This window comes from Turicibacter sp. H121 (assembly GCF_001543345.1).
GTDB classification, from domain to species: Bacteria; Bacillota_I; Bacilli_A; order MOL361; family Turicibacteraceae; genus Turicibacter; species Turicibacter bilis.
The window spans coordinates 1781371-1839041 of sequence record NZ_CP013476.1 but is presented as its reverse complement, the minus strand read 5'-3'; the positions used below and the strand labels follow the sequence as shown (position 1 = coordinate 1839041).

General features: G+C 35.4%; 43 protein-coding genes, 14 tRNA genes, 3 rRNA genes and 1 riboswitch. Of the genes, 5 read left to right on the top strand and 55 right to left on the bottom strand.

Features of this window, described 5'->3' with window-relative positions:
• Positions 1-149 precede the first annotated feature (149 nt).
• Positions 150-986, top strand: a complete 837-nt coding sequence (locus tag AT726_RS08870; protein ID WP_055277545.1) for an Rpn family recombination-promoting nuclease/putative transposase — start codon at positions 150-152, stop codon at positions 984-986.
• 283 nt (positions 987-1269) lie between these two features.
• Here AT726_RS08870 and AT726_RS08865 read toward each other — a convergent pair whose 3' ends face one another.
• From AT726_RS08865 to AT726_RS08815, 11 genes are all read right to left on the bottom strand, one after another.
• The gene (locus AT726_RS08865; RefSeq protein WP_068759409.1) at positions 1270-2406 is read right to left on the bottom strand and encodes a Panacea domain-containing protein; all 1137 of its coding nucleotides are present in this window, start codon (positions 2404-2406) and stop codon (positions 1270-1272) included.
• A 306-nt stretch (positions 2407-2712) separates the two neighbouring features.
• Positions 2713-3156 carry a hypothetical protein gene (locus AT726_RS08860; RefSeq protein WP_068759408.1) on the bottom strand — a complete coding sequence of 148 codons (444 nt, stop codon included), beginning with the start codon at positions 3154-3156 and terminating at the stop codon, positions 2713-2715.
• Positions 3157-3558: 402 nt separating this feature from the next.
• Positions 3559-4146, bottom strand: coding sequence for a plasmid pRiA4b ORF-3 family protein (locus AT726_RS08855; protein ID WP_055243681.1), 588 nt, complete (start codon positions 4144-4146; stop codon positions 3559-3561).
• 484 nt (positions 4147-4630) lie between these two features.
• Complete coding sequence (locus AT726_RS08850; RefSeq protein ID WP_055243683.1) at positions 4631-5635, bottom strand: nucleoid-associated protein; 1005 nt, start codon at positions 5633-5635, stop codon at positions 4631-4633.
• A 14-nt stretch (positions 5636-5649) separates the two neighbouring features.
• Entirely contained in the window at positions 5650-6201 is a 552-nt protein-coding gene (locus AT726_RS08845; protein ID WP_068759407.1) for a hypothetical protein, read from the bottom strand.
• Between the two features lie 368 nt (positions 6202-6569).
• Entirely contained in the window at positions 6570-6926 is a 357-nt protein-coding gene (locus AT726_RS08840; protein WP_055277554.1) for a DUF6693 family protein, read from the bottom strand.
• Positions 6927-7066: 140 nt separating this feature from the next.
• Positions 7067-7633: a hypothetical protein gene (locus AT726_RS08835; protein WP_055277555.1), complete on the bottom strand. Its 567-nt coding sequence runs from the start codon at positions 7631-7633 to the stop codon at positions 7067-7069.
• Positions 7634-8003: 370 nt separating this feature from the next.
• A complete protein-coding gene (locus tag AT726_RS08830; RefSeq protein WP_055277558.1) occupies positions 8004-8222 on the bottom strand; it encodes a hypothetical protein in 219 nt (72 codons plus the stop codon).
• A gap of 171 nt (positions 8223-8393) precedes the next feature.
• Positions 8394-10115 (bottom strand): phospho-sugar mutase, encoded by a 1722-nt coding sequence (locus tag AT726_RS08825; RefSeq protein WP_068759406.1) that lies wholly within the window; start codon positions 10113-10115, stop codon positions 8394-8396.
• A gap of 121 nt (positions 10116-10236) precedes the next feature.
• The gene (locus tag AT726_RS08820) at positions 10237-11121 is read right to left on the bottom strand and encodes an aldose 1-epimerase family protein (protein WP_068759405.1); all 885 of its coding nucleotides are present in this window, start codon (positions 11119-11121) and stop codon (positions 10237-10239) included.
• Positions 11122-11392: 271 nt separating this feature from the next.
• Positions 11393-12634 (bottom strand): IS110 family transposase, encoded by a 1242-nt coding sequence (locus tag AT726_RS08815; protein WP_068759404.1) that lies wholly within the window; start codon positions 12632-12634, stop codon positions 11393-11395.
• Between the two features lie 418 nt (positions 12635-13052).
• Between AT726_RS08815 and AT726_RS08810 the strand changes: the two genes are divergently transcribed.
• The gene (locus tag AT726_RS08810) at positions 13053-13280 is read left to right on the top strand and encodes a DUF3892 domain-containing protein (protein WP_055277674.1); all 228 of its coding nucleotides are present in this window, start codon (positions 13053-13055) and stop codon (positions 13278-13280) included.
• A 103-nt stretch (positions 13281-13383) separates the two neighbouring features.
• On the opposite strand, the gene AT726_RS08805 is transcribed toward AT726_RS08810, so the two are convergent.
• The 31 genes from AT726_RS08805 to AT726_RS08655 all read right to left on the bottom strand — a co-directional run bounded on the left by AT726_RS08805 (position 13384) and on the right by AT726_RS08655 (position 30559).
• A complete protein-coding gene (locus AT726_RS08805; protein WP_068759403.1) occupies positions 13384-13743 on the bottom strand; it encodes a helix-turn-helix domain-containing protein in 360 nt (119 codons plus the stop codon).
• A gap of 145 nt (positions 13744-13888) precedes the next feature.
• On the bottom strand, positions 13889-14476 hold the full coding sequence (locus AT726_RS08800; RefSeq protein WP_068759402.1) for a helix-turn-helix domain-containing protein: 588 nt from the start codon (positions 14474-14476) through the stop codon (positions 13889-13891).
• Positions 14477-14602: 126 nt separating this feature from the next.
• Entirely contained in the window at positions 14603-15124 is a 522-nt protein-coding gene (locus AT726_RS08795; RefSeq protein ID WP_055277668.1) for a tRNA (cytidine(34)-2'-O)-methyltransferase, read from the bottom strand.
• A 173-nt stretch (positions 15125-15297) separates the two neighbouring features.
• Positions 15298-16395 (bottom strand): tRNA epoxyqueuosine(34) reductase QueG, encoded by a 1098-nt coding sequence (queG, locus tag AT726_RS08790; protein WP_082411261.1) that lies wholly within the window; start codon positions 16393-16395, stop codon positions 15298-15300.
• Positions 16396-16513: 118 nt separating this feature from the next.
• Positions 16514-17419: a sugar ABC transporter permease gene (locus AT726_RS08785; RefSeq protein WP_068759401.1), complete on the bottom strand. Its 906-nt coding sequence runs from the start codon at positions 17417-17419 to the stop codon at positions 16514-16516.
• A gap of 3 nt (positions 17420-17422) precedes the next feature.
• Positions 17423-18787: a carbohydrate ABC transporter permease gene (locus AT726_RS08780; RefSeq protein ID WP_055305927.1), complete on the bottom strand. Its 1365-nt coding sequence runs from the start codon at positions 18785-18787 to the stop codon at positions 17423-17425.
• Between the two features lie 172 nt (positions 18788-18959).
• Positions 18960-19751 carry a DUF1189 family protein gene (locus AT726_RS08775; RefSeq protein ID WP_068759400.1) on the bottom strand — a complete coding sequence of 264 codons (792 nt, stop codon included), beginning with the start codon at positions 19749-19751 and terminating at the stop codon, positions 18960-18962.
• A 274-nt stretch (positions 19752-20025) separates the two neighbouring features.
• A tRNA-Leu gene (locus AT726_RS08770) sits at positions 20026-20114 on the bottom strand.
• Between the two features lie 20 nt (positions 20115-20134).
• A tRNA-Cys gene (locus tag AT726_RS08765) sits at positions 20135-20208 on the bottom strand.
• A gap of 5 nt (positions 20209-20213) precedes the next feature.
• Positions 20214-20287, bottom strand: a tRNA-Gly gene (locus AT726_RS08760).
• 10 nt (positions 20288-20297) lie between these two features.
• Positions 20298-20373, bottom strand: a tRNA-His gene (locus AT726_RS08755).
• Positions 20374-20386: 13 nt separating this feature from the next.
• Positions 20387-20460: transfer RNA gene (locus tag AT726_RS08750), tRNA-Trp, on the bottom strand.
• A gap of 7 nt (positions 20461-20467) precedes the next feature.
• A tRNA-Thr gene (locus AT726_RS08745) sits at positions 20468-20543 on the bottom strand.
• Positions 20544-20716: 173 nt separating this feature from the next.
• A tRNA-Leu gene (locus AT726_RS08740) sits at positions 20717-20805 on the bottom strand.
• A gap of 20 nt (positions 20806-20825) precedes the next feature.
• Positions 20826-20899: transfer RNA gene (locus AT726_RS08735), tRNA-Cys, on the bottom strand.
• Positions 20900-20904: 5 nt separating this feature from the next.
• A tRNA-Gly gene (locus AT726_RS08730) sits at positions 20905-20978 on the bottom strand.
• Between the two features lie 10 nt (positions 20979-20988).
• Positions 20989-21064, bottom strand: a tRNA-His gene (locus AT726_RS08725).
• Positions 21065-21069: 5 nt separating this feature from the next.
• Positions 21070-21145: transfer RNA gene (locus AT726_RS08720), tRNA-Thr, on the bottom strand.
• A 13-nt stretch (positions 21146-21158) separates the two neighbouring features.
• Positions 21159-21234 (bottom strand) — tRNA-Val (locus tag AT726_RS08715).
• A gap of 6 nt (positions 21235-21240) precedes the next feature.
• Positions 21241-21317: transfer RNA gene (locus AT726_RS08710), tRNA-Glu, on the bottom strand.
• 13 nt (positions 21318-21330) lie between these two features.
• Positions 21331-21407 (bottom strand) — tRNA-Asn (locus AT726_RS08705).
• A 12-nt stretch (positions 21408-21419) separates the two neighbouring features.
• Positions 21420-21528: ribosomal RNA gene (gene rrf / locus AT726_RS08700) — 5S ribosomal RNA — on the bottom strand.
• Positions 21529-21580: 52 nt separating this feature from the next.
• Positions 21581-24471 (bottom strand): 23S ribosomal RNA (locus AT726_RS08695).
• Between the two features lie 108 nt (positions 24472-24579).
• Positions 24580-26096, bottom strand: a 16S ribosomal RNA gene (locus tag AT726_RS08690).
• Together the 16S, 23S and 5S rRNA genes with 14 tRNA genes alongside form the textbook arrangement of a ribosomal RNA operon.
• A 395-nt stretch (positions 26097-26491) precedes the next feature.
• Positions 26492-27607: an aminopeptidase gene (locus AT726_RS08685; RefSeq protein WP_055277346.1), complete on the bottom strand. Its 1116-nt coding sequence runs from the start codon at positions 27605-27607 to the stop codon at positions 26492-26494.
• 8 nt (positions 27608-27615) lie between these two features.
• Complete coding sequence (locus AT726_RS08680; protein WP_055277344.1) at positions 27616-28152, bottom strand: DUF402 domain-containing protein; 537 nt, start codon at positions 28150-28152, stop codon at positions 27616-27618.
• A gap of 268 nt (positions 28153-28420) precedes the next feature.
• Positions 28421-28561 (bottom strand): hypothetical protein, encoded by a 141-nt coding sequence (locus AT726_RS13225; protein WP_237297059.1) that lies wholly within the window; start codon positions 28559-28561, stop codon positions 28421-28423.
• Positions 28549-28902 carry an arsenate reductase family protein gene (locus AT726_RS08670; protein ID WP_055244863.1) on the bottom strand — a complete coding sequence of 118 codons (354 nt, stop codon included), beginning with the start codon at positions 28900-28902 and terminating at the stop codon, positions 28549-28551. Before AT726_RS08670 ends, AT726_RS13225 begins: the two co-directional genes overlap by 13 nt.
• Positions 28903-29059: 157 nt before the next feature.
• Entirely contained in the window at positions 29060-29260 is a 201-nt protein-coding gene (locus tag AT726_RS08665) for an alpha/beta-type small acid-soluble spore protein (protein ID WP_055244865.1), read from the bottom strand.
• Positions 29261-29404: 144 nt separating this feature from the next.
• Entirely contained in the window at positions 29405-29605 is a 201-nt protein-coding gene (locus AT726_RS08660; protein WP_068759399.1) for an alpha/beta-type small acid-soluble spore protein, read from the bottom strand.
• A 90-nt stretch (positions 29606-29695) separates the two neighbouring features.
• A complete protein-coding gene (locus AT726_RS08655; RefSeq protein WP_068759398.1) occupies positions 29696-30559 on the bottom strand; it encodes a hypothetical protein in 864 nt (287 codons plus the stop codon).
• A gap of 112 nt (positions 30560-30671) precedes the next feature.
• Between AT726_RS08655 and AT726_RS08650 the strand changes: the two genes are divergently transcribed.
• Positions 30672-31403, top strand: coding sequence for an ATP-binding protein (locus AT726_RS08650; RefSeq protein ID WP_055244868.1), 732 nt, complete (start codon positions 30672-30674; stop codon positions 31401-31403).
• 20 nt (positions 31404-31423) lie between these two features.
• On the opposite strand, the gene AT726_RS08645 is transcribed toward AT726_RS08650, so the two are convergent.
• Positions 31424-32083: a DUF421 domain-containing protein gene (locus AT726_RS08645; protein WP_055244870.1), complete on the bottom strand. Its 660-nt coding sequence runs from the start codon at positions 32081-32083 to the stop codon at positions 31424-31426.
• A gap of 55 nt (positions 32084-32138) precedes the next feature.
• Positions 32139-34544: a DUF3656 domain-containing U32 family peptidase gene (locus AT726_RS08640; RefSeq protein WP_055244872.1), complete on the bottom strand. Its 2406-nt coding sequence runs from the start codon at positions 34542-34544 to the stop codon at positions 32139-32141.
• Positions 34545-34765: 221 nt separating this feature from the next.
• Between AT726_RS08640 and AT726_RS08635 the strand changes: the two genes are divergently transcribed.
• A complete protein-coding gene (locus AT726_RS08635) occupies positions 34766-35851 on the top strand; it encodes an LCP family protein (protein ID WP_055244874.1) in 1086 nt (361 codons plus the stop codon).
• Between the two features lie 853 nt (positions 35852-36704).
• Here the strand turns inward: AT726_RS08635 and AT726_RS08630 are convergent.
• The 8 genes from AT726_RS08630 to AT726_RS08605 form a co-directional block, all read right to left on the bottom strand.
• Complete coding sequence (locus AT726_RS08630; protein ID WP_055244876.1) at positions 36705-38147, bottom strand: glycoside hydrolase family 1 protein; 1443 nt, start codon at positions 38145-38147, stop codon at positions 36705-36707.
• Between the two features lie 16 nt (positions 38148-38163).
• Positions 38164-39738, bottom strand: a complete 1575-nt coding sequence (locus AT726_RS08625) for a glucose PTS transporter subunit IIA (protein WP_201023051.1) — start codon at positions 39736-39738, stop codon at positions 38164-38166.
• Positions 39732-40040: a PTS transporter subunit EIIB gene (locus tag AT726_RS13060; protein ID WP_201023050.1), complete on the bottom strand. Its 309-nt coding sequence runs from the start codon at positions 40038-40040 to the stop codon at positions 39732-39734. Before AT726_RS13060 ends, AT726_RS08625 begins: the two co-directional genes overlap by 7 nt.
• A gap of 128 nt (positions 40041-40168) precedes the next feature.
• A complete protein-coding gene (licT, locus tag AT726_RS08620; RefSeq protein WP_068759397.1) occupies positions 40169-41011 on the bottom strand; it encodes a BglG family transcription antiterminator LicT in 843 nt (280 codons plus the stop codon).
• 373 nt (positions 41012-41384) lie between these two features.
• Entirely contained in the window at positions 41385-42404 is a 1020-nt protein-coding gene (gene splB, locus AT726_RS08615) for a spore photoproduct lyase (protein WP_055244155.1), read from the bottom strand.
• Positions 42405-42844: 440 nt separating this feature from the next.
• The gene (locus AT726_RS08610) at positions 42845-43996 is read right to left on the bottom strand and encodes an AI-2E family transporter (protein WP_068759396.1); all 1152 of its coding nucleotides are present in this window, start codon (positions 43994-43996) and stop codon (positions 42845-42847) included.
• Positions 43997-44351: 355 nt separating this feature from the next.
• Positions 44352-45581 carry an NPCBM/NEW2 domain-containing protein gene (locus AT726_RS13220; protein ID WP_237297248.1) on the bottom strand — a complete coding sequence of 410 codons (1230 nt, stop codon included), beginning with the start codon at positions 45579-45581 and terminating at the stop codon, positions 44352-44354.
• A 69-nt stretch (positions 45582-45650) separates the two neighbouring features.
• Positions 45651-50339 carry a discoidin domain-containing protein gene (locus tag AT726_RS08605; RefSeq protein WP_237297053.1) on the bottom strand — a complete coding sequence of 1563 codons (4689 nt, stop codon included), beginning with the start codon at positions 50337-50339 and terminating at the stop codon, positions 45651-45653.
• A gap of 220 nt (positions 50340-50559) precedes the next feature.
• Positions 50560-50646, bottom strand: a riboswitch (cyclic di-GMP riboswitch).
• Positions 50647-50872: 226 nt separating this feature from the next.
• On the opposite strand from AT726_RS08605, the gene AT726_RS13430 reads away from it, so the two are divergent.
• The gene (locus AT726_RS13430) at positions 50873-50995 is read left to right on the top strand and encodes a hypothetical protein (protein WP_256637878.1); all 123 of its coding nucleotides are present in this window, start codon (positions 50873-50875) and stop codon (positions 50993-50995) included.
• 76 nt (positions 50996-51071) lie between these two features.
• Here the strand turns inward: AT726_RS13430 and AT726_RS13620 are convergent, their stop codons facing one another.
• The 3 genes from AT726_RS13620 to AT726_RS08590 form a co-directional block, all read right to left on the bottom strand.
• Positions 51072-51230, bottom strand: coding sequence for an energy coupling factor transporter S component ThiW (locus tag AT726_RS13620; RefSeq protein ID WP_443079968.1), 159 nt, complete (start codon positions 51228-51230; stop codon positions 51072-51074).
• Positions 51231-51425: 195 nt separating this feature from the next.
• Complete coding sequence (gene gltB, locus AT726_RS08595) at positions 51426-55586, bottom strand: glutamate synthase large subunit (RefSeq protein WP_068759394.1); 4161 nt, start codon at positions 55584-55586, stop codon at positions 51426-51428.
• A 418-nt stretch (positions 55587-56004) separates the two neighbouring features.
• Positions 56005-57621, bottom strand: a complete 1617-nt coding sequence (locus tag AT726_RS08590) for an IS1182 family transposase (RefSeq protein ID WP_068759777.1) — start codon at positions 57619-57621, stop codon at positions 56005-56007.
• Positions 57622-57671: the final 50 nt, after the last annotated feature.

Sequence of the window (57671 nt, the reverse complement as noted above, 5' to 3'; positions counted from 1 at the left end):
TAAAAAATATAAATACTAAAACAAAGAACAAAGCTCTATTGTTCGTATATTACTACGAGGAATATACCGGGCCCTAAACTATCCTCGTTTTACAATAAATCCATCTGTTTTAAAAATTTATTTTATAAGCTATAATAAAGGAGATAAAAGTGAATAAACTAATTCAAAATCTCAATTTAGCTGATGACTTCTTATTTGCTAAAGTCATGAGTGATAAAGTAATCTGCAAGAAAGTTTTAGAGGAGATATTAAATATTAAAATCCAAGAAATAAAGATGCCAGAACAACAAAAAGTAATTGATCTTGTGCTCGATAGCAAATCTGTAAGACTAGATATTTATGTCAATGATGAACATAATACAATTTACAATGTTGAAATGCAAAAGAGTAGTCACAAAAACTTAGCTAAACGAAGTAGATACTATCAAGGTAATATTGATTTAGATATGATTCAAAAAGGAGAAGACTATGAAAAGCTTCGTAAAAGTTTCGTTATTTTCATTTGTACCTTCGATCCTTTTAACAAAGGAAGGCATATTTATACATTCCAAAATAGGTGCTATGAAGATTCCACGCTAACCCTTGGAGATGAAACAACAAAAGTCTTCTTAAATACAAAAGGGGAACTTAATGACGTTAATGAAGAAATGATTGAATTTCTAAACTATATTGAAAATTCAACAGATGATTATGCAAATCAGGCTAAGAGTCAACTTGTAAAAGAAATTAACCAAAAAGTAAGTTATTTAAAATCAGATAAATCTTTGGAGGTGGAATATATGACACTTTACGAACGTGATAAAGAAAAATTTAAAGAGGGGCATGAACAAGGACTACAAGAAGGATTAGAACAAGGCATTGAAAAAAATAAAATAGAGAATGCTAAAGCTCTTCTGGATATCCTAGATGATGAAACAATCGCTTCTAAAATTGAACTACCACTGGAAACCGTACAAAAGTTAAGAACTGAAATACTATCTCAATAACATAATAAAAAATCGTAGCAAAAAGATGCTACGATTTTTTTCATTTATGCGTCCTACTAGTTTATGAACCTGTTGAATGTCAAATAAGTCAATGATACTTCCGACACTTCTAAATGGATCTTCAGTTAAAACCTGGTTATTTTCAATAAATCCATTTGCCTCAATGTAATCAACTAATAATTCAATGAATTTTAATTAACTGACATTAAGCGACTGATCACTTAATAATTATGAAAATACTGCTTGGACCACTTCTTTTCCATTCCAACGCGCATATTAAATTCTATAACACCCGATTAAATAAGGCTGTAGAATAATCCACAATGTCTGTGATACTTAGCATATTATACTTTTTATACACGTCTGAAAAATAACTTTCAATTAAAGCTTTCTCAATGACTTTTCCACCTTTTTGATTAGGGGATAAGCCTTTTCTTGTCTCTCTCCATGGCTTTTCACAATGTGTCATACGTTCAAGTGCTTTTCCACTATAACATCCTAAATATCTCATAATCAAATCAATAAAAAACTGTTCTTCCTCATCTAAGGAGCATACGTCATTTTTAGATACAATATATTTATAATCTTTAAATTTACTATATATCTCTGGATAAACAGGACCTTGATCCCAAGCCTCACAATCATTTTCAAACAAATGATACCCATAAAAAACTTTAAAGAATGCTTGCGAATAGTAAAGAATTTTTTGTAATGCTAACGGTGTGATATCGTCACTAACACCTAAAATATAATCGACAACTTTAAAAATCTTATCGTTTTTCTCCCCACTATCAAAAGGTCTTACATACTTGCTTTGCTCTAACTCATCTTGATAGTCTAAGTTATCATGATAGTCTAGGTCATTTGAATCATCTAAGTTATCCTGCTGTGTTTTATAGGCTTGATAATCTAGATCACTAGTTTGCTCTAAATCTAAGTCTACCTTTAAATCATTTATCCCTATTTTATCAAGGTTGCTTCTACATTTCTCATAAGCAACTTTTGTTATTCTAGTCTGATTTTTTTGTAATATTTCATAGAATTTATTCGCATCTTCATTGATAGCTTTTAGCAAATCTAAATAGTCTTTTTTAGGAACCATCCCTTTTAAATATCTCGTTATCGTTAATTCTCCCCAATCTAATAATAAAGATAAGGGCCTTTTCCCGATATTATACTTAGACATAATCGAATTGATAATACTTATCGTTTCATTAGAAACCCTCTCCTGATAAGCTTTCTTGGTATTCTCGTTATTCTCTTCATAGATTGCATCGATAAATATTAAATGTTGGCACTCGTTACAAATGGCTTCTTTCTTTTCATATTCGACTTCATAGCCTTTCACTATTTTTTTATGCTTTTTTTTAACGACTGTATATTTAGTCGTTTTTTTACATTTCCCACAAAACTCCTGCATGATTAAAATCTCCTCTTAATTAAACGAACTTCTAAAAATACTTCTTTATATCTTCTAAAAAGGAATGATTTTTTTGGTGAATTACGCGCTTGAATGATACATTCAACCTCTGTATCCTGTAACTCTATTATACACAAAATGATACATTTTCTTCAATCCCTAGTGTATCATTTTGATGCGTTATTTTTCCAAATCTCGCAAGTGTAACATTCCATGGCTCCCTCTTATTAAAAATCTACTGTATCAATTTTCGACATCCTTCTTAATAAAAAAGATTAGTTTTTGCAAACTAATCCCTCTATCCTTTTAATAAATAAAACACAACGCAACTAAAGCAATCACAATATAGATATCACCAACAATTCCCGCTACTCGCTTTACATACAAAACAGACCAATCTTTAAGTCTAAAATTCGACATTTCGGGAAAAGAGTAATTACCTAATAGTGTCTCCAGTAACACAAACACAAAAGCTAGCCCACTGATAACAGTAAACCATCCCTGATGAATAACAATTACTGTCCACAACATCGGCACTAATTGAAGCATGATTCCTTTAATGACTGTTTTATAATACTTGGTTTTATTTTCATACTGACTCATATTTTTCTCTGGAACATAATTTGAATAAATAACATAGTGTGCATTAGATAGCAGTCGAACTTGAACTTGACGCCATGCTAACAATAGCATAATTAAAAAATATCCAATAAGCAAAACACGTGAAATAATTTCTATAATCAACTCCATTTTATAACCTCTTCTCTATAAACTTCCTTCTATATTTATACTCCGTCATACTAACAATGATTTAATTTCTATGCCTATTTTCAAGAAAAAAGAGAATCCCAACGATTTTCGCTGCGATTCTCCTGGATCATTTATCGATATTCCCAAAGGCTTTTTATTCTATAGAGAAACAGAAATATATTTCATAATTTTATAGCAACCTTAGTTAAACATTCGCTTTAATACTAAGACATCCTATCGTCCAGATAAAAATTTTCTATGAATGAAATTTATCTGATCTTATATATCAAGCTCCTAATTTCTCAATCCCCTTCACTGCTACCTAGCGTCCCTAATTAATAACATCTCTTCCATCAAAAAATTCTCTCTTAATTCGATGCTTTAGTTAATCAATTAACATCCCTATCTTTTTCTTAATTCTCTTAATTGTTTCATTCTTTTTAAGTATTTATTAACCTCATCTTTATCAAAATCTACCTGTAACTCTGACACATCATCAATTCCCAACCACTCTATCATATGTTCGTACTCATCATCTTCAGGATTTGATAATACCTCTAATGCATATAAATAACCACCTACTCCACCACAATCCTCTGGTGGACAGATTCCCTCACCTTCAAGACAGAAAAACTCTTCATTAATAATATCTTTATAAACTTTCTCAACTTTTATCTTATGTAACCACTCATCACCAAAATCATATAAATATTGAATCACCTGTCTTGATTTCACATAATCAAAAACATTCGATGTACGACTTTCTTTATACTCATATGGTAAGCATGAATAGCTAGTATTTTTTTCTTCAGCACGATCAACGAAGACAAGATTCTCCTTAATAGCAAGCTCATATTCATGATAACTACTCCAGCCAAAAGACGCGTCAACGACTTGCTTTAACTCATAAAAGGTAATATCCTCTGGTACAACAACACGTCGCCAAACATTTAATCCTTGTAACTCTATTTTCAGCTGATAAAATTTCATCAAATCACCTCTATATTAAATACTTTTCTCTTTACGTTAAAACTTACCTAATCATTCTAAATGCTCATTCACTTCAGATGTACAATCACTCATCTTAGTACGCATTCCTTTAACCCAACTACTATTATGATACAAAATTCGATAAAATGATACATTTTCAACCCATAAATCTGTAACAATTAAAAAAATAATTAATTTTTCCTGATAAACTCAATCCTCTTTTGATAGAGTCTCGTCTGACATATTCAATTAAAGTTCAGATGATTTTAATAACTAAAATCCTATGACTTCGATCAGTTTCTTTTAGGATACTTCCTCGTCTCAAGAGGTCGCATCAACCAATATAAACCATTCACACAAGTTAAATCCCACTAACTTCAGACTTCGACAAATCAACTGTTATTACCAGTTCTCGGTTCAATCAGAATTAATGATCCTGCCCCATAATAAAAACTCTGTTAAAATAATCTAACAGAGTCTTCATTTACTTATTCTCAATATTACCAATGTTCTTAATCTGAATAGCTAGACGTCCGTCTGGCATATTAATGACTTCGATGTAGTCTTTATTATTGTAATAATCAAGTGGAATCGTGATTTCAATTCCAGTATCTGTTTTAATTTTCTGCGTTTTCTTTAGCGGCATCTTTACCCAGTTTGAATTTTGAACTGGTTTTTCAATTCCTTGATTTTCAATTTCCGCGACATACGCTAATTTTGCTTCCGGTGTCTGATAAAACACTTCTTCAGCAATTTCTTTCATATCAATATCTTTTCCTTCGTTGATTGTCTCTTTAATGACGCGTTCAAAGGCTGGCACCATCTCTAATTTATCTAACTCATGATGCTCAATAATTTCCTCCGCTACATAGCGTGCCTTCTTAACAGCCTCTTTGACGGAGATTTCTGTCTTACATTCTAGAATTTTATCAGCGTAAAGATGTGTATCATCATCCTCTGTTGATGTCATATTCTCTAAAATCGTTAATGTCATTTTGTCTAAATCAATCATGAAGAAATTCGCACTTTTTAAACTTGCTGCAGGGATAATAGATTGATGAACAATCAAGTTATTTTGAATTCCTGTCTCGCTTTGATTAACGTGGTGAACCATTCCTTCCTTGCACGTTAGCTCAAGACCAATAACATATTCAACTTCTGAAACTTCAATTTCACATAAGAATAAGTCACTTGCTGTGAAAATTTCGTAGCGATCTTTCCAATCATAACGTTTCGTGGCAATCGCATTGGCAAAATCAATAAAGGGAATCGTGCGATTACGATACTCTAAAAATAATTTTCTTGCCTCACTATCTTCTTTAAACACTGCCGGTCGTCCCGCTGCATTCTTCATACATTTTTCGATATTCTTTTCTAGAAAATGGTAAGCACCATCTACTGTCTCATCTAATGGACGTTCCGTTGGCATAAACATTTGATGCACATTATCTAATAAATATAAATAACAACTTTTTACATTAACCGCCATAAACTCTCACCTTTTTACTCAATATTCAACTCTTTTAAGTCACATGAATCGCTCGTCACATATAAAACGTCACATTCCATGTTTACATCATCAATTTTTTCAAAATAAGTTTTTGCAAACTCCCCATAAACAACAACTTTACATGGTTTATTGAAGCATCCCGTTTTCATTAAACGATTTTTAAAATCATATAAAACTGCCTTCTCAAACTTATTTACATCTTCATTTTCATGTTCTCCAAATTGAGCGTATCCTTCTTTAACCATAGGAGTCAACAAATCAAATAATACTTTATATTTCCCATCTAAATTCGTCGTTTCTTGTAAAGGAACTGAGCAGACATTTAAAACAGAGAAACGTGTATTCGTCTTAGCCAATTCACCTAATGATTTCTTACTTCCTGCATCAAAAATCGTCGCAGCGGCATGACCTACCTCTAGCTCTACATCAGTTGGTGCATCTACAATAAAGTAAACGTCTGACTCTGGATGAATAATATCTGATCCTTTTTTCTTATATTCAGCAAAATAAAAACGACATAAATTTAGCCACTGATTACTATACATCAAACCACTCCTAAGCCTAAGTTCATACCTACAAGTATACAACAAAAAATAACTTAACATAAAATAAAAATTACAGAAAAAACTTATTCATAAATCATTCACGATAAAATATAAATTGCATTAAACTATTGAATAACTGCAAACTAGGAGTTAAAAAAACTTCAACTTCTCCAAAGAATTACCTATCGAATAATATGAATCAAATTTTCTTTCAGATGCTAAAAACCGCAAAACATTATAGTGCTTTGCAGTTTTTGGTTTACATCAATTATACTTAAATAAACAAATTAAACTAATCTCTATTAGGAGACATAACAAAAATAAAATCGTAAATTCTCCATTCATTGACTTTTGATAAGATTCTCTTACTACTTTAATTCTATATTCTCAAAAACGGTATTCGCAGCCACCCATTGTTGAAATTTAATTTTAACGACTAAACCATATATTCCAAAGGTAATAACGATAACTAACCACCAAACAATCCAATGTCCAATCAACTCTTTAGGGTCCCCAATAAATTTTAATCGTTGACCACAAATCACCGTATGTTCACACTTCGCCTCTTGTTCCTTACACAAAATCCACGGATAAGCAAATCCTAGCGTTACAACCCCTAATAAAACTAACTTAATTTGATGAATTAGCGCAGACTTAAAATGCTGATCGTAATATGAACCATACTTCATTTTATTATCGATAATAGTACTTCTTTTATACTCCATTACAAAGTCTCCTTTTTAATCATTCTACTTTTAAATTATACTAAAAACCAATCCTTTTCATACTGATTGGCACTTTAAGAGTAATAAAACACTATACTTCATCTCTATATGACCTCTTAACTCATCCAAAAAAGCAGAGCTTATAAACTTAGCTCTGCTTTTTTCTCTTGTTTACATCTCTCACAGTCACAAGGACGGATGGTATAAACATATTCATATCCTGTTAAAGTGGGCGGGATTTTCATACACATCTCATTCACAATCCCATCCACTTTTTTTGTATTCACAAATTTCATTCGCTCCCAAAACCTAATCGCTCGCCGAACTGATCGTAAACGAATCATATCAAGTTCTGGCAACAACTTAGAACAATCAAGCAAATGCTCAAATACCTTCTTACCAAACCCACAACCCATCGGCAATGTCATAAATTTATTAATCTTCATATATGCAATCTGACGAACAAAGTCCGTCGTATTCGGATAATACAATTCTAACTGAAACAACCAATTCCATGGTCCGCTTGAATAGTGATACTTTAGCTCATATCCATATCGCTTCCGATTAACAATTAATACCACATCACTGCATAACAATTGATCCAACCCTTGCTTCCACTTTAAACAAAATGCCGCCACCTCATCTGTTAATACTTTCACCAAATCTGACATTTTCTCGACATTACGATGGTCAACTGTCACATTCATCACAGCCCTCCCCTCGCATGTAGTCCCTTCATTATATGCAAACTCTCACATGATTGTGACATGAAAATCGATGATTTCTCTAAACTTTCTTCTCTCCCTTCTCCTCCTCTCTTTTTTAAGTATATCCCCATTTATTCGTTATAATTTCTTCAGTCAAGCCCTCATCGATTCCCTCTTCTCGCATAATCGGGAAAATCGTCTCAACTATTAAAAATGCTATTTAAGCTCAACTATCTCCTTTAGCTAAACATCCATCTTCAATCAAGTATAGAAAATGCAAAAATTCTACAAAAAAAGAGCAGAGATTCGCAGCAATCTCTACTCCTTTAAAAAGTTATGAAATGGGAAATTGTGAGTCAAGAAAAAGTTCTTAACTATACATGCGACGCCCATAGCCAAAATCGCGATTTAAATCTTTATAATCACGGGTTTTAAATCCACAGACATCTATACAACCATTTTTAAAACCATGTTTTCTCACCACTAGTTGCCCCTCTTTATAGAAAATTTTTCCTGACGCTGGAGAAACCATAGATTTTGCTACGTGATTGTTCGTAGTAAATGTCACTAATTTTTTTACATCTTTCATTATGGCGTGACACCCCCTACACCGTGCTCTCTCTCGAACACAAGTTTATTATAACATATTTTAGTAAAATTTTTAATTTATTTTAGTAATATTTTTTTAAAAAAGTTCCTACAATTATTTATTAATCATAGGAACTTTTAAATTATCTGGTGTGTATGTGTGTTTATTTAATTAAGCAATAATCTCATTTACGCGAGCTAAAACATCTTCTTTAATTTTAGCCACTTGTGCATCCGCTGCATCGATCACATCAGCAATAACACCGATATAAACTTTTGCTTTTGGTTCAGTTCCTGATGGACGTAAGACGAACCAAGATCCATCAGCCAATGTATACTTTAAGACATTTGACTTTGGTAAATCAATGGCAGTTGTTGAATCATTTGTTAAGTCCGTGTGAATACTTTCTTTATAATCTTCAACCGCTACGACTTCTTTACCTGCAACAGTAATTGGAGTAAACTCACGGAAATCAGCTAAAATCGCTTGAATTTTATCTGCCCCTTCTTTACCTTTTAACGTAATATTCACTAAAGCTTCACGGTAGCATCCGTAAGTTTCATATAACTCCATTAACACATCATATAATGTTTTTCCGTGCTCTTTGTAGTAAGCTGCCGCTTCTGCACACATTAAAACGGATTGAACAGAGTCTTTATCACGGACAAAGTCTCCGATTAAATATCCATAAGACTCTTCGTAACCGAATACATATTCATAATCTGTATCTTCAATTAAACGAGCTTGTTCACCGATAAACTTGAATCCTGTTAACGTTGAAACCACTTCAAATCCATATGAACGAGCAATGGCTGCTCCCATATCTGATGTTACAATCGTATTGAACACTTTCCCTTTAGCAGGTAATGTTCCATGAGCTTTCTTTTGAGATAAAATATAGTGAATTAAGATGGCACCTGTTTGGTTTCCTGTTAATAACACATAGTCTCCCTCAGGATTTTTAACCGCTAAACCAACACGGTCAGCATCTGGATCCGTTGCGATTAAAATATCTGCATCGATTTCTTTACCTAATGCAATTGACATTTCAAAGGCAGAAGCTTCCTCTGGGTTTGGAGATTTAACCGTTGAGAAGTTTGGATCAGCGACACATTGTTCTTCAACCACATGTAATTGCTCATATCCACACTCTGTTAACACACGACGAACTGGAATGTTTGCTGTCCCATGTAAAGGTGAGAACACAATTTTTAAATCTTTTTTATTGCAATCCGGATTAATTTCTAATGCTTTGACACGCTCAGTATAAACATCATCAATCTCTTTTCCAATGATTTGAATTAATCCGGCTGCCTTTAATTCTTCTTCAGACTTAACATCGATTGCGAAAACATCATCAATCGCATCCACTAATGCAATCACTTGATCCGCATCAGCAGGAACTAATTGACATCCTGTCTCATCATAAATTTTATATCCATTATATTCAGGTGGATTGTGAGAAGCTGTTACCACAATTCCTCCCGCTGCTTGTAAATGACGAACAGCGAATGATAACTCAGGCGTTGGACGTAATGTTTCAAACACATACGCTTTAATCCCATGAGATGCCATCACTTTAGCTGATTCCATCGCAAACTCTGGTGAGAAATGACGGCAGTCATAAGCAATTACAATTCCACGTTCTTTTGCATTTTCAACATTTTTTAATAAGTATTGTGCAAATCCTTCATTTGCCTTACGAATTGTATACACATTCATGCGGTTTGTTCCCGGACCAACAACTCCGCGCATTCCCCCTGTACCGAACTCTAAATTACGATAAAAGGCATCTTCTTTTTCCGCCTCTGTCATTTTTTCTAATTGTTCTTTTAAGTATAATTCTAAATTCTCTTGCCCTAACCAATTTTGGTATTCTGTTTTAAATGACATACAATACCCTCCATATCTATAAATATCTAGTTGCTATTATAGCATAACAATGACCAAAAAATAACATAAGCTCAGTAAAAAATAGTGACAAAAGCATCATCTATCCGACAATATACCTATTTTACTTAAATGTCATTGCATACATTGCCTCAAACGTTTCACCTGGTTGTAATAATTGAATGCCTTTTTTACTTGATAACTCTTGTGGCTCATTCACTGTATCTGCCATTCCATACCAAGGTTCTAAACAAATAAAATCTGCAATATGTCCTTCTTTATTAATCGGTGACCAAATACCTACATAAGGAAAACCATTAAAACGTATTTCAACTTCACGATCATGATTATACGATTTTAAAGCAATTGCAGATTCTCCTTCTAAAACTAAGGTCGGAAACTCTTCAAATAATTCCTTATTTAACGGTAAAAATTTCAATTTATCCATAATTGTAATCTTTTCATCCGTAATCAGATTTGTCTTTGAATCAAATCTATACGTCTCAACCCCATTAGATGACTCAAAATATAAATAATAATCACCAAATTGATCATCCGCTTGTAGCCTTGTACTAAGTGCCGGATGAGCCCCGATTGAAAATGGCATGACTTCCTCACTTAAATTCGTGACTTCCCATTTAACCACTAACGTTTCATCCAACAATTCATACCCGATTTTTAAGCTAAATTCAAAGGGATAACATTCCAATGTCTTCGCATTTGACCTTAACTCAAACCACACTTTTGTATCCGTTCGGCACAATACATCAAACCACTCATCTCGAGCAAATCCATGTTGCATCAATGAATATCGTTTTCCATTTAATAAATACGTATCTTCTGCAAGACGACCAACAATAGGAAACAACACCGGTGAAGACCTAGCCCAAAACTCTGGATTCGAATTCCATAAATAATCCAGTTCATAATCTAAATGATAAACACGCTTAACTTCTGCTCCATGATTAGCAATATCGATTTCTAACCGATCATTCTTTAATTTCACCATGCTATCCCCTTACCTTTCATCATAACTTCCTTTACGATTTCCCCTCAAAAATGAAATCGCTAACTAATTATAACACCTTTCCTAAATAAATGCGATTTTTTAAAGAAAAAAGGACAGACTATTACTATAAAGACTTGTGGTATTAAGTCAAGTATATGATTGAAAAAAATAGATAAAGATTTTTAAAAGTTGGGCGCACTGAACTAGACCCTCGGCTAATTTTTTAAAAATTTAGCCTAGCGCCAGACAGAAAGGATTCAAAAGCAATCAGTTAGCTTTTGAGTGATACGCTCCTTTCCGGCGTGTAGAGTTGGTGGTTACGTAACAGCGTATCCACCAAACGCACTAATTTTCTAGCGGTTAGGACGAGGGCTCGTTTGTGTTTAAATTTCGGAACTTCATCGTATTTTTTCTGGTAATACAAGCGGTAAGTATCTTCGTGTCGTCTGATAGAGTTGGCAGCTTCAACCATATAATACCGAAGATATTGGTTGCCTGTTCGTGTCAGTGGTGTACGTTCCGATTCAAAGTTTCCAGACTGATTTTTTTTCCAGTAGAGACCGCAATATTTGGCTAATTGGGCTTCATTTTCAAAACGTTCAATTTGACCAATTTCAGCGACAATACCGGCGGCATAAACAATACCGATACCTGGAATACTTTTTAAACATTGGGCTTCTGTTACAATTTCAAAGAGCGCCACAATGCTTTTTTCTAAATCTTTAATCTGTTTTTTCAACGTTTGGATTAATCGTGCATAAGTCGCTAAAACCATGTCTACTGATTCTTGAACGACTTTACCCAATCGATAAGAATCACGAATAGCTTTTTTAATGGTTTTAGCTAATTTCTGTGGATCACTAAAACGACCTCGACCTTTTTCTTGTAGAAGGTTAGCTAAATCTTCTAACTCCATTTCGGCCATTTCATCGAGGGTTAGTGCATCAGAAAGAAGATCGAGCATGGTCGCACCAAAAACAGAGGTATCGAGCTCTTTAGAGAGGGTATTACACTTGTAGTAAAGGTTCTCAAGAAAGTGCTGTTTACATTCGGTGAGTTGATGAACCATTTGATATCTCGAACGAATCAGACGTTGAAGAGCGACATAGCGTTCCTCTTTTAAAACTGTCTTATTAAATCGTTCAATACGTAAGAAGTCGGCAATACGAAAGGCATCAATTCGATCGTTTTTATCTTCTTCAAAAAGCCCTTTATAACGATGAATGGACTTAGGGTTTTGGATAACGACTTCAACGAGACCTAAGGATTTTAGTTCAAGATCTTCAGATAAAAAAGTTGCAGGATGAAAACTGTAAATCGAAGTAGACTCCATTCCAATCACGATTTTTTCATAGTTAAATGATTGGTGAAACTGGAGAACATCTTCTTTGATAGAAGAGGCACCGTTAATGTTATTAGGAAGGGTAACTTCTTTTAACGTCGTGTCTGAACTATCAAGAAAACAAACATCAAGTTTTTCAGAGCTAACATCAATACCGACAAATAATTTCATGGAAGGGACCTCCTTTCTTTTGAATGAATTTGGAATAAACTCGGATACGGCTGGACATCCCTAGGGTCCCAAACGTGGCGACAACCTCGCGTATAAGTATTCTAAAGACTTTAGCTATGAGTGCTGCCCTCAACCCTGTTAAGAAGAGGAACATAGAAAGAGTCGATACAGCTTGTGCGTCTGTCGAACAGTTTGGGTCTGGGTCACAGTCTTCAAATGTAGTCGAACTACAGGAGGAAAAAGTATATTCCTGATGGATCCAATTCCATTACCTATATGATGGAACGTCCGAGGGTATCTGAGACAAAAAGAGATCACTAAATGAATCATTTAGGTAAAGAAAACTCATTCAGTTTTCAAAGAACAATTCATGCCCTAAATGAAGGGCTTAAACTTATTATACGAGGAGGCTATTAATATGGAAAAAGAACAATTTGTTGCCGTCCGTCGTAACAGCGACGGCGATCTTATCGCCTTTAAATCAAACACAGGAAAAGAATATGACTACGAAACAGCTAAAGAACTTTGTGAACAAGGACTTATCTCCAATGCCCAAACCTTCAAAGGTAAAGGTGGCGGAACTTACATCCGTGGAATCGTGGATGGAGATAAAGACAACAACCTATCCAACCTACCAACATTCTAATTTATAATTAAAAAAGCACTCATCTGGAGTGCTTTTTCTAAACCTTAATGACTCTAAATCATGAAGTCTTTTCTATCTAGTATTCACCAAATTTCCTCGGAAATTATTGCATCGGATCGATAAACATAACACTATAAAGTAAGAGAACTAATATAAACCATACCACGACAAAAATAACGATTCCTACTACACCCTTCTTCAAACAGCCTGAACTGATAAGTGGTTGTACTTCTCTCACCATCACTTTTTCAGAAACTTCAGGTACTTCTTGATTACGTAATAAGTAATCCAATGACACACCATAATAATCACTCAAAGCTACTAAATTATCCGTATCAGGGGTTGATTCTCCTAATTCCCACTTTGAAATCGCCTGCCTTGAAACGTTCAATTGATCCGCTAACTGTTCTTGAGATAAACCTCTAGCCTTTCGTAACTTCTTTAACTTCTCACCTAATAACATGAAATCATCCTCTCTTCAACTCATAATTCCATTTTAAAGGACTCCTAAAAAAAACACTACCCATTTAACCTTGAATCTCCGCAACTAACAGTTGCAAATAAAAAAGTGTTTTTTTTATCACACCTTTTCAACAGCAATTCTAGGCCTACCTTACCTTTTTCAATGTAACAGTTATTCCCGTACAAACAACTAAATAGAAAATAAATTCTACTATAAAATCTAACATAGCTGAGCGTGATACTGGATAAAAATTCATCATTAACGACCCTATATAAAAACAAATAAACGGAAATATCATCCATACTGAAAGCATCAAAAACAAACGCTGTAACTGAGATGATAATTCTGATTGTTTTATTAAAACCACCGTAACTGAGATGATTTGAATAATTAATCCAATACTAACCATTAAAATACTCTGATAAGTACACCATAAAACGATAGATAGAATTAACCCAATGATAAGACCACCCATTCCAAATATAAAAATCGGAAAACTACGACTTCTTTTTGTCTCTAATTCACTAGAAATATTTAATTCATTCAACAATAAATAATCAATAGATACACCATAAAACTTACTTAGTAAAATTAGATTTTCAGTATCGGGCATTGATTCACCTAATTCCCACTTTGATATAGCTTGTCTTGAAACTTGCAACTTCTCTGCTAATTGTTCCTGAGATAACTGTCTTGCTATTCTTAACCTTCTTAACTTTTCACCTATTAACATTAAAGTTCACTCCTTTCAACACCAATATTCTAAATCTTTCTCATCAAAAGAACCACCATCTTTAGCTTGAATCTCCGCAACTAATAGTTGCAAATAAAAAAGCATTGCTTTCGCAACACTTTTTTATTATTCATCGTCACGTAAGACCCAGTCTGCACCTTTGAATGGTTCGACTGTCCATAAATCTAAAAATTCTTGTTGACGTAATGCTTCATAAGCTAAAATAGCTGCTACATTCGATACGTTTAATGAGCGAACTTTATTCGTCATTGGAACACGGAAGCAGTTCTCGAAATAAGGACGTAAAATCTCTTTTGGAATCCCGCTACTTTCTGCTCCTAAAACAATATAATAATCTTCTTCAGGATTTGAAAAATCCATTTCAGCATGATTCTTTTGTCCATAACGAGTACAGAAGCAGAACTTTCCACCTTTATTCTTCTCAACAAATTCTTCCCAATTCTCATAGACAGTGTAGTCTACTTCATTAACATAATTCGCACCTGAACGTTTAATACTTTTCTCATCTAATGAGAATCCCATTGGTTTAATTAAATGTAATTTAATATCCGTCGCTGCACAAGTACGCATAATATTCCCCGTATTTTGAGGAATCTCTGGATTATATTGAACTAAATGAATTGCCATAATTGTCACCTCAACTGTTTAACAATGAATTAAAACTAACACCAAAACTTTATGTGCTATGATTATCACTCTACTTGGCATGGCTTAAAATCATCTTAGATTATTGTTCGTTAATAAACATTTGCCATTGCCTTTTTATTTTACCACAAAATTCTTTATTTTTTGCAACAATCTTATTTGTTGTCTAATCGCTCATAGGCTTGTTTAGCCGCTTCTTTTAACCAATCAGGACCTTGTCCATCACGTATCTTTGCTATCTCAGGTAAAGCAGCTTTATACTTATAAAAACCAGCATTAAACATGGCATTACGTTTAAGAACAGACACTCCACGCCAAGATCCTGCTAAATGACCATACTTTGATTTAAACTCCTTATTCGTCATCGTTAACAATTCACTGATCTTTGGAAACTCTGCACCAGTTGGTTCCATCTCAGCATGTAGATGAAAATCTACTTCACGATTGAATGGACACACTTCCTGGCAAATATCACAACCATAAACATTCTTACTAATCTTCTCGTAAAGCTCAGGTGCTAAATATTCCTTCGATTGCGTCACATACGATAAACAACGTTTTTCATTCAGACTCCCATCTGGTTGAATAGCCTTCGTAGGACAAGCACGAACACATCGATCGCACGTTCCACACAGACGCTCAATCGGTGTATCCGGTGGAAATTCATAACTTACCAATAACTCACCTAAATAAATATAACTTCCAAACGTCTCATTGATAATAGAACTATTCTTTCCACTAAATCCAATTCCACTTCGTAGTGCAACTGCACGATCATTAAATACACCTGTATCAACACTGCCAATGACTTCTATACCAGAGATATGCTCCTTTAACCAATCTTCAAGTAATTGTAACTTCTTACCTACAATGTCATGGTAGTCCATCCCCCATGATGAACGACAAAATTGAACAAAAGGATCTTCCTTATCCTGCTTTGGCAATTCTGTCTGTCGTGGATAGGAAACACCAATTGATACAAATGACTTCGCATTTTCCATTGATAATAAAGGATTCGTACGTTCCTCAATCGACCCTTTTGTTAATCCTGAAGACCACCCTAACTCTTCACGTCGCTTAAGCTCAGTCTCTAAAAATAAAAATGGCTTGACGTCACTAAATCCAATAACATCAATTCCAACTTCTTTACTATATTCAATTAATTTTTCCTTTAACTCATATGCTTCACTATTCTCAATTATCGTTAAATCCTGTTTATCAATAACTCCTTGTTTTTGCTTTTCTTTCTTCATGATGATCACCTACCCTCTACTCTACTAAGAAATCACCAAAAACTCAACCAAAAACACTTATATTATAGCCTAAACTGTTTTATCTAAACAAAAAGGACACCCTAAGGTGTCCAAAATTTTATCCTTTATTTGCCCCTGCCGTCATACCTTCAATTAAGAATTTTTGCATGCTAATATAAACTAATGTAATAGGAACCGCTACAAGTACACAACCCGCTGCGAACATCGTAAAGTTATTTTGACTGTTACCACTAATCATATCATACAAACCAACAGCTAATGTTAACTTATGATTTGATGAGATAATTAAACGTGGGAAGATAAAGTCCATCCAAGGCGTCATGAAAGTTGTAACAGCTACGAACGACACAATTGGTTGGATTAACGGGAACATAATCTTGAAGAAGATTTGACCCTTCGTCGCTCCATCAAGCATCACTGATTCATCTAATTCTTTAGGAATTGAATTCATATACCCTTTAATCAACCACGTATTATACGGAATTTGTCCAGCAGAGTAGCACAAAATTAAAGCCCAGTGATTATCTAATAAATTGAACGTTAAGAACAAGATATATAATGCCGTCATCCCCATGAAACTTGGGAACATTTGAAGCACTAAAATACTAATTAATGCTGGCTTTTTCCCTTTGAAACGGAAACGAGCAAAGATATACCCCATCGTTGTCGATAAAAATACAGAGAAAAGCATATTAATAACAGCAATTTTTAACGTATTCAAATACCACTTAGCAAAGTTTGTTTTTTCAAATAACTCCACATAGTGAGCAATTGTTGGATTAGCAGGAATTGGTGTTGCCCCTGCTAAAGAAGTTCCTTCATTAAATGATGATCCAACAATCCATACTACAGGGAACAATACAATAAAACACATAAAGATTAACTCAGCATAAATCAAAATCGTATATGTAATCTCTTTTACTTTACTTATCGTATTTTTTGTAGAAGAGGTTTTCGACTTATTCTTCACGCTATTTACTTTTAACGATTTAGCCGCTTCCATAAATTACTCCTCCTTAAATGCTGCCGTTCTCGTAAAGTTGATGGCAGAGATTGAACCAAGAATTAAGAAAATCAGAATTGAAAGAACTGATGCCATATTGTACATCTTATCATTCATCGTTAACTTATAAATCCATGAAATTAAAATATCTGTATGTCCAGCATAAATAAAGTTTGGATTAACTGGTCCTCCCTCTGTTAAGAAGTAAATTAAACCAAAGTTATTAAAGTTACTTGCAAATGACATAACAAGTAATGGTGCAGTTGCTGATAAAACTAATGGTAATGTAATCTTCCAGAACTGTTGACCTTCAGTTGCTCCATCTACCTCTGCAGCTTCATAAATATCTTTAGAAATTGAAGTCATAATCCCTGACATTAAGGCCATAAAATATGGGAATCCAAGCCATAATCCAATTCCTAAAATCGTTAAGCGTGGAATCCAAGGGTTTGTTGAATCAGTTAACCAATAAATTGGTGAATCAATAATACCTGCTTGAAGTAAATACTTATTAAGTGGTCCGAACTGACCATTAAATAACTGTTGGAAGTTTAACTGTGAAATCATTGCTGGTAAAGCCCAAGGTAAAATTAAAATACTACGCCATGCCTTTTTACAAATGACACGTTTATTATTTAAAATAACCGCTTGGAACAATCCTAAGAAGAAAGGAGCAGCTGTTGAAATAATCGCAAAAATAACTGTCCACAAGAATACATTCCAGAATGTTGTAAACCATTGATTAGATGAACCAACTTCTCCACCCATTGAAAATAAATATAAGAAGTTATCCAATCCAACCCAATTCACTAAATTTGATGGCGGTAAATGTGACTTGTTATAATTTGTAAACCCAACTAAGAAGGCGAAAATAATTGGCATAAATGAGAACAAAATTAACATTAAACTTGATGGAATAATAACAATATACTCAAACGCATGTTCCCATGTATGCGCAAACCATTCTCGACTACCAAGTACTTCACCTGTTTCATTAAATTGATTAGCCGTTTTATACGCATCTTTAATATTGATATACCAAATAATACCGAATACACATAAAATCAAAATAGCAATAATCCCTTCAATTAAAAGAATAATTGAATGATCGCCTGGTGTTAACCCATTCTCGGTTAACATCGAAGATTGAGTTCCTAACGTGATTGCCCCCCAAATTCCTTTTACAAAGAATCCAGCCTCACGAAATGAAAATGTACCTGAAAAATAATTTCCTGATACCAATTCAATTCCAATGAGTAACACTTGGAATACAAAGAAGAACGCACCTTTTAACCATTGCTTATTATAGGCTTGACCTGCCCCCCATACAATAGTAGATAATACTGCTGCCAATTTTGGTTTTTTCATTTTCTCCACCTGCCTATTTCTTGATTTATAAGTCGCACCTTATGAAAACTCTTCCCCTCACAATAATTAAATCGCTTTCAAAGTGCTATACATATATAATACATGGCAATTATAGTAAAATAAAGTGTGTAAGTGGTTACACATATGCGTTTTTTTCATAAAAAAAACAAGGCTAGTTGCCTTGTTCTTGATTTCCGACTAAATATGGAATGACTCGACGTCTATAGACAAAGTAAGCTACAAGTGGTGCACCAATATTATAAATGAGCATTGTCAAACCTACATTGAACATTCCTACAACTAAAGCCATCACACATGGGAATGTTGATGAATAAATCACAATATTTAAAACTTCCTTATATGATAAGAAACTCGTATGCCCAAACTTCAATAACATCGATAAAGCAGCCACTACGAACGTAAAGACAAACGTTGATAACACACCTGTCTGATAAGCCCCTAACACAAATGGCACAACAAACATTGGCTTAATTGAAGAAGCTACACGACCAAAAATATCCTCATAACTCGCATCATCAAAATTTACTCCTTCAAAATAAGAATAACCAACTTCATATTGTCTATCTTGTTCAACAAAAACTAGATGATCCTGATTGAAAACAACACCATTATTTACTTCATTTACATCTCCGTTAAATAACACCTTAACCCCATTACTCAAATTAATCTCAGCAAATTCAGAACATGTCAACGTACCGCTTTGCACACCACATCCCACTGGAAGAGAATCCACAAAACGATCTTGATCCGTTTCTGTTAACTGCCAAATCTTTTGGTCCCAACGATACGGCGCATCACCAATTAAAATAAATGCAAATGGCGTCATCTGCATAAAAGATAAAATAATTAAAAATAACAAACTAATTAAAATCGGTGTTTTTCTTAGAGCAAATACTGCATCAATTGAATACGTCGTCTCTAACATCAACTTTAACCTTTTCATATCACACACACCCATCCTATAATCTCAAAATCCTCGTACAACAAAATATACCTACTAGAATTTTTATTATAATCTAGTCCATCAACTAAGAATTATAACAGAGTTTCCAAGTAAAGTATAAAATATTACACTATCTTCCCTAATCTGCAGGAATATTATATCAAGTATTAGAAAACACAACCATATGTAATCGTTATCACATTAATCTAATAAAAAAAGTATCCTTTGGATACTAGAAATAAAAAAAGAGTATTACTACTCATTATAACAAAATTGGTGCCTAGGGCCGGAATCGAACCGGCACGGGTGTCACCACCCGCAGGATTTTAAGTCCTGTGCGTCTACCAGTTCCGCCACCCAGGCACATCATTCATTAAATTATTTGGAGGCGCCAATCGGATTTGAACCGATGATCAGGGAGTTGCAGTCCCATGCCTTACCACTTGGCTATGGCGCCTTGTATGGAGCGGGTGAAGAGAATCGAACTCTCACAGTCAGCTTGGAAGGCTGAAGTTCTACCATTAAACTACACCCGCTTATTATTAATGGGGCGACTGATGGGAATCGAACCCACGAGTGTCGGAGCCACAATCCGATGCGTTAACCACTTCGCCACAATCGCCATTTAAACTCGTTGGCAGGGGTGGCAGGAATCGAACCCACACTAACGGTTTTGGAGACCGCTGTTCTACCGTTAAACTACACCCCTATTTATCTGGTGCCGGAAGCAGGACTTGAACCCGCAACCTACTGATTACAAGTCAGTTGCTCTACCAATTGAGCTATTCCGGCAAAATGTATCATTTTGATACATAAATTATTATATATCAACATAAATAAAATTGCAATAATAAATTTCTTTATATTTTTATATCTAATACGTATGGTACCTTACTTTATATCATATATAAGCAAACTTCATTTATGACATAAAAAAAAGAGTTATTTACTCATTATAATAAAATTGGTGCCTAGGGCCGGAATCGAACCGGCACGGGTGTCACCACCCGCAGGATTTTAAGTCCTGTGCGTCTACCAGTTCCGCCACCCAGGCACATCATTCATTAAATTATTTGGAGGCGCCAATCGGATTTGAACCGATGATCAGGGAGTTGCAGTCCCATGCCTTACCACTTGGCTATGGCGCCTTGTATGGAGCGGGTGAAGAGAATCGAACTCTCACAGTCAGCTTGGAAGGCTGAAGTTCTACCATTAAACTACACCCGCTTATTATTAATGGGGCGACTGATGGGAATCGAACCCACGAGTGTCGGAGCCACAATCCGATGCGTTAACCACTTCGCCACAATCGCCATACTGGTGCCGGAAGCAGGACTTGAACCCGCAACCTACTGATTACAAGTCAGTTGCTCTACCAATTGAGCTATTCCGGCAGTTATTTAATTATGGTGGAGGATGACGGGCTCGAACCGCCGACCCTCTGCTTGTAAGGCAGATGCTCTCCCAGCTGAGCTAATCCTCCACTTAATGGTGACCCGTACGGGATTCGAACCCGTGTATGCATGCGTGAAAGGCATGTGTGTTAAACCGCTTCACCAACGGGCCATTAAGTAATTAATGGCGCCCCAACTAGGACTCGAACCTAGGACCCCTTGATTAACAGTCAAGTGCTCTAACCAACTGAGCTATTGAGGCAGGTTTATTTTGGCCCAGCGACGTCCTACTCTCGCACTTGCGTACTACCCTCGGCGCTAAGGAGCTTAACTTCTGTGTTCGGTATGGGAACAGGTGTGCCCTCCTTGCCATCATCACTAGACCATTGAAAGATGTTGTTAATCTTCCAAAACTAGATATCTTCTTCAGTTTCTTTGGTTAAGTCCTCGATCGATTAGTATCAGTCCGCTCCATGTGTCACCACACTTCCACTCCTGACCTATCAACCTCGTCGTCTTCAAGGGATCTTACTTCTTTCGAATGGGAAATCTCATCTTGAGGGGGGCTTCACGCTTAGATGCTTTCAGCGTTTATCCCGTCCACACGTAGCTACCCAGCTATGCTCCTGGCAGAACAACTGGTACACCAGCGGTGTGTCCATCCCGGTCCTCTCGTACTAAGGACAGCTCCTCTCAAATTTCCTACGCCCACGACGGATAGGGACCGAACTGTCTCACGACGTTCTGAACCCAGCTCGCGTACCGCTTTAATGGGCGAACAGCCCAACCCTTGGGACCGACTACAGCCCCAGGATGCGATGAGCCGACATCGAGGTGCCAAACCTCCCCGTCGATGTGAACTCTTGGGGGAGATCAGCCTGTTATCCCCGGGGTAGCTTTTATCCGTTGAGCGACGGCCCTTCCATTCGGTACCGCCGGATCACTAAGCCCGACTTTCGTCCCTGCTCGACTTGTAGGTCTCGCAGTCAAGCTCCCTTCTGCCTTTACACTCTTCGAATGATTTCCAACCATTCTGAGGGAACCTTTGGGCGCCTCCGTTACTCTTTGGGAGGCGACCGCCCCAGTCAAACTGCCCACCTGACACTGTTCCCTGACCCGATAAGGGCCACGGGTTAGAACCCCAGTGACACAAGGGTAGTATCCCAACAGCGACTCCACCAAGACTGGCGTCCTGGTTTCTTCGTCTCCTACCTATCCTGTACATGTGCCACCAGTGCTCAATATCAAGCTACAGTAAAGCTCCACGGGGTCTTTCCGTCCTGTCGCGGGTAACCTGCATCTTCACAGGTACTATGATTTCACCGAGTCTCTTGTTGAGACAGCGCCCAGATCGTTACGCCTTTCGTGCGGGTCGGAACTTACCCGACAAGGAATTTCGCTACCTTAGGACCGTTATAGTTACGGCCGCCGTTTACTGGGGCTTCAATTCAAAGCTTCGCTTGCGCTAACCTCTCCTCTTAACCTTCCAGCACCGGGCAGGCGTCAGCCCCTATACATCACCTTGCGGTTTAGCAGAGACCTGTGTTTTTGATAAACAGTCGCCTGGGCCTATTCACTGCGGCTTGCTTTCACAAGCACCCCTTCTCCCGAAGTTACGGGGTCATTTTGCCGAGTTCCTTAACAAGAGTTCTCTCGCTCATCTTAGGATTCTCTCCTCGCCTACCTGTGTCGGTTATCGGTACGGGCACTTATTAAATTAACCCTAGAAGCTTTTCTTGGAAGCGTGACGTCAGTTGACTTCGCCATTCGGCTTCGGCATCACAGCTCAATGTTATGCCATGCGGATTTGCCTACATGACCACCTCACTGCTTACACGTGAATCCAATCACACGCTCAACTTAGCCTTCTCCGTCACTCCATCAGTTTAATAAGTGGTACAGGAATATCAACCTGTTGTCCATCGGCTACGCCTTTCGGCCTCACCTTAGGTCCCGACTTACCCAGGGCGGACGAGCCTTCCCCTGGAAACCTTAGGCTTTCGATGGATAGGATTCTCACCTATCTTTCGCTACTCACACCGGCATTCTCACTTCTAACCGCTCCACAGCTCCTTCCGGTACTGCTTCACCGCTGTTAGAACGCTCTCCTACCACTGACTCTAAAGTCAATCCGCAGCTTCGGCGGTCCGTTTAGCCCCGGTACATTTTCGGCGCAGAGTCACTCGACTAGTGAGCTATTACGCACTCTTTAAAGGATGGCTGCTTCTAAGCCAACCTCCTAGTTGTCTGTGCATCTCCACATCCTTTTCCACTTAACGGACACTTGGGGGCCTTAGCTGGCGGTCTGGGCTCTTTCCCTTTTGACCATGGACCTTATCACCCACAGTCTGACTCCCGATTATATCTATCTGGCATTCGGAGTTTGATTGAGATCAGTACCCCGAGGTGGGGCCATCACCCATTCAGTGCTCTACCTCCAGTAGACTTAACATCGAGGCTAGCCCTAAAGCTATTTCGGAGAGAACCAGCTATATCCGTGTTCGATTGGAATTTCACCCCTAGCCACAAGTCATCCAAGCACTTTTCAACGTGCCCTGGTTCGGCCCTCCAGTCAGTGTTACCTGACCTTCAGCCTGCTCATGGCTAGCTCACACGGTTTCGGGTCTACAACATCGTACTCTTCGCCCTATTCAGGCTCGCTTTCGCTACGGCTCCGCATCTTCTGCTTAACCTCGCACGATATCGTAACTCGCCGGTTCATTCTACAAAAGGCACGCCATCACCCATTAACGGGCTCTGACTATTTGTAGGCACACGGTTTCAGGTTCTCTTTCACTCCCCTTCCGGGGTTCTTTTCACCTTTCCCTCACGGTACTGGTTCACTATCGGTCACTAGGTAGTATTTAGCCTTACGAGATGGTCCTCGTTGATTCCGACGGGATTCCACGTGTCCCGCCGTACTCAGGATTCCTTCCATGCATCTCACAATTTCACCTACGGGACTCTCACCCCCTACGGTTGGCCTTCCCAGACCATTCGGCTATCATGATTTGTCAATTATGAAGGTCCTACAACCCCGGATAAATCCGGTTTGGGCTCTTCCCACTTCGCTCGCCGCTACTACGGGAATCGATTTTTCTTTCTTTTCCTCCAGGTACTTAGATGTTTCAGTTCCCTGGGTCTGTCTCCTATATGGCTATGTATTCACCATATGGTGCTAGCGTATAACCACTAGCGGGTTTCCCCATTCGGATACCCCCGGATCAATGCTCACTTACAGCTCCCCGAGGCGTTTCGCCGTTTGTCGCGTCCTTCTTCGACTCCTAGTGCCAAGGCATCCTCCGTGCGCCCTTATTCACTTAACCTAAATCAAATCTATTGTTTGTTTCTTCTGAATGAAGATATCTAGTTTTCAAAGATCAACTTTGGAAGAAATTCTTCCAAAACTAAACAGAACGTCTCTTTCTCCATAGAAAGGAGGTGATCCATCCCCACCTTCCGGTAGGGATACCTTGTTACGACTTCACCCCAATCATCTACCCCACCTTAGGCAGCTCCCTCCTTGCGGTTAGGCCACTGACTTCGGGTGTTGTAAACTCTCGTGGTGTGACGGGCGGTGTGTACAAGACCCGGGAACGTATTCACCGCGACATTCTGATTCGCGATTACTAGCGATTCCAACTTCATGTAGGCGAGTTGCAGCCTACAATCCGAACTGAGATTGGCTTTATGAGGTTTGCTCCACGTCACCGCTTCGCTTCTCTTTGTACCAACCATTGTAGCACGTGTGTAGCCCAGGTCATAAGGGGCATGATGATTTGACGTCATCCCCACCTTCCTCCAGTTTGTCACTGGCAGTCTCGTTAGAGTCCCCAACTGAATGCTGGCAACTAACGACAGGGGTTGCGCTCGTTGCGGGACTTAACCCAACATCTCACGACACGAGCTGACGACAACCATGCACCACCTGTATCCATTGTCCCCGAAGGGAAAATCCTATCTCTAGAACGGTCAATGGTATGTCAAGACCTGGTAAGGTTCTTCGCGTTGCTTCGAATTAAACCACATGCTCCACCGCTTGTGCGGGTCCCCGTCAATTCCTTTGAGTTTCAGTCTTGCGACCGTACTCCCCAGGCGGAGTGCTTAATGCGTTAACTTCAGCACTGAGGTTCGACCCCCAACACTTAGCACTCATCGTTTACGGCGTGGACTACCAGGGTATCTAATCCTGTTTGCTCCCCACGCTTTCGCGCCTCAGTGTCAGTTACAGACCAGGAAGCCGCCTTCGCCACTGGTGTTCCTCCATATCTCTACGCATTTCACCGCTACACATGGAATTCCACTTCCCTCTTCTGCACTCAAGTCGACCAGTTTCCAATGACCCTCCACGGTTAAGCCGTGGGCTTTCACATCAGACTTAATCAACCACCTGCGCGCTCTTTACGCCCAATAATTCCGGATAACGCTCGCCACCTACGTATTACCGCGGCTGCTGGCACGTAGTTAGCCGTGGCTTTCTCATAAGGTACCGTCACACTCTAGCCATTTCCTACTAAAGTCGTTCTTCCCTTATAACAGAATTTTACAACCCGAAGGCCTTCATCATTCACGCGGCGTTGCTCGGTCAGGCTTTCGCCCATTGCCGAAGATTCCCTACTGCTGCCTCCCGTAGGAGTCTGGGCCGTGTCTCAGTCCCAGTGTGGCCGTTCACCCTCTCAGGTCGGCTACGCATCGTCGCCTTGGTAGGCCTTTACCCTACCAACTAGCTAATGCGCCGCAGGCTCATCCATCAGCGGTGCCAGAAGCACCTTTAAACTTTCGTCCTATCCGGTATTAGCGATCGTTTCCAATCGTTGTCCCCGTCTGATGGGCAGATCACCTACGTGTTACTCACCCGTTCGCCGCTCACCACCGAAGTGGTTCGCTCGACTTGCATGTATTAGGCACGCCGCCAGCGTTCATCCTGAGCCAGGATCAAACTCTCCATAATTAAATGTTTGTTTTTATCCTAAGCTTCCTTAAGAAACTTAATTCTTAAATAAATGTTTGTTGACGTTCTGTTTAGTTTTCAAAGAACTTCGTGTCACCTTGTTTTGGCGACTTTATTAGTTTATCATGTCTGTCTCTTTCTGTCAAACACTTTTTAAACTTTTTTTTCGAAACTTTTTATTTCGTTTCATTTTTTTGTTATCGCTCTTGCGACTTCTTAATAATATCATACCTGTCGAAAGTTGTCAAACGTTTTTTAAAAGTTTTTTTGTTTTCGACATTTATTTCATCGGTCGTTGGCGACTTGATTATAATATCATCATAACTTCACAATGTCAACACTTTTAAATATATTTTTTTGAAAATATAAAAGGACCTAGTAGGCCCTTGATCTACTTAAATTAAGTTTTCAGGATTTAAGCATTCTAACTCTGGTAAAACAAATCGACCATTTTCCCTGATAAGAACATCATCAAAGTAGATTGATCCTCCACCATACTCTTCTCTTTGAATTAATACTAAATCCCAATGTATTGCTGAACGATTTCCATTATCTGCTTCTCCCTCATATGCTTGACCTGGAGTGAAATGTAAACTTCCATCAATCTTTTCATCAAACAAAATATCTCCCATTGGATGTTTAATAAGAGGATTCACACCAATTGCAAATTCTCCAACATAACGTGCCCCTTCATCCGTATTAAAGATCTCGTTCAATCGTTCAACATCATTATCTGCAGTTGCGTTTATGATTTTCCCATCTTTAAACTCTAATTTTACATTATTAAAGACAGTACCTTGATATGGACTTGGGGTATTATATTGGATTATACCATTTACACTTTCTCGCACTGGTGCGGTAAATACCTCTCCATCCGGAATATTACAATCACCTGCACAAGGAATTGCTTGTAATCCTTTAATTGAAAAAGTTAAATCTGTACCTGGTCCTGTGATATGGACTTTATCAGTTCTTTCCATTAATGCCTTGAGATTCTTCATTGCTTCATTCATCTTTGAGTAATCAACTAGACATACATCTAAAAGAAAATCTTCAAATTGCTCCAAACTCATTTTAGCTTTTTGCGCTAAAGAAGGTGTTGGATAATTTAATAAAACCCATTGTTTTGTATTAACAATCAAATTGGATACTGGTCTTCCGACTCTTGCTTGCATAACTTTAATTTCTGTAGGTACATCACTGTATTCTGAATCATTTTCATCTGCAAACACGGAAATAAATGCATCAATATCTTTATATTTTTCAAGATTCCATCCAGTTACTTTCTCCATTCTTTCTTCTGTATTCCCTAAAGATAATTCACGACCAATCTCATCATCTAAGATTTCTGTATGTGGATAGGCTCCAATACGATATGTATGTTTAATTAATTCTTTAATTAATGGTTTTGCTAAAATATTTCCTTTAATTAGGACGTGTTGTCCCGCTTCTACTTTATTAGAATACTCTAATAATGTTTTAGCTAATTTTTCTAATCTTGGATCACGCATGTTCTCACTCACCTTTTCAATAATCGATTCTTATATACGTAGTACCAATGTTCTGCAAAACCAGGTGCAAATGGCCCACGTCGTGTTTCAATCATATTTATAAGAATATCTAATTGTTGCTTAATAATTTCTTGAACCTCTAATGAATATCCCATTTCATTACTATGTTTGTGATATTCATCCTCATCTAAAATCCTATAACTTAAATCCGGAAAAACTTTTACATCTAAATCATAATCTATATATTTAATCGTTTGTTGATCGTAAACAAATGGGGAACTTAAATTACAATAGAAGTAAACCCCATCCTTACGAAGCATACATAAAACATTAAACCAATATTGGGTATAGAAATAGCAGACTGCTGGCTCTCGTGTATACCACGTTCTCCCATCAGCTTCCATAACTAATGTTTTATTATTTGCCCCAATTACAACTTCATCTGAAATATCTAAAATTGTAGTTTCATGCCATATTCTATGAATTTTAGAGTTATGTTTATAACTATGTATTTCAACTGTTTGACCAATTTCCGGATAATTCACCTCTCATCCCTTCTTTCCCTACATTTCATTTTTCCCTATTAATGTATTATTTTACCATAAATATTAGCATCAATCATAGACTAAAGGTAAGAAGTTATTTTTTTATACAAAAATGGTACAGATTCAAATGCATAGATTTTTTCAACGCACTTTCCTTTTTTATGAATCATTATGCAAGGCACTGACATTATTTCAAGGTCAATCGCCATATCCCCATAGTAATTTAAGTTTATTTGTGTCATGTTAAGATCCGGCATGGCTGCTTTAATTACTTGTAACATTTTTTTGCAACATGACATGTCCCACATGTTGGAGTATAGGCTAATGTAATCACTAAGCACTCCTGTTTCCAAATCTCTTTTAGACTTTCATAGTCTACATTCATTAAGTTTTGATTTATTTTTTCCATGATGTTTCATACACCGCTTCTTTGAATCCTAGCGTCACTTTTTCGTTATCGAATGCCAGTGGACGTTTTACTAGCATTCCATCGCTTGCTAATAATTCATAGCACTCTTCTTCGCTCATAGTTGAAAGTTTATCTTTTAAGCCTAATTCACGGTATTTCATTCCACTTGTGTTAAAGAACTTTTTAATTGGTTCTCCCGATTTTAGATGTAATTGTTTGATTTCTTCTTTAGATAATGGTTCTTCTACAATATGACGGATTTCTGCCTCTACATTGTTATCTTTTAACCACTTTACTGCTTTTTTACATGTTGTACATTTTGGATAAATTAAAATATTCATATTATTTCCTCCTTTTTCTATAATTATATCTAAGATTTAATACCATGTCAGTTATTATAACCTATGCTTTTAATTTAACAAAAAAACGATCTTTTAAAGATCGTTTTTTCGTTTTGATGTAGTTTGTAGTCGTGTTGATTAGTTTTTAATAGTGTTATTATTTTGTTTGTCCTAATTGTTGTTGAGCCATCGCTACTAATCGTTTAGTGATTTCTCCACCAACTGAACCATTTTGACGAGCTGTTGTATCTGCTCCTAATTGAACACCAAATTCATTAGCAATCTCTGCTTTCATGTTATCGATTGCTGCTTGTGCTCCTGGTACGACTAATTTATTGCTATTTGATTGGTTTGACATGTTTGTCACCTCCTGACAATCTTAATATGTGTAGTTTCGACAAATTAATACATAACATTTGTTTTTATTTGAAAATAGTTTATTAAAAATATAAAAAGAGGAGAATCGAGTTCTCCCCTTTATTGTGCATATATTTTTGAATAACTATTTTGTTTGTCCTAATTGTTGTTGAGCCATCGCTACTAATCGTTTAGTGATTTCTCCACCAACTGAACCATTTTGACGAGATGTTGCATCTGCTCCTAATTGAACACCAAATTCATTAGCAATCTCTGCTTTCATGTTATCGATTGCTGCTTGTGCTCCTGGTACGACTAATTTATTGCTATTTGATTGGTTTGACATGTTTGTCACCTCCTGACAATCTTAATATGTGTAGTTTCGACAAACATATACAATCCGTTCGACATTTTTTCAAAGTTTTTAAATATTTTATTATTTTAAGTCAGAAATAGAAATGGCTTTATTTTTTACCTCAGTCGGTATTTGAATAATTTCATTTGAATTTAATAGATTAACCGATAAATTAAAATACATTGCTTCAACCTCTTCACTTGGAAGTTGCAAAAATAAATTGGGATAATCACGTGCTAAGTTTCTAATTAACTCTTGAATTCCATTACTATAGCTCACATCCATTTGTGTGATCTGTTGTTCTTGCTTATTTATTGTTATTCTATAGTTTACACTCTTTGCTTTTTGTATTAATTGATCAAGATTAATATCATTAGAGATATTTAACACATTACTTATTAGTTGTTTTGTTAAAAAGTCTGCGTCAGATAGTGGAAGTCTCAATTCTACTATCTGATTTTGCTCTCTATCATCTATTATTTCTATCCAATCATCTGAATTTTGAAATTTAGACTTTTTGAAAAGTTTAGGAATCTTTTGAAATATAGTTAATGAGCCATTTGATATTTCTTTAAACCACTGTCCATGATTTATATTCATATAATTTATTTTTGAATTTAGGTCAATATACTGAGTTAATTCTGCTGTCATCGGTGAAACACCTTTGCCATTTAACTTCATTAAATAAGTCATATATAAAACTGAATCATCTGACTTCTGTGAAAATCCCCCATCCCCTACCACACTCATTTCATATCCTAAAATATTATATTCACTATTTAATTCAACAGCGTATCCATTTTGATGAAGTGTATTTTTAACAACGGATTCTAGAAATTGGAGTTCACGATAGTTGTTGTAGCGATCGGTTTTTGTAATCCAATATCCACAAGCTATTGATATAATCAGTACGGTGATGAATACGATGAGATGGTTTCTTTTCATGACTTCTTATTTTCTCCTTTTTGTTTATTTTACCATATTAAATAAGTTTGTCAGATGATTGTTTTTTTTGAGTTTATTCGTTATAATGTCTACCGAAAGGTCGGTGAGTGTTATGAAAAAGATCTTAGGTTGTATCCGAAAAGCAGATCGAGATTTTTCTTTAATCGAAGATGGTGATAAAATCGCTGTTGGGGTAAGTGGTGGAAAAGATAGTATGGCGTTATTATACGCTCTACATTTATATCAAAAGTTTGCTCCTGTTAAGTTTGAGTTAGTGGGGATTACGTTAAAGCTAGGTTTCCCTGGGATGGATTTTAATCCTGTTGTGGAATTCTGTGAGAAACATGGAATTGAGTATCATTTAGTCGATACTGAAGTTTATGAAATCTTAAAGTTAAATGGAACTCCAGATGGAAAGATTCCTTGTTCATTATGCTCTAAGTTCAAGAAGGCTATCTTAATTAAGAAAGGCACTGAGCTTGGATGTAATAAGATTTCGATGGCGCATCATGCTGATGATGCAGTTGAGACGTTAGTCATGAATACAATTTACAACGGGTTCTTATCAACATTCAAACCAAAAATGTACTTAGATCGTACAGACGTAACGTTTATTCGTCCACTTGTTTATTGCTATGAAGATGATATTATTGCGGCAGCAAATCGTCATGTTCCTATTGTGCCAAGTACTTGCCCTATGGATAAGCACACAAGTCGCGAAGATGTGAAGCAATTATTAAAGAAATTATATGCTGAGTTCCCAATGGCAAAACAAAATATGTTAAATGCATTATCTAATGGAGATCGTGTTTCATTATTTAATGATTTCAATGATAAAGAATAAGTGTCGTGATTTCACGACACTTATTTTAATGTAAGCTTTTGAATGCCTTGTTTTGTATAAATAACTAGTTTATGTTCTTCATAAAAAAGATAATCTACTTGCTCTAGTTTATAAAATTGATGATTTTCTAATTGTGTCATTAACCACTCTTCATTCTTCCCTAAGCTTTGAAGTGCCTTAGGTTTGATTTGTCCTGAAATAACGAGTGCTAATGGGAAAGTTTTAGTTGGTAATTTCTTTTCAAAGATAGTGAGTTTCCCATTTTTCTCAATAATTCCGTACTGGACGTCTTCCGGAGCTACTATGTTTTGTCCACGAAGTAGCATCATAAAGTCATCGAGATCAATACGGAGTTTTTTTAATTCACCGTAATCGACGCTTCCATTTTTAATGACCATCGATGGTTCGCCTTCAACAACATCACGTGCTTTGGGATGATTAATCTGAATTTTAGCCATTATAATTTGAAGAGCAACGATAACTAGTACACCACCGAGTGCATCTAACCAGTATTGTTCTTCAACAATTCCACCTGCTGCGACATTGGCAATTAAAATATTGATAACAACATCTACCGTACTTAGTTGGTTAACTTCACGTTTACCCATGATTTTATAACATATGAGTAGGACCACATAAAATAAGGCGGCTAATAATAAAGATAGCAACACTTGCAACATAAAAAAATCCCCTTCAGAAAAGTTTAACTTTTTCTATTATGGGGATTTTTTTTTATTATATACAAACTCCGCGATGGTAATGTCCTTTTGTGTAATCATCTGAGTTCTTGTACTGGGCAAGCCAGTCAGAATCAACTTTACCTGTTTGAAGGGCTGTTTGGTAAGCATGAATTGCTTGGGTCATAGTTGCTTCGTTTTCATTTGTGAATTCTAAGCGGAAACTTTGAACACCCATCTTTTGTAATTCTGATAAGAATTCGATGAGAATCAGGTGTTGTGAGTTGAAGATTTCTGTGATGCAGTTTCCAGTGCGAAGTAATGGTAAGATTTTATTTTTGCGGTCACGTAGGCCGAATGGTGTGCTTAAGCACATGCGACAGAATTCTTGTTGATTTAAAAGTTTGACTGGGCAGTGCTTTGTAATCATCATTGGAATACGTGTGTAGACAATCATTTCTGTTGGAAGTGGAGATTGTTTAACGAGTCCACGTAATTGTTTTTGGTTAATTTCATAAGATAATGTGACTTGTGATACACCTAGTTGTTTTAAAGCTTGGATACTTTGAACGTTATTTGTGTTAAAAGCAAAGTCTGTTAGGAAAGTATAGCCTTTGTTTTGTAGGGCGTGATACATTCCGTATTCACCAAGCATGATGGTTTGAAGTGGTAAGCTTTCGATGATTTGTGTTGCTTGCTCGATTTCAGAGTCATCAATGATACGTGGCAGTTGAGGAATGATGGTTACGCCGTGTGCTGCTCCTAGTTCAACTGCCTTTTTCAGTGTTTTGATATCCTTATAATAGATGGTTTCAATGTTGTGGTTAAGGACAGTTTGTAGCTGTTTGATGTTTCGGACACTAACTGTGAGTTGTGGGGTGATGGTTGTTGTGTCTAAGTTAGAAACGGTTGGTTGGATTTCTCGACGTTGGCGACCGGCATGATGTTGCGTACGATTTTTTTCAAGCTTTTCTAATAGTTCACGTCGGATTTTGTTAATGATTGAAATAGGCATGGTAATACCTTCATCCATATTAATATTGATGTATGCAAACGAGAATGCGGTACTTCCTGTTTTTTCAAGTTGTTGTTTTAAACGATCTTGACTTAATGGGGTGTTCGTTGCTGTTTCAAACACTTCTTCTGTTTCAACTGTGACCATGTTTGAGTCATTATCCCAGGCCATGATTTTTAATGGTTCACCTAGTTTGGCACTCACTTCACCATAGATATCAATTTTAGGAACTGATTTTTCTGTTACTTCAACGCGTTTAGCTAAAGAAACGGATGTTGTTTTATAAACTTTCATGCCTTTTGATACTGGGAATGGTGCATCTAAATCAACGTTACCTGGATTCGCAAGTTTCACATCATTTCCTTTAACAAACATTTTTTGAACTTGTAATCCTTGATCTTTGCTGTTTAATCCGACGAAGCGTAAGCCGTCTCCAACTTCGAGTGGTGATTTAAGATTAATCGTAACTCGTTTTCCTTTGACATTAACAACTTCTCCGATTAAGATTCCTTTGTGATTTGGACGATCGGCGCTCATCCAATTGAGACCTTTGTCTCCAAATAAGAATCCTTTCGTAAATCCACGACTAAAAATTTGATCCATGTCTGCATGAGTTTGTTTTGAGATTTTAACTCGGCGGGTTTCTACATATTGATCGATAGCTTCACGATAAGCTTTAACAACTGTCGCGACATATTCTGGTTTTTTTAGACGTCCTTCGATTTTAAATGAAGTGACTCCCGCTTCGATAAGTTCCCCAATTTCATCAATGGTTTTTAAGTCTTTAGGACTTAATAGAAAGTCTCCGACATTTGAATCAAGTGTTTCTCCACTTGATAAATCGACAAGTTCGTATGGAAGGCGACATGTTTGAGCACAGGCTCCACGGTTTCCGCTTCGAGCACCAATCATACTACTCATTAAACATTGTCCTGAATAACAAACACAAAGAGCTCCGTGAACAAATACTTCCAAGTCAATGTCCACTGCCTGTTTCATGGCTTTAATTTCTTCTAATGTATTTTCACGTGCCACAACAACGCGGTCTGCTCCAAATTGTTTAGCAAATTCGACACCTTTTGTGTTATGAAGTGTCATTTGGGTACTAAAGTGGAGTTCAAAGTCTGGATACATTTGTTTGACTAAGTGAGCAACCCCGATATCTTGAACGATGATAGCATCGACATCATTTAAATATAGAAAGTGAATATATTCTTTTAATGCTTCTAATTCTTGATCAAAGATGGTTGTATTAACAGTAACATAGACTTTAACGTTATGTAGATGGCTAAATTTAATGACTTCGATTAGTTCTTCATTTGTAAATGCTGCTTCTTTTCGTGCTCCAAAGGCTGCTCCACCTACATAGATGGCATCAGCTCCGTTTGTAACGGCCGCTAATAATCCTTCACGATGACCAACTGGTGCTAATAATTCAATAGTTGACATTTAATCCGCTCCATTTTTCATAATTTCTTTCATTGTAACATACTTAGGATAGTCGACCAATGACCAATTTTTTAGATTTTTTATAATTTCATGGTTATAACTACATAAATTTTGTAAAAAAATATTTAATGGGCAAGTTTTAATATTGTAATGACCTGTCGCATATTATAAAATGTTGTAGTTTAAGATACTAACACTATTTTAGAAACTAGGTGAAGATGATGAGTAAGGAAACTGTAAATCTTAATCAAGAAAAAGTTAAACAAAAGAAACCTAAGAAAAAGTATGGGTGCTTAAAAGGTGTTTTAATTTTTATATTAGTTTTATTACTTTTAGGTGGGGCTGTTTACGGAGCTGCCCATGTGATGTTATCTCGAATCAATCGTGAAGAATTAGAAGATTTAAATGTTTCTCAAGAAGTTTTAGATTTGAAAAAGGGAATGGGTGTCATGAATATTGCTTTATTTGGAGTCGATTCACGCGATGATGCTTACACAAATACTCGTTCTGATGCGATGATGGTCTTCTCATTCAATAGCAAGACAAATCAAGCTTATTTAACATCAGTTGTTCGTGATACATTTGCTTATATTAATGAAGATCATGGGTTTGAGAAAATTAATCATGCTTATGCTTATGGTGGACCAACACTCGCTGTTCAAGCTATTAACCAAAACTTTGATTTAGACATTCAAAAATATGTTACTGTAAATTTTAACGCAGTTGAATATATTATTAATAAACTTGGTGGGGTCGAAGTCGATGTACAAGATTATGAACTTCAAGAGTTAAATCGTGTCATTGCTGAGATGAATGTCGAAGTTAGTGGTGAAGAAGCAAACTTACTTGAAGGTACAGGGTTACAAACGTTAAATGGTCGTCAAGCAGTCGCTTATATGCGTATTCGTAAAGTAGGAAACGGGGACTATGAACGTATGGAACGTCAACGTCGAGTGATTACATTAGTCGCACAAAAAGCCTTCTCGTATAATAAGGTCAAATTACTTGGATTAATGAATGATTTCTTACCGTATATTCAAACTAATTTAACAACAAATGAAATTATTGCACTGGGAACTCAATTATTATTAAGTGGTGAGCGTGAAATCGAACAAGTTCAGTTACCACAAACAGAATTAAGTTATGGAGAAAAGTTAAGTGATGGACTATACTACTTAGTACCAACGACATTAGAGGAAAATGTAATTGAGTGGCACGATAAAGTTTATGGAACTGATCGCTATACCCCAACCAGTGGTGTGATGAATATTAATCAAAAAATTATTAATTATACTGGATTGTATTAATTCGAAAGCTCATAAGGATCAATGTATTCTTATGAGCTTTTTATTTATTACATATTTTAACCGCACTTATCTAGTATAATAAAGTCAGGTTTCAATTAAAGAAGGGGAAGAGGTGTACAAATTCTGATTGCCTTGTTATTAATTAATCTTACGTTGAGCTAGGTGAAATATTTTTCTATCAAGTTGACTGGACTTGATCAAGAACTCCATCACCATAAAAAAACCTATTATATCAATAAAGATTTGAAACTGAACTTGATTAAGAAAAAAGTAGAAGACACAATGAAATTTCAAGATTAAGATAATCCCCACTTTATATTTGACTAAAACTATAAACAGGCACCCAGAACCCAAACAGGTAAGAGAAAAAACGAGAGGTTTTGGCCCAATGTTATTTCGTTAAGTTACATTGGCTTAGTGGTTAGTTTTATTTTTTTACTTTGGGTAATTCTAACCTTTATCGTATTTAATAATAGCTTTTTAATCTCGGTATTTGTTTATACTATTTTAGCTTTCTTAGGAACACTTATTGGTTGAAAATCTAAAACCGTTAATCAAAAAATAGTTAGATTTCTCATTGTCATTGTAGTGCTCTTCTTAGTTCTATCTTTTATAAGGATGACTTAGCATGAAAAGACGCCGTTTTAAAAAACGGCGTCTTTTTCCTTTGGCTCTGTTAAACGAAAATATTATTATTTACTCTTTTCCTACTTGGAGGGAGCAAAATTTTCAAAAATAAGAACTCATAACTATTGGTATGAAGTGATTGACTACCAACAAGGATGTCTAACACAGCTTTTCTTTTTAATTTCAAGTGATGATTGGATAACTCTTTTGAAACTGTCGATCTTAATTATAAATTTTCTCCATTTGAAGCAATGACTTCTTTATACCAATAGTAACTATCCTTTTTGTAGCGGTTTAATGTTGCTCCTTCTTCCTCTTCTTCTCGGTCAACATAGACAAAACCATAACGTTTTTGGTAGCCATTTAACCAACTTAATAAGTCAGTAAAGGACCATGTACAATAAGCGATGACTTCACATCCTTCTGCCATAGCAATTTTCAATTCTTCAATGTGTTCTTTTAAGAAGGCAATTCGATATGGATCATGAATTGAACCATCCTCTTCTTTTTTATCGAAAGCACCTAATCCATTTTCAGAAATAATAATTGGCAAGTTGTAACGGCTTGTAATTTCTCGTAATCCATAACGTAATCCCATTGGATCGATGGTCCAGTCCCAGTCTGTTGTTTTTAAGTAAGGGTTAGATGGATTTTTAAATAGTCCTGGTTGCCCTGTAACTTGACCTGAACCTTTCACACCTGTGGTATTAAATGTTCCATAAGGTGTAACTCCATTGATTGGATTATATTCACATACACTTGTTTGATAATAATTGACTCCCATAAAGTCAATTTTTGAAGCGGCTTCTTTTAAAATTTGCTCATCTTCATTTTCAAACTGTGGAGCAATTCCTTTCTTTTGTAAATAAACAAACGTTGATTTTGGATAACGTCCATAAGCATACATATCCATCCACCAGAAGTTTTTCATATCATCAAAGTCCATTTTAGACATTGCATTGATTGGATTACAATCGATTGAATAACTCGGACTATAAGAAAAACTTGCTCCAATTTTTCCACTTGGAATCATTTGTTTAAATAATAAGACTGTTTTTGCATGCGCCATAAAAGCATGATGATTTGCTTGGTAGAAAGTTTTTTCATCATTGAATTTTCCTGGTGGATGCATCGCCGTTAACCACCCTAATGATGTAAATACATTTTGTTCATTTAATGTAATCCAGTACTTAACTTTACTTCCAAATCGCTCAAATAAAACTTTTGAATAATTGACAAAGTCATCAATAATACGTCGATCTTCAAATCCATTATATTGATCCACTAAAGCTTGTGGAAGATCCCAATGAAAAATCGTTACCATTGGCTCAATGTTATATTTTAGACATTCATCAATTAAGTCTTCATAAAACTTTAATCCTGCTTCATTAACTTCGCCATTTCCAGTCGGAATAACACGTGGCCATGAAATTGAAAAACGATACGTTTTAAGTCCCATTTCTGCCATGAGCTTCACATCTTCTTTGAAACGGTGATAGTGATCAACTGCCACATCACCTGTTGTTCCTTTATATGTTTTTCCTTCAATTCTAACAAATTGATCCCAGTTAGAAAGACCCTTTCCATCTTCTAAGTAAGCACCTTCCACTTGATAAGCAGCAGAAGCACTCCCCCATAAAAAATCTTTCGGCATTTTAAAGCTTGTCATTACTATATCCTCCTCATTAAATAATAGCTAATACTTGATCATTGGCTGTTACAACATCTTTTTTCTTAACAATTATATCCATAAACTGTTGACTATTTGTGATGATAATTGGCGTTACTAATTCATATCCTGCTTTTTTAATTTTTTCAATATCAAACTCTAAAATCACATCACCTGTCTTAATAGTATCTCCTTGCTTTCTATGAGGTGTGAAGTATTTTCCTTCTAAGTTAACAGTATCTAATCCAACATGGATTAATAACTCAACCCCTGTCTCACTTCTTAATCCAATGGCATGGTGTGTCTTGAAAAAGACATCTATTGTTCCATCAAATGGAGCAACAACTTGACCTTTTGTCGGGATAATGGCAACACCATTTCCCATTACTCCACTAGAGAAAGTGACATCATTTACTTGTGATAACTCAATCATATGTCCTTCTAAAGGGCTCACAATATTTAATCCTGTATTTAAAGGAATCGTAACTTTCTCTTCTAACATTTCTTCATCATCTTCTTCAACCGGATCTTCGAATCCAATCACATAAGTAATAATAAAGGTTGAAACAACTGTTACCCCTAACGTGATTAAAATATATAAAAAGCTTTGCGGATTTCCTTCTTCAAGATATTGTGGAATGGTTACAATTGCTGGTGTTGCTACTCCATAACATTTCATTTGGAAGAAACCACCGACTAATCCCCCCATTAATCCTCCTAAACAAGCTCCGATCATTGGTTTTTTAAATCGTAAGTTCGTTCCGTATAAAGCAGGTTCTGTAATTCCTGCAACTAAAGCCGAAAATGCTGATGACCCTGCGCTCTGTTTAATATCAGAATTTTTTGATTTGATTGATACCGCTAATGCTGCCGCTCCTTGGGCCATATTTGCACAGAATTCTGCAATACAAATAAATCCTTCAAATCCTGTTGTGGCTAAAACTCCTAATTTAATTGGTGTAAAGGCATGATGCATTCCTGTCATAACCACAAACGGGAAGACAGCCGCTACTAATCCAACTGCAATAAAACCTAACTTATCTTGAATAAAATAAACAGCAGTTGATAACATATCACCAAAGATAGCTCCTAGTGGACCAATGACAACCATAACGATTGGTGCAATAAATAACATCACTAACATTGGTTTTAAGAAGTTTTTTGTAATTTTTGGCGTAATTTTATCAACAAATTGTTCAATATAAGGTAAGACTGCTACTGATAAAATAATCGGAATAACTGAATAAGAATAATTAGCATAAGTAACTGGGATTAAGTTAAAGAACTTGACTGTTTGTCCTGCTTCATTTGCTCCCTTTAAAAGAGAGATAAAGTTTGGATGTAAAATAATCAGTGCAATACTCACGGCATAATATGGATTAGCATTAAATCGTTTTGCAGCTGACATTCCAATTAATACTGGCATGAAGAAGAAAGCTCCATCTCCAATAACTGATAACAGTTCATAAGTTTGACTTGTGTTACTTAATATCCCTATCATCGGTAAAACAGTTAATAAAACTTTGATCATCGCCGCTCCAATAATGGCTGGGATAACGGGAGACATAACACTTGAAATGATATCTAACATTTCAGAAATGATATTTTGATTTTTTTCTCTATTTTTTTTGCCGATGTTTTTTCTTTGAAATTACCAAGCGCACAAATTTCTTTATAAACTGACGCCACTTCATTACCAATAATAATTTGATATTGGCCACTTTTTTTCATGACCCCAATCACACCTTTAATCTTTTTCACCTGCTCATCATCCACTTGACTTTCATCTTTTAATACAAAGCGAAGTCTTGTCATACAGTGAACAACAGATTCTACATTCTCCTTTCCTCCAAGTTTTTCAAGAATTCTTTCAGCTAATTTCTTATAATCCATTTTTTCTTCCTCCATTCATTTAAAAATCAAATGAAGTTTTGCCTACATATATAGATTTTCATCTATAGCGTAGTTACAATCTTACTATATATAATAAGCTGATGGATTATCCAGCATTATTAACTATCTTAAATTGTTGCTTTTGTTCTAATTCGTTCAATATGAATCATTAAATATAATTGCTCCTCTAATGATAAATCATAATTATATTCATGCTCGATTAATTCTTTTATTTTTAAAACGCATTCATAACTCTCATGATACTTTTCTTTTAAAATGAAGAATAATTCCGTATCTTCTTCTTCATAAACAGCATTACTAAAAACACGTTGTGCAAAAAATTTTAAATGTGTAATGAAACGATAATACGTACTAGACTCTTCATTAAACTCTACTTTAAAGTGATATTTAATAACACTTAAAACTTGCTGCATCACTTTAGTGATATTTGCAATATTTATCATATCGTTATTAAGTTCAGCATTCACAATATGATAAGCAATATACCCTGCTTCATCTTCTTCAAATGCAACTCCAAAATCCTGATGAATCATTTCTAATGCTCTTCGACCAATTTCGTATTCATCAGCAAATAATCGTTTGATTTCCATTAACAATGGATTTTTAACTTGAATTCCTTGTTGATAACGTTCAATTGCACCATGAATATGTTCTGTTAAACTCACGTAAATAATTTCATTTAACTTTTTATTATATTCTTTTTCAAATGTCGAAATAATTTTACGAGTTAACAAAATATATTCCTGTGGTAAGTCAGAGACAATACTAATTAATTTATTATTAATGTTCTTATTTTTACACGAAAATATTTTATAATTTAAGTTCGTTAAATCAACTTGTTGGTTTCCTTTCTTTCCAAAAGCAATTCCTTTTCCCATTACAATTATTTCTTCACCATTTTCATCTAAAGATATAAATGCATTATTATTTAATACTTTTTCAATATACATTTATCTTCCTCTCCTATCATCAAGCTAACCTCAAAATGAATATAAAAAAGGCAAAACCCTCCCTATAGAAGTGGGTTTTGCCTGCCTAACCAGTTACAATCCATATCATCATCATATCATGCGAATATCTATTTGTAAAGATTTGGGATAGCGTTTTACAAAAATAATTAATTTGAAAATATTTAAAGACTATAAGCTCATCACCCAAACGCATTGTTGATTTTAAAAAAATATTTTCTTATTTAAAATGACGTTTAAATTATATGGAAAACAACTCATTTTAACACTTAAATTCATCGTTTTAATAGAAAAAATCATCAAGGGCTATTTCTGGTAAAGACTCAGAATATAAATAAAATTTTCCCTTCTACAACTAGATAATATACTTAATTTCATAAGGAAATGGAAGATGTTTTAATCCGAATTCAAAGAGTTCTTTGATTTCAGCGATAACTTCTTTTGGATAGACATATTTTCCATAACCAAATTGACCATATTTATAAGTCCGTTCAGCTTCATTCATGGGAAGTTGGCTTTCTTCAAAGACTTGAAGGATATGGTTTTTAGCGGTTGGTGTAAATCGATGGGAGATGATTTCAAAAGTGATGGGATGTTGTGACTCTTCATTTGGAAGAAAGTCTTTTAACATTTTAATAAGCATGAGGTAATCCTCTTTCCAGTTGGGATAGATGAAAACCGGCGCAATTAAAAATCCAACGGGGTATCCTGCTTTTATTGCTTTGCGGGCTGCTTCAATTCGTTGTTTTGCTCTTGGGGTCCCATGTTCGAAACTTTCAATGACGGTATCTGTATTAATAGAAAAGCGCATTTCAGTATGCCCATTATGTTTGAGATGAAGTAAGTCATCTATATCGGTGAATTTTGTGACAAAGCGAAATCTTGTATTAGGATCTTTAGCAAAAAATTCAATGGATTTAGCTAAGGCATGCGTATAGGGTTCAACAGGGACAGGATCTGAGGTTGCGGATCCTTCAAAAATGGTTGGTTTAAATTTCCCTGTCTGTGTATATCGTTTTGCTTTTTTCAAAATGTCATCGAGATTGACATAGATACGCGTAAAAGGCTTATCTTTGAGATTCGTGTTTAGATAGCAATATTCACATTTTCCGATGCAACCTGTGACCAGTGGAAGTTGATAGTGAGCAGATGGTTTACATGATTGAAATTCAAGAGTACGGCGTACGCCAATGACAAGAACTCGCTTCCCTATTTCATACTTTTCTTGCACACTTTTCCCACGTAAAAAGTTCACACGATTACTTTCCAGAATATCGACAGGAATCTGCATATCTTCAAACTGCTTTTTTAACTCTTTCCCTAGTGTATAATCTAATGCTTCTTTTTCGATATAAACATGCTTAGGTTTAAACATAAAAATCATCCTTTCTTATTTTATTATTTTAAATCGTCGGAAAAATATCGATGTTTTTTTACAAAAGATGACGAAATCATCACTCTATCCTTAAATAATTAGAAGTGCTAGTAATAAAAAGAAAGAATAAATTTTATGAATTGATAATCGTGTCACATTTTAAATTTAAAAATGAAGGACCTATCTGAAGGAGATACCCATTAACCATCTTAGAGGGAATAACAATCGATTCCCCCTATTTAATTACATAATTTCAATCAAACAATCGTTACAATCAAAAAAAGCCCTCATAGAGAAGATTGTTGAGGATAAATTACTTGATATCAAAAAATTATTGAAAATCATTTTGAAATTTTTCATTAGCTTGCGCTAGGTAAATAACCAATAATAACTGTCTCGTCTAGCAAAGCTAAAAATAAAACAGCTATCATGATAGCTGTTTAGATTTGTTGTTTTTCTTTTAGTCGGTGATAACGACGGGTTAAATAGATTTGTGCTAAGGCCGCCGAAGGAATTGAGACAATCATTCCGACCATGCCTAAATAATGACCTCCAATTAAAATAGCGATTAATACCCATACCGGATTGAGACCCACACTACTACTTAATAGTTTGGGTTGAATGACATTGGCATCTAGTTGTTGATAAATAGTTAGCAATATGAGCGATAAAATCGCTAGATGTAAGCTTGAGAATAATCCAAGTACGCTTCCTAAAATGGCACCTAAAATAGGCCCGATATACGGTATGACGTTGGCAACACCTGTAACTAGCCCAACTAAAATGGCAAATGGATGACCAATCAATAGTAAAATAATGGTCGAACAAATACCTGCTAAGAGAGCGGCAATGAGTTGAGCGATTAAAAAACCTCCAAATACAGTATCTAAATCACGAAGGAGTTGTTTTACACGACTTAATACTTTTTCAGATAATAAAACCTCAGCGCCTTTATTCAAAGAATCTATTAAAACTTCCTTATCTTTTAAGAAATAGATTGATAAGATGATCGTTGTTAATGCACTAATCGCGAACCCTGTTACATTCGTAATCACACCTGTTCCTAGTTGTAAGGCATACGTTCCAGCACTACTTAATAAATTAGTAACAAAGCTTGAAATTTGATCAATTTGTTGTTGAGTAATAAAGGATTGAACATAGGGTCCAAGTTCATTAATGTAGTAACTCATACTGTCTTGGAACATCGGTAAAGATTCTAGTAGTAAGCGTAAGTTCTTTATAATGGGAGGGATAATGCTATTAAATAAAACATAAATCGCTCCGACTACAAGAAGAAATAAAAATAAGATGGTGATACTACGACTTACACCTGACGTTATCTCCTTTTTAAATAGCTTCCGACTGATTCCTTTTAATTTTTTCTCAACAAAAATCATTGGACGATTTAAGACATATGCAATTCCAAACGCAATGATAACGGGTCTAATGAGTAGAATGAAGGTATGGATTTCTTCTGTAATTAATCCTACATTTTTTAAAATAAAATAAATAAAAAGCAATCCAACTCCAACGATAAAAATACTTAAACTATTAAGCCAAAGTTGCTTGTTTTCCTTTAATTTTTCAAACATTTATAGCACCTCTGTTCTATATATAAATAAAAAAGCAATCTAACTCTTTTAATTCAAATTCAGCTCTTAAAATACTCTGAAATCAAGACTGAATCTAGTCATGGTGAATAACCTGACCGTTCCATTTATAAAACCAATCTCATCTAATAGGGATTAGGTGATCTACCACTTTCGAGAAAATGTATCTTCACTTATATAAGATTGAATCTCTATAATCATTTTACCATCTATAAAAAGATAAATATACTATTAATCTATCGTTTAATTTAATGTATGCAGCCTATGCTTGGTGAAAAAAAAGATAGGAGTCTAATTAAGATCTCCTATCTAGAAACTGGTTATTTTTGATATATCATTAGTTTTGGAACATATAGATAACCTGTACTTTTAATTCTTCTCCCTCATCAACATAATGAGCATATAATGTGTAAGTACTCGATGCTAATTTTGTAGTATCGACCGTAATATACCCATCTTCATCAATCATTGTTTCAACAACAGAATCTTTAAATGTTAAATTATTTCTAAGTGATAACTCTGGGGTTAACCTTTCTCCGTTTCGATTAGTTAACTCTAATTTAAATTTTATGATTCCATCTTGAGTTTCTAACATTCCTCCTTCAATTAGTTGATAACCTACATTTAAGTGTGTTAAGTTGTTTAATTCAGATAAAGGAGAAAGATTAGTTATTTGATTGTATGAAATATCTAGTGATTGAAGATTTTTAGCATACTCTAAGCCTGTTAAACTCGAAATACCAGAATTGCTTACATCTAAATGAGTTATGTTCAAGATATCTCCCATGGTAATCTCATTTTTCGTTAAATTTAATGCTTGAATAACAGCTAACTTTAATGTTTCATCAGTAAATTCAACCACTTGATTTAAATCGATGGCTTCTTCTAACTCATTAATAGCTACTTGTAATTGTTCAACCATTTGATCGACTTCATATTGTTGACTATTATTAGCAGCTATCATTTCTGTTGCTTGATTCATGGCATGTTTTAATACTTCAATACTTTCATTGGTATACTTATCAAATTCTATAGAAGTTGCCACTTCTAATAATTCAATTAATGATTGATAATTAGTAGCTAAAATTAATTGATTTAATGCTGCTTCAAGCTGAGAAGTTAAGCTGTTAATTTTCTCTTGAGTGTAACCATTCATTAACTGACTATTCACTTCATCTACAACTGACATTAATTGATTCCAAGATTCTTCTGTATAATCATTTGAACGTAACTCTTGGCTTGTTATTAATAGTTGATTAAGTTTTGAACGATCAATTCCCTCACGATTACTATTAACAAAATATAACTTTGTATCTCCCCATGTGGCATGGTCAGATCCAATTCCATTTCCACCATCAGTCACCACTAGTTTTAATTCTTTTGCCCCGGCTAAACTAACCTCAATATATTGTTGTGGATCTTTTGATTGCATTAATCCACTATCAAATTGTTTTACCCCGTCAACATAAACTTCGAATGAAACACTTCCCACTCTTCCATACATTGCACGGTCAACACCAACAGATGCACTAAAGAATTGGTAATCCTTATCACTTAAATCATAGATGATAGTGGCATTTGCATGTGATCCAATTCCTCGTTCATATGTTGCAACCGTTCCATCTTCATTTGTTAATCATAAGGCAGCTCCACTTGTAGAAATATCTTTTTTTGTGCTTCCATAACTTTGAGTGGCTGACTTCCAGTCATACTCTGTTAAATACGTAAAATCATTCATATCAAAGACTGAAATCGTACGAGTTTTTTTAACTTGATTTCCATCTGAATCTGTAACAGTGTAAGTAATTGTGTAATTTCCTGGACAATCGAAGTTAACATTTTCTACGCCTGATACTTCAACTGAATCCGTTAATTCACCATCCTCAGCATCTATTGCCATATACGTCCCTACAATATCTTTAAATGGTTGTCCCACTTTCACTGCGGTATCATTTGGAATCGTTAATGTAGGTTTTGCATTATTTGTAATTAATTTTGGATTAGCAATTATAGCATGGTCTGACGTATTTCCATTCCCTGCATCATTTATTTCAATGACTAATTCCTTAACCCCTTTAACTGGCACATCGATAAATACCATATTATCGGCATGTTTTAAAATTGGTGTCGTTGCTAAAACTCGACCATCTGCAATAACCTTTACTTGTAAACTTGAATTTAACTGAGAGGCAATATTCATATCTACCCCAATTAATGCTTCAAATCGATCGTAGTCTAATCCTGTTAAATCATACGTTATTTTTCCATCAGCATGAATTCCAAATCCTTTTTCAAAGGTTTGAATATCACCGTTTATACGCCCTTTAATATTTTCATTTCGTCTTGGTGTTCCCCATACTGTTTCAACATCTGTCCATTCACTATCCGATAAATAGTCATAATCACTAACGACTTCGACTTTAATCATTTTAGTCGTTGTCATTCCTTGATCTTCGGCCATGAAAGTAACTGGATAGATTCCTTTTTGACTCACATCAACTGAGTGATTAACAGTTACTGCATTCGTCATCTCTTCACCAGTATATGTATAGGCTCTTACAAGACTGATCGGTTCAAATGCTTCATTTAATTTGACCGTCACCTTGTCTTGACCAATCATAACTGTCGGTGCTAATGAATGAAGATAAACTTCTTCACCTGAATTTAATTTCTTATCATAAGGAATTACCTTGTACTCAACTGCTTCGCCCACTTGAGTCGTTGTATCAATAAAACTATTTGTTGAAGTAAATCCGATTAATTCTTCATCTTTAAAAATCTCATATCCTAATACATCAGTGGCAACATCAGGATTTACTTTGAATACTAACTGATTATGTTCACCCTGTGTTAAACGTTCAACCATTAATCCAATCTCTTTTTCAAAGCCATTTCCTTGATATTCAATATAATCATAATTTGCATACCATGTTTTAACTTCTGGCTTTTCATATTGACTGACAAATTCTTTTGTCTCATCTGAAACAAAGAACCCATGGCGTTCAAAATGTTCAGTTAAATCTAACTCTAACGCAATACTTGAGTATTTTGCTAATTGATTTAATTTATCGTTTGCTGAATCTTGTGAATCTAATACAACATTGTTCTCACGATATTGTCGATTAAGTTTAGCCCAATAACCAGGATAAATCATTTCTAATTGCCAAAATACTGCTAAATTTTCAGAGTAATTACCTGAGTAGTACTCATTATTATCTGTAGCGATAACATTTTTATAAACATGGCTTTCAAATGGAATACGCTTATTAAGCTTATTATAGTAATAAGATGAATTTTGCGGAATCATGTTATTTGTAACTTCACCAATTGTTCGAACTGGAATATCTAATCGATGTCCCATCTCATGGTCAACACCCCAACCACCGACACTCGTTAACATACTAACCATCACATCACCTTGAACCCCAATGTGATTTGTATAAGCATACATATAGCCATAGGGTTGAGCCAGACGAATATTTTCACGTGTATACTTGATATCATTTAACTCATTGCTACCATCTAGCCCTAAAAATTCAAACACTAAGTCCATATGATCATTATACATGTTTACAGTTTGAAGTGGACTAAACTCTTGGTTCACATAGGCTTCATATGCGCCGGTTGCTGTTCCCGTGAATACTAAGTGATCAGATACAATTTCAACTATATCAATCATTTGACGATCCATCACATCTGGATTCGCTCTTTTATCTGCATCTAATCGTGCTTTATAATCTTTTAATAACTGTAAAAACTCTTGCTCATCTGTATTTTTATCCACCATTGGAAATACTTCAACACCTTTAGCAAATCGGATAACTGGTGACTTTCCTTGTTGCTCCTCTGTATAAGGATTAACAATATATACCGCTCCACCTGGTGTTACTGAATGATGATACCACCCATCATTTTGAGTAACCTCTGGAACTGTAATGACATTTTTTCCAGCATGTAAACTAACCGTTCTTCCCCAGTTTGCAAAACTTCCCTCTTGCTGTGAGAAAAACAATTGAGGTAATGGTTTTCCTGGTTCAGCATCAACATAAACAATAACTGTATCACCTGGTTTCGCCAACACTCCAGTTGGTTGATTGTTATTTCCAAATCCAAACTTTAAATTCTGATTAGTGTGTGCATTTCGGTCACCGTGCTGCTCTACAGTCACTGTTTTTACCGTTTGTAATTCATTATTAATAATATCTTTTGCTAATTGAATATCTTCTTGATAAACAGAAGCTAATGGATGCTCATTCACTTTCTCCTCTAAAGCTTCTAATTTTTCAATTGTATTAAAAGCTTCAGATACTTCATTCATCAGTCCATTTGTAAATAGATTTTTCATTTGATCTGCAGTAGTATCTTGCTTATAAACACGGATATCTCCAATAGATGCCCAATCTTGATAGGCTTCTTCAAAAACAAATTTAATACGCTTTGCTTTTGTTGAATCAAACTTGATTTGTAACATGTCATTTGTCACCGCATAGTGACCTTCCGAAACTTTTTGAAAATTATCTCCTGTAGTAACTGGCGATATATAGATACTAAATTTTGTTGGGAATCCTTTATTAATCGTTCGAGGTTTATAAGTTAAACGATCAACTTCTACTGCTTTATCTAACGTTAAAATAACTTCGTTTTTAAATGTATCACTATTAGCAGTCCCAGTTTCCCAATGCGTTGTGATATCTTCATCAATTGCATATTGAAGTAGAGCTCCTGGATAATTTCCACCATTATTACTAATTGCAGAAATAGGCACACGGAACATCTCATCATATTGTTTGATATATTCTGTATAAAATGGTGTAAATTTACTTATATTAGAAGTTCCCAATTGGATAGTACCAAATTCTATTAACTCTTTAGCAATGTTCAACTTTTCCATATACTCATCAGCAAATGGATGATTTTTTACTTGTTCAGTCAATGATTCTATCATTGCAATTGTAGCAAATTCCGGGTTTAATTCACTCATAGTCTTATCTATGAATAAGCGATCCATTACTTCAGAGATACTATCTGGTTTATAAATTCCAAACTCAGAAGCAAGTGCCCAGTTTTCATATCCTTCTGTAAACACAAATTTAATACGACGTGCATCTGTTGGATTAAATAAAATCTCCATCGTATTTTTTGTATCAATCGCCATCTCTCCAGCTGTTACTTTTTCAAATGTATCACCTTGAGATGTTTTTGAGATATAAATTTCAAATGCTTGAGCATATCCTCTAGAGTGATTATTTGAATACATTAAGCGATTAATTGTTGTTAATTCTTCTAATGTAATAATAACTTCATTCGTATGGCTTGAACTATTTTGAGATCCCGAATGCCATCTTGTATTGATGTCATTATCCATTGCATTTAAAATAGTATTATTTGCATACTGACCACCATTCGTCGTGATACTTGTGATTTTTTCAGAAGGCACTTTATATAATGCATCATAGGCCTCTACTCTTTCATCATCAAAAGAAGTAAACTTTGAAATGATTGCATTCATATAGTTAACTTCTTTTGACTCTAATAAGACTCGAGCATTATCAATATCTTCTTTGATAACGTCATATAATGGATGTTGTTGCGCAAGAACCTCAAATTTATTTAACTTGTCAATAGTATTAAATTCATCACTTAGTTCATTTTTAGACTCATTCGTAAAAATGTGATTCATTTGATTCAGAAGTGCATCTTCTTTATAGAACCAAAATTCTGATGCACTGGCCCAATCTTGATTAGCTGATTTAAAAACAAATTTAATTTTTTTAGCTTGAATCGTATCAAACTTAAACTCCATCATATTTCCTGTTGTAGTATGACTTCCAGTAACAGCTAATCGAAAATCATCGTCTTCCTCACACAACGAAGCATAAATTTCAAATTCATTTGGGAATCCTTTTCCTTTAGCCCCATCTTGTCGAGTGGCATAAACAATACGATCAATAGATTGAATCTGATTAAATTCAATAATCACTTCATTGATAAATGAGGAAGTATTTTTTGTTCCAGTTTCCCAATGAGTTGATAAATTATTATCAAATGCTTTATCTAACGAACTTGAATTATATTGTCCTCCATTATTTGAGAATGAGACTATCTCATCTCGTGAGACGCGATACTTTTCATTGTAAGCATTAAAGTTATCATAACTATTTAATGCAAAGCCTCTAACAATCGCTTCACTCACTTTATTTTGTTTAGTTTCTTCTTCTGAAACTTTCACTTGTTTTTGCCATTCATTAGCGAATACACTTAGTGTTGGTGAAAAATTTGAGATAATTAGTGATAATGCTAATACACTCGGTAAACTTTTTTTCATGATCTTCCCCCTTTTTCTTAATGATAATTTGAAAGTGATAAAAAACTACCCATTTCTCTTGTTGCTTATATAAGCAAGAAGGGTACCACGCCTAAGAATAAAAAAACTACCTATAAAAGGTAGTTGCCATCTTATTTCAATATCACAAAAAAACATCATAAAAAAAGCCTGTTCAAAGCTTGTTATTATTTCTTTTATGAAATACAAAGAATTATCATTCTTCGGCAACTGGCTGGCATAGTTTATATAAACCTTAGCCCCTTTAGCTTTGCGCCTCTAGATTTCCCTAGATTTGCCAATATATTCACTTTACATATACATTTTATAATATTTTTTCCATAATTAAAATATTTTTTCGAATTTTATCCATATTTTTTCTTTAACAGCAAGGTTAATTTATAAAATTTAGAATGATTACCATTATTTTTAATACATCTAATTTTTTTCTCTTATCTAATGATCTGATTATTTTTACTTTTATGGATTAGTTCTATCATTTTAGTAAATGATAACGATTATGGAGGTGAATTACGATGTCTGGTAAAATGCATAAGTATAATGAAAAGAAAGTGAAACAACCAGGTAAAATTTATGAACCTGGTGAACCTGTTCCTGGAACAGGTGTCACAACAAAGAAAAAAGAACAAAAACATTAACCTTTAACGCATATCGAACCATAGAAGACACTAACAAAAAGACTGCTAGGACGCTAGCCAGTCTTTTTTGTTAGATTCACTTCTCCCAAACTAATTGAAATAGAACGAGATAAACCAAGACCGCCACTTCTTTTCCAATTACCAGTGCTGCCAATGGATAAGTTAAAAGTGTGCCTATAATCCATGTTCCTATGATTTCACCTGATACAGCTAACTCAATTTGTTTAATAAATATCCTGCTAAAAAAAGCTCCAACTATACTTCTAGGAAACTCTAATCCACTTCCTATTAAAGTATTCTTTCAAACTTTATTTTCAAAAAAATAATAAAAACATTGATAAAGTCGTGATATCAAATTCTAAACAAAGAAATCAGTAATGAATTATAAGAAATTTAAAGAGGGACATCTCAAACGAGGTGTCCCTTTTGGTTATAGTTCTAATTGATAATAGTCAGCTGATGTGACGAGGGTGAAGTTTAAAACTTCATGCTCGAAATTATTTAAAATTTGTGTAGCTAATTGATTGTTTGTTTTAGCGACATAATCAACTAATATTTCTTTTAAAATCTCGATATGACGATCTTTCATCTCAAATGCTTTAACATAAGATTCATTTAATTTTTCATTTAAATATTTTGCTTTATATAGATATAGTAATCCACCTGTCATTCCAGCTCCAACGTTCGCTTGAACCGATCCAAGTGACACAACAACCCCGCCTGTCATATATTCACAAGCATGAACACCCATTCCGTGGTTGACGGCTGTTGCTCCTGAATTACGAACAGCAAAACGTTCTCCAACACGACCTTCTAAATAACATGTTCCTGATGTTGCTCCATAAAGAATCGTGTTCCCAGCAATTAAGTGATGATTTGTATAAGTCGGATCTTGATCGGCTTTTTGGCGTGTCGTTTCGTCTGCTTTAACCGTGATATGTCCACCGCTTAATCCTTTCCCAACATAATCATTTGCATAACCTGTATGGATTAACTCAACACTTTCATTCATAAGAGCCCCAAAACTTTGTCCTGCATAGCCATATGTTTTAAATGTACGTGATTCCTCACTCACAAACTGAACTCCAAGTGTTCTTAAAGACGTATCAATCGTATTAACTTCATTCGTTGACAGATTGACTGCATTAAGTGTCGGATTCAACACATTCATTTCTTGTGTTACTGGTAATGATTCTAACCAGTCAAGCTTTAAATGATATGGATTTTCTGTTGGAATTTGAATCAATTCTGTACGTCCACGGAGCTCGGCTAACGTGCGAACACCTAAATTCGCCATTAATTCACGAGTTTGACGGGCAACAAATGTCATATATGTTTTTAACATTGTTGGATCCTCTTTTAAACGTGAACGTAATGCTTCATTTTGTGTCGTAATTCCTGCTGGACATTTTCCAGTATGACATTGCTTACATCCGATACAGTCTACCATGACTAAGCACATCGTTCCGAATCCAAATTCATCGGCTCCTAAGATTGATCCTAAAACAACATCATATCCTGACTTCATTTGTCCATCTACTTGAATCAGCGTTTCATGACGTACATCATTTTCAAGTAATGATTTATGAGTTTGGAATAATCCATACTCCCATGGAAGCCCTGTATATTTTAATGATGATTTTGGAGAGGCTCCGGTTCCGCCATTAAATCCTGAAATAACAACTTTTTTTGCACCCGCTTTAACAACCCCATTCGCAATGGTTCCAACGTTAGCTAATGAGGCTAACTTCACACTCACAGTTGCACTTGGATTCGTTGTTTGTAAGTCATAAATTAATTGAGCTAAATCTTCAATCGAATAAATATCGTGATGTGGTGGTGGTGAAATTAAATCCACTCCTTGTTTTGCATAGCGAACACGGGCGATATGTTCATCCACTTTTGATTTTGGTAGATGTCCACCTTCTCCTGGTTTTGCTCCCTGTGCCATTTTAATTTGAATTTCTTGGGCACTTCTTAAGTAATCATACGTCACTCCAAAGCGGCCTGATGCGACTTGTTTCACTTTTGAGGCTGTGATTGTCCCAAAACGCTCAACCAATTCTCCACCTTCACCACTATTTGAAGCCGCTCCTAGTTCGTTCATCGCACGAGCAATCGTACGATGAGCTTCAATCGACAAGGCCCCATATGACATGGCTGAGGCAACAAATTGACGAACGATTTCTTCTTCACTTTGCACCTCTTCAAGTGGTAATTGAGTCTCACTCTGCAATTCTAAACAGTCACGTAAGTTGATTTTACGGTTACGCTCGGCTTCCATAATCGCTTTGAACGTTTCATAATCATTCGCTGCAACGGCTGCTTTAATGTCTTTAATGAATTTTTTCGAGTACGCATGGTTCATGAAAGTTGAATCCATATTTTGATATTCGTTTACTTTATTTAAGTCAAGACCTTCTCCAAGCAGATTGGTATCAAGATCTTCAAATGATTTTCCACCAAAAATAGAAGCTTTTGTTGTGAATAAAGATGTGACTTCTTCATCTAGACCAACGACTTCAAATACTTTCGATCCACGATAAGAAGCAATCGTTGCAATCCCCATCTTCGCCATTAATTTTAATAAAGCAGTATCGCATCCTTTAATATAAGTACTCAATGCTTCATCTTTATTTTCTACCTGACGCGCAATATATTCATAGCAGAAATATGGGAAAATAACGTCTGCTCCATAAGCAATTAACATCGCATGATGAATTGGTAAACGTGCATCTGCCGATTTCACAACTAAACGAACTTCTAGACGTTTTCCTAAGTCAACTAATACATCATGTGCCACCGTCGTTGCCATTAATGACGGAATAACTTTTCCCGCTGCTTCTTGATCTAAAATAATGACCTTTGTTCCTTCATTAACCGTCTTTTTAATATTAGCTTTGAAAATTTCAATCGATTCACGAAGGGTTGTTTGGCAAGCTAAGCTAATAATCGCTGGATTAAATTGCTTCTCATTTAAAATGGCTTCAAACTGATCGCTCGTGATTAACGGTGTTGAAAATTCATAAACTGGGAAATCGAGTTTACCATCATGTAATGAAGTAACAGACGTTAAGCTGGAAGTTAATGAGAAGACTGATTTTTCACGAATCGAATCTAATGGTGGATTCGTGACTTGAGCAAAGTTTTGTTTAAAGAAGTCAAAGAATAATTGTGGACGATCTTGTAATAAATTTAAAGCCGCTGTATAAGGGAATGAGCCAATGGCTTCTTTTCCAGTCTCGACTAATGATTTTAACTCTTGTAAATATTCAGCTTTTGTGTAAGCGAATTTTTTCTCATTTTCTTCAAAGTTCTGAATGTCTGAACAGAAGTTGTGTGTCGCGCTTGGTTTAATGACTTTCTCACTTAACCACTCGCGATAAGGTTGTTGTGTCGCTAAAACTGCTTTGATGTCTGCATCTGTCGTAATCGTTTGTGTATCTAAATCCACACAAAGAATTTCACTTGCTTGGATACGACTTGCGACTTTGATGTCTTCAAGTGGTGTATTTAAAACTCCGATTTCAGAGGCTAAAATGATTTGATTTTCCGTTTGAATGTAGCGGAATGGACGTAATCCATTGCGATCAAGTGTCGCAATTAATTTATGACCATCACAGACGATTACCCCTGCTGGTCCGTCCCATGCTTCTTGTTTTAATCCACTATATTCATAATAAGCTTTTAAGTCATCGCTTAATCGTGCATCTTGCTCATAAGCTTTTGGTAATAAACGAGTCACCGCATCTTCTAACTCGAAGTTTTCATGAAGAAGTGCTTCGAGTGTTCGGTCTAGGTTCGCACTATCTGAGTGTCTCTCATTACAAATTGGATACACTTCTTGATGAGTCGCTAATCCCACACGCGCATTTGACCATTTAATATTCCCTGACACAGTATTAATTTCCCCGTTGTGTGCTAAGTAGCGGAATGGTTGCGCTAAATTCCATGAAGGTTTTGTATTCGTACTAAATCGTTGATGAACGATACAGAAATTTGAGGTAAAATCTTCATCTTTTAAATCTAAATAATAGTTTGGAAGCTCTTCTGGTCGTAATAACCCTTTATAAACAATCGTTTGTGATGAACATGATAAAATATAACATGCTCGATCTGATAATTTTGCATCTTTAAAGTGTTGTTCAATACGACGACGAAGTTTATATAACATGGCCTCATCATAATTAGTCATATCAAAGATAAATTGAGTTGGAATTGGCTCTGTTTTTTTGGCTGTCGGCGTTAAAAATGTTGAGTCAACTGGTACTTCAATTTCTTTAATGACTTTCATATTAAAATGATGAACAGCCTCATAGATACTGTCAACGGCTACTTTGCGATCTTCAATCTCTTTTGGCAAGAATGCCATCATGACCGCAAATGGCCCACTAATTCCATATTTTTTGTGATAAAAATGTTTTGGGATTTGTAATAGGATCCCGCATCCATCCCCTGTTCCATCTTTTGATGTTCCACCACGATGGCTAAGGGCTTTTAATAAAGTCATCCCTTGTTCAATAATTTCATGACTATATGCCCCATCTAGATTGGCAATGGCCCCAATCCCACAATTCGAATGATCAAACATATGTTTCCTCCTTACTCCCATACCCACTATTTTTAGGTACTTATACTAATTATGATATGAATGAATATTCCCGTCAACTCTCCCTCCATTTTTTTAACTAATTTTAGCGATTTTATAAAAAAATTGTTTTATTTTATGAAGATAAATAGGAGAAATGATGGCTCGAATCAAAAACTTTTAATAATAAAGATTCGTGCTAAAATTGAATAAATAAAAAAATAAAGAAAAATTTACAAAAAAAAGGGGCTGTCTCAAAATGACTAAAATTTTATAGTCATGGAGCGACATGCTCCTTTTTTTGGCTATTCATCGTAAAAAAATTAGGCCCTGGATTGAATTTTATGGATTGAATTTATTTTTGAGTACGATGAAAAGAAGGACGTTTCTTTCCTTCAAAATGACCGTATATTCTGATTTTTTAAGCCACTTTTTGTGTATGGAGTTGTTGCCCGCAACGATTGTTTTGGATTTTGTTATGTAATTTTTGTACATTATATCCAAAACATAGAAGCAACATTTCTACTGTGACATGAACTTTTCCACGGGTTAAAAATTTTCTGAAGCCGTAATCTTGTTTTAACACGCCAAAAGCACCTTCAACTTGAATGGAGCGATTCTTTCTTAAAATAATCCCTTCTTCACTTTGGATATTTTCAAGTGACTCTGTTCTTAGCGAAAGCATTTTTTTAGACACTTCTATTCGTTTATGGTTTCCTTCTTTCGCTTTTGTACATTTGGAACGCAAGGGACAATCTTGGCAAGTTTCACATTCATAAATCGTGACTTCTTTTCGATATCCCGTCCGACTTTCTCGACTTTTAACTTCGATCGGTTTTAACACTCTTCCATTGGCACACGTATAGGTATCTGTGAGTTCATCATATGCCATGTTTTCTCGTTTCCCCAGTTGAGCTTTATATTTTCTTGTTTTTGAGGCTTCATAGTTGAGAGGCTTAATGAAAACTTTTTGATGGTTCTCCTTCAAATAAGCATAATTTTCTTCACTTTCATAACCTGCATCTGCGATCACCCGTTCAAATGTGTTAGATAATCGAGATTCCATGGATGTCAGAAAGGGAATCAAAGTCGTGACATCATTGGCCGAACTAAAGATTCCAACATGCACAATATACTCCGCTTCAACGCCAATTTGGACATTATATCCTGGTTTTAATTGACCATTTTTCATGTGATCGTCTTTCATTCTCATAAAAGTGGCATCAACATCCGTTTTTGAACAACTTGAACGATGCTCGCCAATCCTTTCTTGATACGTCAAATACATGTTCTGTTTTTCAATATAATCCTCGAGTGCTTCCACTTGACGTTGGAGAACGGTTTTTCTCTTTCCTTTTCCAGAAACAAATTCAATGGATTGTTCAATCACTCGTTGTTTCAAATTCATTAAACAAGATTCTAAAACATCTAAGGGTTGAGTCGAATTGAACTGATACGTTGTTAGATACATTTCGTTGATTTGTTGAAGCAGTTTTTCAATTTTTGTATGAAGTTTAGATTCATTTTTAGTGACTGATTTTAACCAAACAAAGGAATAACGATTGGCATTCGCTTCAATTTTTGTTCCATCAATAAATAGGTTTTTAAAATGAATTTCATCTAAGGCGTGAAGACGCTCAATCCATTGATCAAATAAATCTTCCATGACACCATCGCTTAAATGATGTTTTCTAAATCGATTAATCGTATGATGGCTAGGCGCGGGATAACCGTTTAACAACCAGATAAAATGAATATCCCGTTGACAAAGTCGCTGAATTTCTCGCGAAGAGAAAGCGCGATTCATATACGCGTAAACTAAAATCTTAAACATAATAACCGGTGGTACGACAGAATTTCTCCCTTGATCAGAGTAAGTGCTTAATAATTTTTTATCATCTAATCCCTCCAATAATTGATTAAGCAAACGTACAGGGTCATGAGGTGCAATATAAACTTGAATATCCATCGTTAAAGAGAGTTGATATCCAGCTGAATAAGTTGTATAATCTTGAGGTATATTTTCTTTTTTTAGCATAAAAAAAGTATACAAAAAAGCAGTCCCGAATGGGACTGCCTTTTTTTGTA

Bases quoted from the DNA above. Each gene is read 5' to 3' on its own strand.
- AT726_RS08625 (WP_201023051.1), bottom strand. From the start codon at position 39,738: ATGTTAGATATCATTTCAAGTGTTATGTCTCCCGTTATCCCAGCCATT.
- AT726_RS08785 (WP_068759401.1), bottom strand. From the start codon at position 17,419: ATGGAAGCGGCTAAATCGTTAAAAGTAAATAGCGTGAAGAATAAGTCG.
- AT726_RS08630 (WP_055244876.1), bottom strand. From the start codon at position 38,147: ATGACAAGCTTTAAAATGCCGAAAGATTTTTTATGGGGGAGTGCTTCT.
- AT726_RS08655 (WP_068759398.1), bottom strand. From the start codon at position 30,559: ATGAAAAGAAACCATCTCATCGTATTCATCACCGTACTGATTATATCA.
- AT726_RS08775 (WP_068759400.1), bottom strand. From the start codon at position 19,751: ATGAAAAGGTTAAAGTTGATGTTAGAGACGACGTATTCAATTGATGCA.
- AT726_RS08795 (WP_055277668.1), bottom strand. From the start codon at position 15,124: ATGGCAATTCATTTAGTTCAATATAATCCAGAGATTCCTCAAAATACG.
- queG (WP_082411261.1), bottom strand. From the start codon at position 16,395: ATGAAGAAAGAAAAGCAAAAACAAGGAGTTATTGATAAACAGGATTTA.
- AT726_RS08640 (WP_055244872.1), bottom strand. From the start codon at position 34,544: ATGTCAACTATTGAATTATTAGCACCAGTTGGTCATCGTGAAGGATTA.
- AT726_RS08650 (WP_055244868.1), top strand. From the start codon at position 30,672: ATGAAAAAGATCTTAGGTTGTATCCGAAAAGCAGATCGAGATTTTTCT.
- AT726_RS08610 (WP_068759396.1), bottom strand. From the start codon at position 43,996: ATGTTTGAAAAATTAAAGGAAAACAAGCAACTTTGGCTTAATAGTTTA.
- gltB (WP_068759394.1), bottom strand. From the start codon at position 55,586: ATGTTTGATCATTCGAATTGTGGGATTGGGGCCATTGCCAATCTAGAT.
- AT726_RS13225 (WP_237297059.1), bottom strand. From the start codon at position 28,561: ATGGAAAAAATAAATCAAAACTTAATGAATGTAGACTATGAAAGTCTA.
- AT726_RS08800 (WP_068759402.1), bottom strand. From the start codon at position 14,476: ATGTTAATAGGTGAAAAGTTAAGAAGGTTAAGAATAGCAAGACAGTTA.
- AT726_RS08835 (WP_055277555.1), bottom strand. From the start codon at position 7,633: ATGAATGTGACAGTTGACCATCGTAATGTCGAGAAAATGTCAGATTTG.
- AT726_RS08865 (WP_068759409.1), bottom strand. From the start codon at position 2,406: ATGCAGGAGTTTTGTGGGAAATGTAAAAAAACGACTAAATATACAGTC.
- AT726_RS08840 (WP_055277554.1), bottom strand. From the start codon at position 6,926: ATGGAGTATAAAAGAAGTACTATTATCGATAATAAAATGAAGTATGGT.
- AT726_RS08830 (WP_055277558.1), bottom strand. From the start codon at position 8,222: ATGAAAGATGTAAAAAAATTAGTGACATTTACTACGAACAATCACGTA.
- AT726_RS08845 (WP_068759407.1), bottom strand. From the start codon at position 6,201: ATGTATAGTAATCAGTGGCTAAATTTATGTCGTTTTTATTTTGCTGAA.
- AT726_RS13060 (WP_201023050.1), bottom strand. From the start codon at position 40,040: ATGGATTATAAGAAATTAGCTGAAAGAATTCTTGAAAAACTTGGAGGA.
- AT726_RS08810 (WP_055277674.1), top strand. From the start codon at position 13,053: ATGGAAAAAGAACAATTTGTTGCCGTCCGTCGTAACAGCGACGGCGAT.
- AT726_RS08780 (WP_055305927.1), bottom strand. From the start codon at position 18,787: ATGAAAAAACCAAAATTGGCAGCAGTATTATCTACTATTGTATGGGGG.
- AT726_RS08660 (WP_068759399.1), bottom strand. From the start codon at position 29,605: ATGTCAAACCAATCAAATAGCAATAAATTAGTCGTACCAGGAGCACAA.
- AT726_RS08605 (WP_237297053.1), bottom strand. From the start codon at position 50,339: ATGAAAAAAAGTTTACCGAGTGTATTAGCATTATCACTAATTATCTCA.
- AT726_RS08590 (WP_068759777.1), bottom strand. From the start codon at position 57,621: ATGCTAAAAAAAGAAAATATACCTCAAGATTATACAACTTATTCAGCT.
- AT726_RS08635 (WP_055244874.1), top strand. From the start codon at position 34,766: ATGAGTAAGGAAACTGTAAATCTTAATCAAGAAAAAGTTAAACAAAAG.
- AT726_RS08855 (WP_055243681.1), bottom strand. From the start codon at position 4,146: ATGAAATTTTATCAGCTGAAAATAGAGTTACAAGGATTAAATGTTTGG.
- AT726_RS08825 (WP_068759406.1), bottom strand. From the start codon at position 10,115: ATGTCATTTAAAACAGAATACCAAAATTGGTTAGGGCAAGAGAATTTA.
- AT726_RS08860 (WP_068759408.1), bottom strand. From the start codon at position 3,156: ATGGAGTTGATTATAGAAATTATTTCACGTGTTTTGCTTATTGGATAT.
- AT726_RS08805 (WP_068759403.1), bottom strand. From the start codon at position 13,743: ATGTTATTAGGTGAGAAGTTAAAGAAGTTACGAAAGGCTAGAGGTTTA.
- splB (WP_055244155.1), bottom strand. From the start codon at position 42,404: ATGTTTAAACCTAAGCATGTTTATATCGAAAAAGAAGCATTAGATTAT.
- AT726_RS08850 (WP_055243683.1), bottom strand. From the start codon at position 5,635: ATGGCGGTTAATGTAAAAAGTTGTTATTTATATTTATTAGATAATGTG.
- AT726_RS08645 (WP_055244870.1), bottom strand. From the start codon at position 32,083: ATGTTGCAAGTGTTGCTATCTTTATTATTAGCCGCCTTATTTTATGTG.
- licT (WP_068759397.1), bottom strand. From the start codon at position 41,011: ATGTATATTGAAAAAGTATTAAATAATAATGCATTTATATCTTTAGAT.
- AT726_RS08670 (WP_055244863.1), bottom strand. From the start codon at position 28,902: ATGAATATTTTAATTTATCCAAAATGTACAACATGTAAAAAAGCAGTA.
- AT726_RS08815 (WP_068759404.1), bottom strand. From the start codon at position 12,634: ATGAAATTATTTGTCGGTATTGATGTTAGCTCTGAAAAACTTGATGTT.
- AT726_RS08820 (WP_068759405.1), bottom strand. From the start codon at position 11,121: ATGGTGAAATTAAAGAATGATCGGTTAGAAATCGATATTGCTAATCAT.
- AT726_RS08665 (WP_055244865.1), bottom strand. From the start codon at position 29,260: ATGTCAAACCAATCAAATAGCAATAAATTAGTCGTACCAGGAGCACAA.
- AT726_RS13430 (WP_256637878.1), top strand. From the start codon at position 50,873: ATGTCTGGTAAAATGCATAAGTATAATGAAAAGAAAGTGAAACAACCA.
- AT726_RS08685 (WP_055277346.1), bottom strand. From the start codon at position 27,607: ATGCGTGATCCAAGATTAGAAAAATTAGCTAAAACATTATTAGAGTAT.